The following is a 57671-nucleotide window of genomic DNA, read 5'->3' as shown; positions in this document are numbered from 1 at the left end:
CACGGACGCGGTCTACGCGGAGGACGTGGCCATACACATCGCGGCGGCCCTGGACCTGGAGGCACTGGAGAGGTCGTCGGAGTAGGCGCCACGGCGAGGGCCTGGAGGCGCTGAAGCGGGCGTCGAGTAATCCCTCGGCAATCCCCTCGGAAAATCACTTGAGCGTCTCCGGGACGCTTCTTAAGGTGTGCGGTACACGAGAGAGGAGGTGGTTCGGCAGATGTATTGCAACCGGACGCGTGAGGTGGCTGCGGGCTAGCGGCCCAGCACCACACACAGTGCGGTGCCGGACCAGTGCGTACTGAGCGCGCAGCCGGCCCAATCTCAAGCAGTCACCCGACCCGCAGACTCGCCGGTACGTCCGGCCGGCTTCTTCGCCTTCTGGCGGAGGGACCCAGAGTCTGCGGGTCGTCTGCGTTTCGTAGGGCGCAGTATGCTTTCACCATGCTTCCGATACTCGTTCGACGCCGGCACGTGGACTTCGTGCGCGTCACGAGCATGGGCTGTCGGGCTTCCGGCTGAATCCGGAGCTTCCGCTCAAGGGCTCAGATCTCAGAGCCCGGCCCCAGCAGTTCCTCCTTCTCACGCTCGGACGCATCTCATGACGAACTCAGCGACCACGTCGTCGTACCTCCAGCTGCCCATCATCGATCTCTCCGCCGCCGACCGCGGGCCCGAGGCGCGGGCGCTGTTGCACGCGCAGTTGCACAGTGCCGCGCATGACGTGGGGTTCTTCCAACTCGTCGGGCACGGGATCGGGGAGGAGATCCGGCGGCTCGACGCGGCCATGCGGGCGTTCTTCGCGTTGCCCGAGGCCGAGCGGCTCGCCCTCGACAACGTCAACTCGCCGCATTTCCGGGGCTACACGCGGACCGGGGACGAGCGGACGGGTGGCAGTCGGGACTGGCGGGACCAGTTGGACATCGGCGCCGAGCGGGCCGTCCGGCGTCCCGGGCCCGGGGAGCCGGCGTACTGGTGGCTCCAGGGACCCAATCAGTGGCCCGCCTCCCTGCCGGAGCTGCGGACCGTCGCGCTCGCGTGGATCGACCGTCTCAGTGCCGTGGCGCAGCGGCTGCTGCGGGAGTTGCTGGTCTCGATCGGGGCGCCCGCCGATTTCTACGATCCGATCTTCGGGGAGCGGGCCCATCCGCAGCTGAAGCTGGTGCGGTATCCGGGGAGTTCGGGGGACGGGGCCGATCAGGGGGTGGGCGCCCACAAGGACTACGGGTTCCTGACCTTGCTGTTGCAGGACCAGGTCGGTGGGCTCCAGGTGGAGCGGGCGGACGGGCTGTTCCATGACGTTCCGCCGATTCCGGGCGCGTTCGTCGTGAACCTCGGGGAGTTGTTGGAGGTGGCGACGAACGGCTATCTGCTCGCCACCCATCACCGGGTGGTGAGCCCGCCCGGAGCGACCGAGCGGTTCTCCGTGCCGTTCTTCTACAACCCCCGGCTCGACGCCCGGGTGGAGCCGCTGGTCTTTCCGTACGCCTCCACCGCGCCCGGTGTGACCGACGATCCGGGGAATCCGCTGTTCGCCGAGTACGGGTTCAACGAGCTGAAGGGGAAGCTGCGGGCGCATCCGCTCGTCGCCGAGCGGCATCACGCGGGGCTGCTCAGCCCCGCGTGACGGTACGGTCCCGTTCGCTAGTGCGCGGCGATGTCCGCGTAGCCCTCGATCTCCTGGGGGCTGCGCGCGCCCGGTCCCACGTAGCGTGCGGAGGGGCGCACGAGTCGGCCGGTGCGCTTCTGTTCGAGGATGTGCGCCGACCAGCCGGCGGTGCGGGCGCAGGTGAACATCGATGTGAACATGTGCGCCGGGACCTCGGCGAAGTCCAGGACGATGGCCGCCCAGAACTCGACGTTCGTGGCGAGGACCCGGTCGGGGCGGCGGGCGTGGAGTTCTGCCAGGGCCGCCTTCTCCAGGGCTTCGGCGACCTCGAAGCGGGGGGCGCCGAGGTCGCGGGCGGTGCGGCGCAGGACCCGGGCGCGGGGGTCCTCGGCGCGGTAGACGCGGTGGCCGAAGCCCATGAGGCGTTCGCCCTTGTCGAGGGCCTGCTTGACGTAGGCGTCGGCGTCGCCGGTGCGTTCGATCTCCTCGATCATGCCGAGGACGCGGGAGGGGGCGCCGCCGTGGAGGGGGCCGGACATGGCGCCGACGGCGCCGGAGAGGGCGGCGGCGACATCCGCGCCGGTGGAGGCGATCACGCGGGCGGTGAAGGTGGAGGCGTTCATTCCGTGTTCGGCGGCGCTGGTCCAGTAGGCGTCGACGGCCGCGACGTGCTTGGGGTCGGGCTCGCCGCGCCAGCGGATCATGAAGCGTTCCACGACGGACTGGGCCTTGTCGATCTCGCGCTGCGGGACCATGGGCAGGCCCTGGCCGCGGGCGGACTGGGCGACGTAGGAGAGGGCCATGACGGCGGCGCGGGCGAGGTCGGCGCGGGCCTGCTCCTCGTCGATGTCGAGGAGGGGTTTGAGGCCCCAGACGGGGGCCAGCATGGCGAGCGCGGACTGGACGTCGACGCGGATGTCGCCGGAGTGGACGGGGATGGGGAACGGCTCGGCGGGCGGGAGGCCGGGGCGGAAGGCGCCGTCGACGAGGAGGCCCCAGACGTTGCCGAAGGAGACGTGGCCGACCAGGTCCTCGATGTCGACGCCCCGGTAGCGGAGGGCGCCGCCTTCCTTGTCCGGTTCGGCGATCTCCGTCTCGAACGCGACGACTCCTTCGAGGCCAGGTACAAAGCCGGGGTCGAAGTCGGACATCAGGCGGCTCCTCTCGATGTGTGCGACAGGGAGACAGGCGGTTCCAGCACCATACGCCTGAGTGCCACTTTTAGGGAGGGTCGGCGGCACTCAGTGCCACTTCTCCTCCGGTCCGCCGTTCATACGGCAGGATGACCATGTGAACGATCACGATCCCGCTCTCATGCGCAAGCAGTACCGTGCCGACGGGCTCGACGAGAGCGAGCTGGCCGCCGGTCCCATGGAGCAGTTCGGGCGGTGGTTCCTCCAGGCCGCACAGGAGGGGGCGGTGTTCGAGCCGAACGCCATGGTGGTGTCGACGGCCGACGCGGAGGGGCGCCCCACTTCTCGTACGGTGCTGATGAAGGCGTACGACGCGCGTGGCTTCGTCTTCTACACGAACTACGACTCGCGCAAGGCCCTTGACCTGGCGGTGAACCCGTACGTCTCGCTGCTCTTCCCCTGGCACGCGCTGGCCCGGCAGGTGATCGTGACGGGGACGGCGGTGCGGACCGGGCGGGACGAGACGGCGGCGTACTTCCGGACGCGGCCGCACGGGTCGCAGCTGGGGGCGTGGGCCAGCGCGCAGTCGTCGGTGATCTCCTCACGGGCCGAACTGGACGCCACGTACGAGGAGTTGCTCGCGCGCTATCCGGAGGGCGAGCAGGTGCCGGTGCCGCCGCACTGGGGTGGTTTCCGGGTGGTGCCGCAGAGTGTGGAGTTCTGGCAGGGGCGGTGGAACCGGCTGCACGACCGGCTGCGGTACGTGGCGGAGCCGGACGGGTCGTGGTCGGTGGAGCGGCTGAGTCCCTGATGTCCCGGGGGCGGCTCAGCCGAGTTTCTCGTCGAGGAGGGCCGCCCACTGGGCCACCACCTTGTCGCGGCGGCCGGTGTCGTCGGTGAGCAGGTTGGCGAGGCCGAGGCCGCGGGCCATGTCGAGGAGGCCCTGGACGGTTTCGCGGACGCCGGGGACAGTCTCGTCGGCGCGCAGGAGGTCGACGGCGATGCGGTGGGTCTCGCGGCCGACGCGGGCTTCGAGTTCGGTGACGCGGGAGCGGAGCTGTTCCTCGTTGGAGGCGGCGACCCAGAGGTGGAGGGCGGCGCGGAAGAGGGGGCCGGTGAAGAGGTCGACGACGGCGGCGACGACGGCCCGGCGGTCGGCGGCGCCTTCGGGGAAGAGGGCGCGCAGGGCGAGGGAGCGCTCTTCGGCGACGTACTCCACGGCGGCGGTGAACAGGTCCTCGCGGGTGCGGAAGTGGTGTTGGGCGGCGCCCCGGGAGACGCCCGCGCGTTCGGCGACGACGGAGACGGTGGAGCCGGCCCAGCCGTGTTCGGCGAGGCAGGAGACGGCGGCTTCCAGGAGGCGCTGACGGGTGACGCGGCTGCGGTCCTGCTTGGGGCCGCGATCCACGCCAGGGCCTGTTTCAGTCATGCTCACAACACCCATTCCGGGTCCCGTCCTTCGAGGAACGCCGTCATGCCCTCGCGGGCGTCGGCGGAGGCGAACAGCCGGGACGACAGGCTGGTCAGTTCACCCGCGTCCAGGTCGAAGTTCTCCAGCACCTTAGCCGTGAGCAGGCGTTTCGTCTCCGCCAGGGCGGTCGGGGAGGCCCGGCGCAGTCCGTCGAGGACGGGGGCGAGGACGTCGTCGACATCGTCCCCGGCGGCCGTGAGCAGGCCGATACGGGCGGCCTCGGCGGGGCCGAACCGCTCGCCGGTGAGGTAGTAGCGGGCGAGGGCGCGCGGGTCGGTGCGGGGGCGCAGGGTGAGGGAGATGACGGCGGGGGCGACGCCGATCCGGACCTCGGTGAGGGCGAAGGTGGCCTCGGGTCCGGCGGCGGCGATGTCGCAGGCGCCGAGCAGGCCGAGGCCGCCCGCGCGGACGTGGCCGGTGACGCGGGCGACGACGGGTCCGGGCAGGTCGAGGATCTGGCGGAGCAGCGTGACCATGGCTTTCGGGTCGGGCGGGTCCCGCAGGTCGGCGCCCGCGCAGAACGTGTTCCCGGTGTGGGCGAGGACGACGGCGCGTACGCCGTCGTCCTCGCCGCACCGGGTGAGCGCGCCCGACAGCTCCCCGACCAGCCTCGCCGAGAGGGCGTTGCGGTTGGCCGGGGAGTCGAGGGTGAGGGTGGTGATGCCCCGGTCGTGGGCACGGTGGATCAGGTCGGTCACAGGCGGTCCCTGAGTTCGCGGCGCAGGATCTTCCCGGAGGCCGCGCGGGGCACGTCGGCGATGAAGGTGACGTGGCGGACGCGTTTGTAGGGGGCGACGCGTTCGGCGACGTACATCATCACCTCGCCCTCGGAGAGGTCCCGCGCGGTGGGCCGGCGGACGACGAAGGCGTGCGGGACCTCGTTGCCGTCGTCGTTGTAGTGGCCGATGACGGCGGCGTCGGCGATGCCGGGGTGGGTGACGAGGAGGGCTTCGAGTTCGGCGGGGGCGACCTGGAACCCCTTGTACTTGATCAGCTCCTTGACCCGGTCGACGACATACAGCCAGCCGTCGGCGTCCACATGGCCGATGTCGCCGGTGGCGAGCCAGCCGTCGGAGTCGATCATGTCGGCGGTGGCCTGGGGGCGGCCCAGGTAGCCCTTCATGACCTGCGGGCCCCGGATGACGATCTCGCCGGGTTCGCCGACGCCGACCTCCTTGCCGGGGTCGTCGAGGGAGACGATCCGCATCTCGGTGCCGGCGATGAGTTTGCCGACGGTGCCGGGGGGCGCGACGGCGGCCTGGACGAGGGGGACCAGGTGGGAGCAGGGGGAGAGTTCGGTCATGCCGTAGCCCTGGACGACGGGCGGCAGGGAGAGGCGGGCGGAGCAGGCTGCGGCGAGCTTGGCGTCGAGGGGTGCGGCGGCGGAGAGGATGTGCCGGACCGTGGAGAGGTCGTAGCGCTCGGCGGCCGGGTGTTTGGCGAGGGCGAGGACGATCGGCGGGGCCACGTAGAGGTGGGTGATGCGGTGGTCCGCGATCGCCTTGAGGTAGCCCTCCAGGTCGAAGCGGGGCAGGACGACGACCGTGGCGCCGAGCCGCAGCGGGGCGTTCATCAGGGCGGTGAGGCCATAGATGTGAAAAAACGGCAAAACGGCGAGGATGCGGTCGCCGGGGCCGGCCGGCATGACCGGTTCGAGCTGGGCGAGGTTGGTGGCGATGGACCGGTGGGTGAGCATGACGCCCTTGGGGACGCCGGTCGTGCCGGAGGAGTACGGCAGGGCCGCGAGGTCCGTCACCGGGTCGATGCCGACGGCCGGTTCGGGCGCGGCGGAGGCGAGCATGTCGATCAGCGAGCGGTGGCCGGGGGCGCTGTCGCAGACGAAGATCTCCCGTACGCCGCCGACACGTTCGGCGGCGGCGCGGGCGGTCTCCAGCAGCGGTGAGACCGTGACGATCCAGCTCGCCCCGGAGTCCTGGAGCTGTGTGGCCATCTCACCGGGGGTGGCCAGCGGGTGCACGGTGGTGACGGTGGCGCCCGCGCGGGTGGCCGCGTAGAACGCCGTCGGGTAGGCGATCGTGTTGGGGCTGTGCAGGGCGAGGACGTCGCCCTTGCGGACGCCCGCCTCGGCGAACGCGGCCGCGAGCCGGCGGTGGAAGCGGTCCAGTTGTTCGTACGTGAGCGTCGTGCCGTCGACTCCGTCGATCAGTGCGGGCAGCTCGCCGAACTCGGCGGCCCGGCCCAGGACGGCGTCGTGGATGGGGAGTTCGAGGGGTGGGACGTCTGCGTACTCGCTGCGGAACATGGTTCCTCCTCGCGCCACACGGTGCCCGTCAGTACGACTTCGGCAGGCCCAGGGTCTGGTGGGAGACGTAGTTGAGAATCATCTCCCGGCTCACCGGCGCGATACGAGACACGCGCGCGGCCGTAATCAGCGACGCGAGGCCGAACTCGGCGGTGAGGCCGTTGCCGCCGAGGGTGTGCACGGCCTGGTCGACGGCCTTCACACAGGCCTCGCCCGCCGCGTACTTGGCCATGTTGGCGGCCTCGCCGGCCGCCGCGTCGTCGCCCGCGTCGTAGAGGTGGGCCGCCTTCTGCGTCATCAGACGGGCCAGCTCGAGTTCGATGTGGGACTGGGCGAGGGGGTGGGCGATCGCCTGGTGGGCGCCGATGGGCTGGCGCCAGACCGTGCGGTCGCGGGCGTACTCGACGGCTTTCGCGAGGGCGTACCTGGCCATGCCGATGGCGAAGGCGGCCGTCATGATCCGCTCGGGGTTGAGGCCGGCGAAGAGCTGGAGGAGGCCGGCGTTCTCGTCGCCGACCAGGGCGTCGGCGGGGAGCCGGATGTCGTCGAAGGTCAGCTCGAACTGCTTCTCGGCGGCGCGGAGTTCCATGTCGATCCGGCGGTACTCGAAGCCGGGGGTGTCCGTGGGGACGATGAAGAGGCAGGGCTTGAGGGTGCCGGTGCGGGCGTCCTCGGTGCGGCCGACGATGAGGACGGCGTCCGCCCGGTCGACGCCGGAGATGAAGACCTTGCGGCCTGTGAGTAGCCAGTCTCCGGTTTCGTCGCGGCGGGCCGTGGTGGTGATGCGGTGGCTGTTGGAGCCGGCGTCGGGTTCGGTGATGCCGAAGGCCATGAGGCGCGAGCCGTCGGCGAGGCCGGGGAGCCAGGCTTGTTTCTGGGCCTCCGTACCGAAGCGTGCGATCACCGTGCCGCAGATCGCCGGGGAGACGATCAGCATGAGGAGGGGGCAGCCCGCGGTGCCGAGTTCCTCCAGGACGATGGAGAGTTCGGTGATGCCGCCGCCTCCGCCTCCGTAGGCCTCGGGGAGGTTGACGCCCAGGTAGCCGAGTTCGGCGGCCTCGGACCAGAGTTCGTCGGGGTGACGGCCCTCTTTGTTGATCGTGGCCATGTAGTCGCGGCCGTAGCGTTTTCCGAGGGCGGAGACTGCGGCTCGTAGGGCTTTGTGTTCTTCGGATTCGAGGGCCGTGGACATCGGGGGCTCCTAAGGGGGAGGGTCCAGTCGTTGGGAGGAGGGTGCGGGTGGGTTGTGGCTGGTCGCGCCCGCGCGGCGGAGCCGCATATCGACACAGCCCCGCGCCCCTTTAGGTGGGCTGCTCCTCGACCACGGCCAAGAGGGCGCCCATCTCGACCTGCTGTCCTACAGCCACGTGCAGGGCCGTCAGCGTGCCCGTCGCCGGGGCTGTGATCTTGTGTTCCATCTTCATCGCCTCCAGCCAGAGCAGGGGTTGGCCCGCCTCCACGGTCGAGCCCTGCTTCAGCGTCTCCGCCACGCGGACGACCGTGCCCGGCATGGGGGCCAGGAGGGAGCCGGGGGCCTGTTGGGTGGTGGGGTCGGGGAAGCGGGGGAGGGCGGTGAGGGGGGTGGCGTTGACGTGGATGTCGTCGCCGTAGCGGGCCACCTCGAACTTTCGTTGGACGCCGTCCACTTCGAGGACCACGCGCCCGGGGTCGGCGTGGACGACTCGGACGTCGTCCGCCTCCGGGCCGGTCCTGGTGTGGCGGTAGTGGACCTCGTGCTCCTCCCCCGCCATCAGGTACCGCTTGGTCTGGGGCTGGGAGGGCACGTTGCGCCAGCCGCCGAAGCGGGGGTCGCCCCCGGCGGCGGCGTCCGCGAGGGCGGCGGCCAGCGGGGCGTGCGGGTCGGGGGTCTTGGCGGTGAGGGCGTCGAGGTGGCGGTCGTAGAAGCCCGTGTCCATGCGGGCGGACGTGAACTCCTCGTGGCGCAGGGAGTTCACCAGCAGGGCCCGGTTCGTGGTCGGGCCGTGGATCGTCGCCCGGTCCAGGGCGCCAGCCAGCCTGCGGATCGCCTCCGCCCGGGTGGGGGCGTGGGCGATCAGCTTGGCGAGCATCGGGTCGTAGTGGACGCCGATCGTGTCGCCGTCCTCGTATCCGGTGTCCAGGCGGATGCCGTACGAGACGGCCCCGGGGACGGCCAGTCGGTGCAGGGTGCCGGTCTGTGGGGTCCAGTCGCGGGCCGGGTCCTCGGCGTAGAGGCGGGCCTCGATGGCGTGGCCGCGTGCGGGTGGGGGGTCGGCGGGCAGGGCGTGGCCCTCGGCGACGCGGATCTGTTCGGCGACCAGGTCGAGGCCGAAGACGGCTTCGGTCACCGGGTGTTCGACCTGGAGGCGGGTGTTCATCTCCAGGAAGTGGGCCCGGCCGGCGGAGACGAGGAACTCGACGGTGCCCGCGCCGACGTAGTCGACGGCGCGCGCGGCGCGTACGGCCAGCGTGTGGAGTTCCTCGGTGAGCGCGTCGGGCAGGGCGGGGGCCGGGGCCTCCTCGATCACCTTCTGGTGGCGGCGTTGGAGGGAGCAGTCGCGGGTGCCCAGCGGCCAGACGGTGCCGTGGGTGTCGGCGAGGATCTGGACCTCGACGTGACGGCCGTTCTCCAGATACGGCTCGACGAAGACCTCGCCGTCGCCGAAGGCGCTCGCGGCCTCGGCGCGGGCGCTCTCCAGGGCGGCGGGCAGGTCTGTCAGGTGGCGTACGACGCGCATGCCGCGTCCGCCGCCGCCCGCCGCCGCCTTCACCAGGACCGGCAGGTCGTCCCCGGTGACCTCGGCCGCGTCCAGGGGCGCCAGGCCCATGAGTTCCTTGGCGCGGGTCTTGGACGCCATCGCCTCGATCGCCTCGGGGGGCGGGCCGATCCAGACGAGGCCCGCGTCCAGGACGGCACGGGCGAAGTCCGCGTTCTCGGAGAGGAAGCCGTAGCCGGGGTGGACGGCGCCGGCGTCGGCGGCGAGGGCCGCCTTCACGATCAGGTCGCCGCGCAGATAGGTGTCGGCGGAGGCCGCGCCCGGCAGCCGTACGGCCGTGTCGGCCGTGCGCGTGTGCAGGGCGTACGCGTCGGCGTCGGAGTGCACGGCGACCGTGCGGATGCCCAGGTCGGCGCAGGTGCGGAAGATACGGCAGGCGATCTCGCCGCGGTTGGCGACGAGGACGGAGTCGATCGTCTGGATCACTGGTGCGGTCACGGGAGACATCACAGGAGACATCAAGAGAGACAACCTCACATCCGGAAGACGCCGAAGCCGCCACGTGCGCCCTCGTAGGGGGCCGTGTGGATCGCGGACAGGCACAGGCCGAGGACGGTGCGGGTGTCGCGGGGGTCGATGACCCCGTCGTCGTACAGCCGTCCGGACAGGAACATCGGGAGCGACTCGGACTCGATCTGCTGCTCCACCATCGCGCGCAGCGCGGCGTCGGCGTCCTCGTCGTACGGCTGTCCCTTGGCCGTCGCCGACTGGCGGGCCACGATCGACAGGACGCCCGCCAGTTGCTGCGGGCCCATCACGGCCGACTTGGCGCTGGGCCAGGCGAAGAGGAAGCGGGGGTCGTAGGCGCGGCCGCACATGCCGTAGTGACCGGCGCCGTACGACGCTCCCATGAGGACGGACAGGTGGGGCACCCGGCTGTTGCTCACCGCGTTGATCATCATCGCGCCGTGCTTGATGATGCCGCCCTGCTCGTACTCCTTGCCGACCATGTAGCCGGTGGTGTTGTGCAGGAAGAGCAGCGGGATGTCGCGCTGGTTGGCGAGCTGGATGAACTGGGCGGCCTTCTGGGACTCCTCGCTGAAGAGGACCCCTTGGGCGTTGGCGAGGATGCCGAGCGGATAGCCGTGGAGGGTGGCCCAGCCGGTGGTGAGGCTGGTGCCGTAGAGGGGCTTGAACTCGTCGAAGTCGGAGGCGTCGACGATCCGCGCGATGACCTCGCGGGGGTCGAAGGGCACCTTCAGGTCGCCGGGGACGATGCCGAGCAGTTCCTCCGGGTCGTACTTCGGGGGCGCGGCCGGGGCCGGGTCGGCGTACGCCTTGCGGTGGTTGAGGCGGGCGACGACCCGGCGGGCCTGGCGCAGGGCGTCCGGTTCGTCGACGGCGAAGTGGTCCGCGAGGCCCGACACGCGCGCGTGCATCTCGGCGCCGCCCAGCGACTCGTCGTCGCTCTCCTCGCCGGTGGCCATCTTGACCAGGGGCGGGCCGCCGAGGAACACCTTCGCCCGCTCCTTGACCATGATCACGTGGTCGGACATGCCGGGGACGTACGCGCCACCGGCGGTGGAGTTGCCGAAGACGACGGCGACGGTGGGGATGCCGGCGGCGGAGAGCCGGGTGAGGTCGCGGAAGATCGCGCCGCCGGGGATGAAGATCTCCTTCTGGGAGGGGAGATCGGCCCCTCCGGACTCCACCAGACTGATGCAGGGCAACCGGTTGGCGAGGGCGATGTCGTTGGCCCGGAGGGCCTTCTTCAGGCTCCACGGGTTGCTCGCGCCACCGCGTACGGTCGGGTCGTTGGCGGTGATCAGGCACTCGACGCCCTCGACGATCCCGACGCCGGTGACGAGCGAGGCGCCGACCGTGTACTCGCTGCCCCAGGCGGCGAGCGGCGACAGCTCCAGGAAGGGGGTGTCGGGGTCGAGGAGCAGTTCGATGCGCTCGCGGGCGAGGAGCTTGCCGCGTCCCCGGTGGCGGGCGGTGTACTTCTCACCGCCTCCCGCGAGGGCCTTCGCGTGCTCGGCGTCGAGTTCGGCGAGCCGGGCGAGCATGGCCTCGCGGTTCGCGACGTGGTCGGGGGCGCCCAGGTCGAGGGCGGAGGCGAGGACGGTCACCGGAGGGCCTCCTCGGGCTGGCGGCGGGCGGTCACGGATGGACCTCCGGTGTGTCCAGGCGGCGGGCGGTCGCCGGAGAGCCCTGCGGGAGGTCCAAGTGGCAGGCAGTCACAGCAGAACCCTCGGGAGGTCCGGGCGGCGGACGGTCACAGCAGAATCTCCGGAATGTCCGGGCGGCGGGCGGTCGCAGGAGGCCCTTCCGGACGTCCAGGTGGCGGGCGGTCGCCGGAGAGCCCTCCGGGAGGCCCAAGTGACGGGCGTTCACAGCAGGGCCTCCGGGATGTCCAGGTGGCGGGAGCGGAGCCATTCGCCGAGGGCCTTGGCCTGGGGGTCGAAGCGGGCCTGCGAGGCGACGCCCTCGCCGAGGATGCCGGCGATCTCGAAGTTGAGGGCGCGCAGGTTCGGCAGCGTGTGCCTGGTGACCGGCAGGTCGGCCGTCTCCGGGAGGAGCGCGCGGAGCCGGTCGGTGGTGAGGGTGTGGGCCAGCCACCGCCACGCGTCGTCCGTGCGGGCCCAGAGGCCGATGTTGGCGTTGCCGCCCTTGTCCCCGCTGCGGGCCCCGACGACGAGGCCGAGGGGTGCGCGGCGGGTGGGGAGCCCTTGCGGCAGCGGCTCCGGGAGCGGCGGCTCGTCGACGGGCCGCAGGACGAGGTGGTCGCCGGCCGGGGGCACGGGGACCCGGCGGCCGTCATGGAGGACGGCGAGGTGCTCGACCGTGTCCTGGCCGACGTGAGCCGCCTCGAACACACCGTAGGGTGCGCCCTTTCCGGGCGGTGCCAGGACGTGGAAGCCGGGGTAGCTCGCGAGGGCCAGCTCCACGGCGGCCCCGCTGAGGGCCCGGCCGACGGTGTTCTGGTCGGGGTCGCGGACGACGAGCCGGAGGAGGGCGCTGGCGGTCTCCTCGGTACGGGCGTCGGGCCGGTCGGTGCGGGACAGCTCCCAGTCCACGTGCGCGGGACGGGACTTGGCGGCGGCGATCGCGGTCTCCAGCTGATCGCGGACGAGGGCGGCCTTGCGTTCGATCTCCAGGCCGGTCAGGACGAAGGTGACCTCGTTGCGGAAGCCGCCGAGCCGGTTGAGGCCGACCTTGAGGGTCGGGGGCGGGGCCTCGCCGCGTACGCCGTGGACACGGACCCGGTCGGGGCCGTCCTGGGTGAGGGTGATCGTGTCGAGGCGGGCGGTGACGTCGGGGCCCGCGTACCGGGCACCGCCCGTCTCGTAGAGGAGCTGCGCGGTGACCGTGCCGACGTCGACGAGACCGCCGGTGCCGGGGTGTTTGGTGATCACGGCCATGCCGTCGGCGTGGAGTTCGGCGAGGGGGAAGCCGGGGTGGCGAAGGGCGGCCGGGGTGGACTCGTGGAAGAACGCGTAGTTGCCGCCGGTCGCCTGCGCCCCGCACTCCAGGATGTGTCCGGCGACGACGGCGCCCGCGAGGCGGTCGTACTCCCCCGGCCCCCAGCCGAAGTGCGCGGCGGCGGGCCCGGTCACCAGGGCCGCGTCCGTGACCCGGCCGGTGACCACGACGTCGGCGCCCTCCCGCAGACAGGCGGCGATGCCGAAGCCGCCGAGGTAGGCGTGGGCGGCGAGGGTGCCGGAGTGGTCGGTGGTCAGATCGTCGCCCTCGACGTGCGCGACCCGGACGGGGATGCCGAGCCGGCCCGCCAACTCCCGTACGGCGTCGGCGAGTCCGGCGGGATTGAGGCCACCGGCGTTGGCGACGATCCGCACGCCGCGCTCGTGCGCGAGCCCCAGGCACTCCTCCAGTTGGCGCAGGAATGTGCGGGCGTACCCGGCCGTGGGGTCCTTCAGGCGGTCACGGCCGAGGATGAGCATGGTCAGCTCGGCCAGGTAGTCGCCGGTGAGGACGTCGAGTTCGCCGCCGGTGAGCATCTCGCGCATGGCGTCGAAGCGGTCGCCGTAGAAGCCGGAGGCGTTGCCTATGCGGAGGGCCGCCGCCGTCACGGGGTGGCTTCCTTCGCGGCGCGCCCGGTGCCCGGCGGGCCCGCGAAGGCCTGGGCGATGTCCAGCCAGCGGTCGGCGTCGGAGCCCTCGGCGTGGAGGGCGAGGTCGGCGCGATGGGCGCGCTGGGTGACCAGGAGGCAGAGGTCGAGGGCGGGACCGCTGACACGGTCGGTGGCGTCCTCGGGGCCGTACGCCCACAACTCGCCGTCAGGACTGGTGAGTTCGACGCGGAACTCCTCGAAGGGCGGGGTCAGCCCGTGCACGCCGAAGGCGAAGTCGCGGGTGCGGATGCCGAGTCGGACGATGTGCCGGAGGCGGTCGCCGGGGCTGATCCGGGGGACGCCCAGCGCGTCGGCGACGTCGAGACCGTGGGCCCAGGTCTCCATGAGGCGGGCGGTCGCCATGGAGGCGGTGGACATGGGCGGGCCGTACCAGGGGAACCGCGCGCCCTCGGGTGCCGCGCGCAGGGCGGCCTCCAGGGCCTCGCGGCCGGCCCGCCAGTCCGCGAGCAGTTCCGCGGGCGCCTTGTCGGCGCCGTCCTCGGCACCCCGGTCCACGAAGTCGCCGGGCGCGGTCAGCGCGCTCTCGACCTCGCGGGCGAAGGCGGCCTGGTCGGTCACCGCCAGCACGGAGGAGTGGTCCGTCCAGGCGAGGTGGGCGATCTGGTGGGCGACGGTCCAGCCGGGCGCGGGCGTTGTGAGCGCCCACCGCTCCGGGCTCAACTCGGCCACGAGCAGGTCGAGTTCCTGACTCTCGGCACGGAGATCGTCAATCACGGGCGTGGGGTCGGCCATGGGGGGAGCATGGCAGCGACCGAAGAAACAAGCAAGCGTGCTTGCATTTTTGCGGGGCGAATTCGGGGCCGTGGCCCGGTATCGAAGCTATCAAGGTAAGGGGTGATAGCGACTACATGCCTGACTTAGTCCATTGCCTTGCACTGTCAAGTCCTCCATACTGAACGACGTGACACTCCCCCGTGCTGAACAGTCCGCGCCCGTCGCCGCGGCCGCACCCTCGACCGACCCCGTGCCCGTGCCCGTGCCCGGCTCCGGCTCCGGCTCCGGCTCCGGCGGCTCCCGCCCCGCGCGCGGTCTGGGCTCCCTCGGACCCGTGGGGCTCGTGCTGGCCGGGGGGATATCGGTGCAGTTCGGCGGGGCGCTCGCGGTGACGCTGATGCCGCGCGCCGGGGCGCTCGGGGTGGTGACGCTGCGGCTCGCGGTGGCCGCGCTGGTGATGCTGGTGATCTGCCGCCCCCGGCTGCGCGGGCACTCTCGGACCGACTGGGGGACCGTGATCGTCTTCGGCGTCACCATGGCCGCGATGAACGGCCTCTTCTACCAGGCCCTCGCCCGTATCCCCCTCGGCCTCGCCGTCACCCTGGAGGTGCTCGGCCCGCTGGCGCTCTCGGTCCTCGCGTCCCGGCGGGCGGTGAACGTGGTGTGGGCCGGGCTGGCCCTCTGCGGCGTCTTCCTGCTCGGGGGAGGCGGAGGCGTCGGCGGCCTCGACCCGCTCGGCATCGCCTTCGCCCTCGCCCTCGCCGCCGGGTCGGCGTGGGCCCTGTACATCGTCTTCAGCGCGCGTACGGGTCGGCGGTTCCCGCAGGCCGACGGGCTGGCGTTGGCCATGGGCGTCGCGGCGGTGCTGTTCCTGCCGCTGGGGATCGTCGAATCAGGGGCCAGACTCCTCGATCCGACGACACTCGCCCTGGGCGCCGCCGTCGCCGTGCTCTCCTCCGTCCTGCCCTACACCCTCGAACTCCTCGCCCTGCGCCGGCTGCCCGCCCCCACCTTCGCGATCCTCATGAGCCTGGAGCCCGCGATCGCCGCCACCGCCGGTTTCCTCATCCTCGACCAGGCCCTCACCACCGTCGAGGCCCTCGCGATCGCCCTGGTCATCGGAGCGAGCATGGGGGCGGTACGGACACAGGTGGGGCGGGGGAAGGCGGGGCGGGAGAGGGCGGAGGTGCCGGGGTGAGCCGCTGTCTGGCGGCCCATGTCTTGGCCTGACCCACCCGTCTCCCTAACGTGAGGGGGATCCCCGCCCGTCCGTGGGCGGGAGACCTGACCGACGGGGGTACGGGTGCCGCACATCGAGTTGTCCGCCGGGACGATCGACTGCCAGGACACCGGCGGCGAGGGGCCGGTGATTAGGTGTGGCCATCGAACCGATCAAGGTCGAGCCCACGGCGGGCTTGTCGCTCGCTGCTGTATAACCGGCCTGTGATCTACCACGTCGTATCCCTGGACGTCTGGACCGCCCGGCCCGACCAGCCGTACGCCCCCGACTCGCTCCCGGCGGACGGTTTCGTGCACTGTTCGCCGGACGAGGCGACCACGCTGGCCGTCGTCAACGCCTTCTACCGGGACGCGCCCAGGCCGCTGCACGTGCTCGTCCTCGACGAGGAACGGCTCACCGCCCGGGTGGAGTTCGAGGCCGCCGCCCCCGCCCCGCCGCCGGGTGTCGGCGAGGACGTCCTGTTCCCCCATGTGTTCGGGCCCCTCGACCGTGACGCCGTCGTACGGATCCTGGAGATCCGGTGGGACGAGGATGGCCGAGCGGTGGGGCTGGGGGAGCGTCAGGGCGCCTGAGGTCTGCCGGCCCGTCCGCGCTCACATCACCGTCCCTCTGCCGCCGTCGGGCCCTCTGTCGCTATCGGGCCCTCTGTTCGCTGCCCGCTCCTCCTCCCTCAGACCCTCCGCCAGTACCTCCGCCAGGTGCAGCCCCCTTCTCCCCGCCAGCTGCTCCAGCTGCGTCCGGCAGGAGAAGCCGTCCGCCAGGACCAGCGCGTCGTCGGGCGCGTCCCGTACCGCCGGGAGGAGTTGCTCCTCGGCGCAGGCCACCGAGACGTCGTAGTGGCCCTTCTCGAAGCCGAAGTTGCCGGCGAGGCCGCAGCAGCCGCCGCTGAGGGCGCCGGTGAGTCCGGCGGCCGCGCGGAGGCGGCGGTCGGGGGCGTCGCCCAGTACCGCGTGCTGGTGACAGTGGGTCTGGCCGACGACCGGGCGGTCGACGGCGGGTGGGGTCCAGTGCGGGGCGTGGCGTTCGAGCGCCTCCGCGAAGGTGATGACCGAGGCGGCGAGCTTGTGGGCCCGGGGGTCGTCGGGGAGGAGTTCGGGCAGGTCGGAGCGGAGCGTCGCCGCGCAGCTCGGTTCGAGGACGACGACGGGGAGGTGCGGTGGGGTGAGGTCCGGGTCTTCGTCCAGCAGCCGTTGCGGGATCGGGCTCAGGAAGACGTCGAGGATGTCGAGCGTGCGGCGCAGCACCGCGCGGGCCCGGTCGAGCTGGCCCGTCGAGATGTACGTCAGCCCGCAGCAGACCCGGCCCGTCCGCATCGCGAACGGAGTCCGGGTGAGGCGCGGTTGGGTGAGGGCGACCTCCTCACCCGCCTCCGGCCTCCGCGCCCAGGCGGGTTTCCGCTTCATCCACAGTGTCGGCGGCACGATCACATGGAGCCCGGCCGCCTCCAGCACCTTCAGCGCCGCCTGCCCGACGGACGGCGAGAGGTACTCCGTGAAGGTGTCCGTCCACAGCAGCACGGTCGTGGGCGCCTGCGCCGCGGTCGCCGCCTCCTCCCGCCGCGCCTCCTCCTTCAGCATCCGGTGGTACCACCGGGTGAACGGCACCCTCGCGGGCCGCGGCAGCTCCCGCTCCCCCGCGATCCCGCCCAGCCGCTTGGCGAGTGCGGCGAGAGGGCGTACCCCGGCGAGGAAGCCGACGAGTCCTGCCGTGCGCGTACGGGCCACCAGGCGGAGCCACAGCGGCAGCCACCCCATCGCATAGTGGGACGCCGGGCGAGGGCGGCCCGCGTAGTGGTGGTGGAGGAACTCCGCCTTGTACGTGGCCATGTCGACGCCGACCGGGCAGTCGGAGCGGCAGCCCTTGCAGGAGAGGCAGAGGTCGAGGGCGTCCCGCACCTCGGGCGAGCGCCAGCCGTCGGTGACCACCTCGCCGGCCAGCATCTCGTGCAGGAGGCGGGCCCGGCCCCGGGTGGAGTGCTCCTCCTCCCCGGTGGCGCGGAAGGAGGGGCACATGACGGCTCCGGACGCCGGACTCACCTCGGCCGTACGGCACTTCGCGACGCCCACACAGCGTCGTACCGCCGCCGAGAAGTCGCCGCCGTCGTCCGGGTAGGCGAACTCCACCGGCACGGGTGTGCGCGGGAGGACCGCGAAGCGGAGGTTGGTGTCGAGGGGTGCGGGGCGGACGAGCATGCCGGGGTTCAGGAGGTCGTCGGGGTCCCAGACGCCCTTCACCTGCTCGAACAGCCGGACCATCTCGGCGCCGTACATCGTCGGCAGGAGTTCCGCGCGGGCCTGGCCGTCGCCGTGTTCGCCGGAGAGGGAGCCGCCGTGCGAGGTGACCAGTTCGGCCAGTTCCTCGGAGAAGCGGCGGAAGCGGCCGACGCCCGCCGGGGTCAGGAGGTCGAAGTCGATGCGGACGTGGATGCAGCCGTCGCCGAAGTGGCCGTAGGGCGTGCCGCGCAGGGCGTGGGCACGCAGCAGGCCCCGGAAGTCCCGCAGGTACGCGCCGAGCCGGGCCGGTGGCACCGCGCAGTCCTCCCAGCCCGGCCAGGCCTCGGTGCCGTCGGGCATCCGGGTGGCCGTGCCGCTCGCGTCCTCGCGGACGCGCCAGAGCGCGCGCTGCGCGGCGGGGTCCGTGACCACGCGCGCGTCGGCGGCGTCGGCCGCGCGGACCAGGGCGTCGGCGCGGGCCCGCGCCTCGGCGGGTGTGTCGCCGCCCGTCTCCACGAACAGCCAGGCCCCGCCCGCCGGGAGGCCGCTCGCCCCCGGGGGGACCAGGTCGGCCGCCATCCCCTCCACCGTCAGCGGGCCGAGCGGCAGCAGCCCGGGGGCCGCCTCGGCGGCGGCGCTCTCGTCGGCGTACGCCAGGACGGCGAGGGCACGCGCGCGGGGCGCCTCGACGAGCCGTACGACCGCTTCCGTGACCACTCCGAGCGTGCCCTCGGAGCCGCAGAAGGAGCGGGCCACGTCCGCGCCGTTCTCCGGGAGAAGGGCGTCGAGGGCGTACCCGGAGATCCGGCGCGGGAGGTCGGGGAAGCCGGTGCGCAGGCGGGCCAACTCCCGCTCCACCAGCGGGCGGAGGCCGTCCGGGGCGCCGGACCAGCCCTGGGCCAGTCTGCGTGCGTCGCCGCTCCCCGTGAGGACCGACAGCTCACGCACGCTGTCCGCCGTCGTGCCCCAGGCGACCGAGTGCGAGCCGCAGGAGTTGTTGCCGATCATGCCGCCGAGGGTGCAGCGGCTGTGGGTGGAGGGATCGGGTCCGAAGCGGAGGCCGTGCGGGGCGGCGGCCTCCTGGAGGCGGTCCAGGACGAGGCCGGGCTGGACGACCGCCGTGCGCGCCTCGGGGTCGAGGGAGACCAGCCGGTTCAGATGGCGGGTGAAGTCCAGGACGACGCCGGTGCCCGTGGCCTGCCCGGCGATCGATGTGCCACCGCCGCGCGCGACGACCGGCACGCCGTGTGCGCGGCAGACGGACAGAACGGCCGCCACGTCGTCCGCGTCCCGGGGCGCGACCACGCCCAGCGGCACCCGGCGGTAGTTGGACGCGTCCATCGTCGTCAGCGCGCGTGCGGTCGCGTCGAACGCGGTCTCGCCGCGCACGCCCGCCGCCCGCAGCGCGGACCGCAGCGCGCCCCTCAGCTCCGCCGCGTCCGCGTCACCTGCCGCGTCGCGCGCCCGGGCGGCACCGCGGCCCGTCGCACCCCCGATGTCCGTCATGCGTCCCAGGATGCACCCGACCACTGACAGTGACGACGACGTGGCCGTGGAGTGACGGTCCGGCCTGTGGACAGGCGGCGCGCCGCACACCGGGAACGTTGGCTTGATTCCGGAGAGCCAACCTGAAACCGGCCAACTGCCGTCACGAACTCCCATATAGTGACGCCCAATTGGGCATCGAATCGAGCACTGACCAAGCTCCATCAGGTGCCGATCAAGTGCTGATCAGGTGCCGATCAAGCACTGACCGATCCCGATCAAGCCGTTCAAGCACTGCCTGAGCACAAACTGAGCACCAGACGTCGCTTCTCGTTCAGGGACCGACCGAGTTACCGCCTCCAGGAGCCGACTGCGTTACCGAGTTCAGAACCGACCGAGGACACCCGCCGATGACCGCGCCCAGCCCCCCACGCCCGCCGGGCGAACGCCCCGCCCTGCGCTCAGTCCTTCCGTTACCCCTGGTGACCGCCCTGCTCTCCGCGACCGCCGTGGGCGCGGTCGTCGCACCGGCGCCGCCGGACGTACGCACGGCCCTCGCGGTCGGCGGGGGCGCGGCCGCGCTGCTGCTGACGCTGACCGTCGCCGTCACCGTTCACGCGCGCGTGTCGGTACGGCTGCTGCGCCTGCGGCTGGACGCGGTCTCCCGGGACACGGGTCTGCTGCTCCAGGAACGGGCCAGAATGGCCGAGGAGCACACCCAGGAACGCGGCCGGTTGACTGAGGAGTTCGTGCAGGAACGGGCACGGATCGCGGCCGAGTTCGCCCGGGAACGGGTACGGCTGACCACGGAGGCCGAGCGCGAACGCGAACGGCTGTCCGACGAACGGGACCGTACGGCGGAGGAGACCACCCAGGAGCGGTCCCTGCTCGCCGAACGCGCCGAGCGGGCCGAGTCCGAGCGCACCGCCCTGCTCGCCGTGACCGCCAACGTGGCGGGCCGGATGCAGGCCCTCGCCACCGGCACCCTCGCCGACCTGCGGGCCATGGAGGAACGTCACGCCGACGAGGACGTCCTCGCCGACCTCCTCCACCTCGACCACCGCACCGCCCAGGCGGGTCGCCTCGCCGACTCCGTGGCCGTCCTCGCGGGCGCCCGCTCGGGCCGCCGATGGGCACGGCCGATCCCGATGGAGTCGATCCTGCGGGGCGCGATGGGCCGGATCGGCGCCTACCGTCGGGTGCGGCTGCACTCCTCCAGCGAGGCCGCCGTCGCCGGCCACGCCGCCGAGGGCGTCATGCACGCACTCGCCGAACTCCTCGACAACGCGGCCAACTTCTCGCCGCCGACCGCCGAGGTCCATGTGTACGTCGAGGAGGTCCCGGCCGGGGCGATCATCTCCGTCGAGGACTCCGGGCTGGTCATGAGCGACGTCCAGCTCCGGCGCGCCGAACGCGCCGTGTCGGGCGAGACGGCCGACCTCACGACTCTTTCCGGCACGCGTCTCGGCCTCGCCGTCGTCGGCCGGCTCGCCCGCAAGCACGGGCTGAAGATCTCCTTCCGGCCGTCCGCGCGCGGCGGCACGGGTGTGCTGATGCTCATCCCGCAGGACGTCCTGGCCAGCACGGTCCCCACGACGGCATCGCCCACGACGGCATCGCCCGCGACAGGGTTCCAGTCGGCGGGGTCGGCCACGCCCGCCCCTCCCGCGTCGGCGCCCCTCGCGGGGGCGGCGCCTGTTCCGCCGCCGTACGCGGGCGTACGCGCCCCGCACGACCTGGACGCCGAGCCCACGCCCACGCACGAGTTCCCGCCGGAGGCTCCGGCCCCGCCGACCTCCGACCCCGTCGCCGACGCCCTGATCGACTCCCTGTCCGGCTACCGCCGGGCGCCTTCGACGCCGCCGGGGGGCACGGCGACGGGCACGCCGGCTGACGCTCCGGCTGACGCGCCGTTCGGCTCTCCGGCGTACGGCGCGCCCCACACGTCCTCGTTCGCCTCCCCCTTCACCTCGTCGTTCAGCAGCGAATTCGGCTCGGGCGACCCGGCCTTCGACTCCGGGTACGCCGGTGCGTACGCCGCCGAGCCCGACACGCGGCACGACGCCGAGCCCGGCTCTCCGACCACCCCGGGCGAGACCGCCTCCCCCACCCCTTCCGACGCCCTCCCCCGGCGTCGGCGCGGCCAGTCACTCGCGGAGGCGGAGGCACACACCAGGGCGCAGGCCGCCGACGCGCAGGCCCGTTCGGAGCGCGTATCCCGGCCCGCCGAGGACGCGGGCACCGGCGCGGTCCGCTTCAGCAGCTTCCGCCGCGCGGTGCGCGGCACGGGCGGGCTGGACCAGGCGTTCGTCCAGGGGACGGCCTCGGGGGACGAGAGCTCCACGGGGACGCCGGTCCCGTCGACACCACCGGACCCGTCCACCGCCGTCGAACGGTACGCCGACCCGTCCGCCGCCGTCGACCGATACGTGCCCCCCGCGGCCCCTGCCGGGCCGGTCGCGCCGGAGGCCGCCCTGGAACCCGTACGGGACGCCGCTCCGCCCGCCGAGGCCGAGGCCATGGACCAAGGCGAGGCGCGGCAGCCGGAGTTGGAGCCCGTGCGGGAGCCCCAGTGGGGTGTCGTAGGGGGAACCGCGTGGGAACCGCGGCCCGATGCCGAGCCCGAATCCGTGGAGGAGACGGCCTGGGCACCCGGTCCCGTGCCGGAGCCCGGTTGGGAGCCCGAGCCCGCGAAGGGGCTCGCGTGGCAGTCGGAGGCGGCGAAGCAGGCCGCCTGGGAGGCGGAGGCCGCCGCCGAGCTTCCCTGGGCGCCGGATCCCGCGCAGGAGGCGAAGTGGGAACTCGATCCGGTACGGGAGCCGGCCTGGGAGCCCGTCCTGGACACCCGCCCCGCCCCGGAGCAGGCCACCGCGCCCACCCCGGACCTGAACCTGGACACGGGCTCGGTCGCGGACCCGGCCCCGTCCGCGTACGCCCACCAGGAGCCGTACGCGCACCCGGAGCCGTACCCGGACTCACCCTCGTACGCGGAGCCTGCCCCTTACGCATCCCCGGCTCCGTACACGGCGTCGTCCCCGTACGCGAAGTCCGCCCCGTACACGGATCCGAACCCCGCACCGGACCCAAGCCCTGCACCGGCCCCGGACCCGGACTTGGCCGCGGCCCCGGAGCTGGCTCTCGCCCCGGTCGAAGAGCCGCCGCCCCACACCCCCGCCCCCCACACGCACCCCCACCTGGAAGGCGACCACACCCCATGACCGGCACCGGCTCCACCGCCGACGACAGGCTCACCTGGCTCATGGAGGGTTTGCTGGAACGCACTCCGGGCGCCCGGCACGCGCTCGTCCTCTCCCGGGACGGCCTGAAACTGTGCCGTACGCCCGAGCTCTCCGTCGACCAGGCCGACCAACTGGCCGCGATCGCCGCCGGCATCCAGTCGCTGTCCCACGGGGCGTCCATCCAGTTCGGCGACGGCAGCGGGGGCGTGCGGTCGGCGATGGCGGAGTTCTACGGCGGAGTCCTGTTCATCGTGGAGGCGGGCGAGGGCGCGCATCTGGCCGTGGTGACGGACGAGGAGGCGGAGGCCGGGCTCGTCGGGCACAACATGAGCGAGCTGGTCGAACAGCTGGGCGAGCACCTGAGCGCGCGGCCCCGCCACCCGACGAGCGCGGCTGCCGATGACCCGACCGGTACGGCGAGCACGACCGGTACGGCGAGCGCCACTGGTCAAGCGGGTACGACGACGACCGTGGTCACGGCCATGGCTCTGGCGCCCCGTACGTCATGAGCCGGCCCGGCAGGGACGACCTGCCCGACCGGCTGTACACGCTCACCGGGGGTCGCAGCCGCTCCGCGCCCGGAGCGCCGCTGGACCTGGTGACGCTGGTGGTCGCGGAGAGCCAGCCGATCCCGGGCATGCAGTCGGAACACGTGACGATCCTGCGGCTGACGGAGCGTCCGACGGCGGTGGTGGAGATCGCCGCCGAACTGCGGCTGCCGGTGAGCATCACCAAGGTGCTGCTCTCCGACCTCCTCACGGCGGGCCGGGTCAGCGCCCGGCATCCGAACCACGCCACCCTGGTTGATCCGGACATTCTGGAGCAGGTGCTAGTTGGACTTCGCAACCTCTGAGAACGGCGACGGCCACTCCGTACCGCCGTCGCCGCCCGTGCCCCTCTTCGGTGCGCGTTTCCGGGGCGAACCAACCGCCCTGTACCAGGAGTTGCGGCGGGAGCACGGGGAGGTCGTGCCCGTGCTGCTGGACGGGGGCGTACCGGCGTGGCTGGTGCTGGGCTACCGCGAACTGCACCAGGTGACGAGCGATCCGGAGCTGTTCAGCCGTGACTCCGACCTGTGGAACCAGTGGCCGGGCATCCCGGCGGACTGGCCGCTGCTGCCCGTGATCAGCCCGGAGCAGCCGTCGGTCCTGGGCACGGTCGGTGAGCGGCACCGGCAGCGCGCCGCGCTGATCGAGGAGGCGCTGGAGGCGGTCGAGCCGCTGGAGCTGCGCGGTCATGTCGAGCGTTTCGCCGACGAGTTGATCGACGTGGTGTGCGGGGTGGGCGCGGCGGATCTGGTGGGACAGTTCGCGGCGCCGCTGCCCGCGCGGGTGCTGGCGTTCCTGTTCGGATTCCGGGAGGAGCACGCGCCCGGGTTGGTGGCGGCGCTGAACGACATCCTCGACGGGCAGGACCGGGCGGTGGCGGCCGAGCGGTACCTGCGGACGGCGATGGCCCGGCTGGTGGCGGAGCGCCGGCAGCGGCCCGGGGACGACGTGGTGTCGCGGCTCCTGGCGAACGCGCGTGCGTACGGGGTGACGGTGGAAGAGGTCACGCACGATGTGATGGTGATGCTGGCGGTGGGGCACCAGCCGACGGCCGACTGGATCGGGAACTCGCTGCGTCTGATGCTGACGGACGACCGTTTCGCGGCGTCGCTCTTCGGGGGGCGCAGCAGTGTGGCCGAGGCCATGAACGAGGTGCTGTGGGAGGACGCGCCCATCCAGAACGCGGCGGGGCGCTGGACCACCCGGGACACCCGTCTCGGCGGTCGTGTCCTCCGTGCGGGTGATCTGGTGCTGCTGGGGCTGCAGGGGGCCAACGCCGACCCGCGTGTCCGCACGCACGGCGCCGCGCTGACCGGTGGGAACAACGCGCACTTCTCGTTCGGCCACGGCGAGCACCGCTGTCCGTTCCCGGCCCAGGAGACGGCCGAGGTCATCGCCCGAACGGGCATCGAGGTCCTCCTGGACCGCCTCCCGGATCTGGACCTGGCGGCCCCACCCGAATCCCTGACCCGCCGTCCTTCGCCGTGGCTGCGGGGGTTGGTGGAGTTGCCGGTGCGGTTCTCACCGGGGCCGGCGCGTGGGGTGTGAGTCCGGGGTTCTTCGCCCCCGCCGCCCCTACCCGTCCCATCCTCAAGGGGCTGCGCCCCTTTGACCCCCAGCGTCCGTCCGGTGGGGGGTGCTCGCGCAGTTCCCCGCGCCCCTGCCCTTCCGGCCCGAAGGGGCCGAGGCCCGTCGTGGCCTGCGGCCCGTTCAGGGGCGCGGGGAACTGCGCGAGCACCCCCCCAACCACCCGCAGCCGACAACGCACCCGAACACCCGAGCTGCACAGCGCACCCCACCCCGTCTCACCCGACGGACGATGTTTCGCCCGGGTTTCCCCGAGCCGATAGGCTCGCGGCGTGGCTGATATCCAGATCCCCGCTGACATCAAGCCCGCCGACGGACGTTTCGGCGCGGGCCCCTCCAAGGTGCGGACGGAGGCGCTGGACGCCCTGGCCGCGACCGGTACCTCCCTGCTCGGCACCTCCCACCGCCAGGCCCCGGTGAAGAACCTGGTCGGCCAGGTCCGCGCGGGCATCAGCGAGCTGTTCTCCCTCCCCGAGGGCTACGAGGTCGTCCTCGGCAACGGCGGCTCCACGGCGTTCTGGGACGTCGCGACCCACGGCCTGATCGAGAACAAGAGCCAGCACCTGACCTTCGGCGAGTTCAGCTCGAAGTTCGCCAAGGCCTCGAAGCTCGCCCCCTGGCTCGCCGAGCCCACGGTCGTCTCCTCCGACCCCGGCACGCACCCGGAGCCGACCGCCGAGGCCGGCGTCGACGTCTACGCCTTCACGCACAACGAGACCTCCACCGGTGTCGCCGCCCCGCTCAACCGCGTGGCCGGCGCCGACGACGGCGCCCTCGTCCTGGTCGACGCCACCTCCGGCGCCGGCGGCCTGCCCGTCGACATCACCGAGACCGACGTCTACTACTTCGCCCCGCAGAAGTCCTTCGCCTCCGACGGCGGCCTCTGGATCGGCGTCTTCTCCCCGGCCGCCATCGAGCGCGCCGAGCGGATCCACGCCTCCGGCCGCCACATCCCGGAGTTCTTCAGCCTCCCGACGGCGATCGACAACTCCCGCAAGAACCAGACGTACAACACCCCGGCCCTCGCCACCCTCTTCCTGCTCAACCAGCAGCTGGAGTGGATCAACGGCCAGGGCGGTCTGAGCTGGTCCACGGCCCGTACGAAGGACTCCTCGACCCGGCTGTACACCTGGGCGGAGGAGAGCAAGTACGCGAGCCCCTTCGTCACCGACCCGGCCAAGCGGTCCCAGGTCATCGGCACGATCGACTTCTCCGACGAGATCGACGCCGCCGCCGTCGCCAAGGTCCTGCGCGCCAACGGCATCGTCGACACCGAGCCGTACCGCAAGCTCGGCCGCAACCAGCTCCGCGTCGCCATGTTCCCGGCGATCGACCCGGCGGACGTCGAGGCCCTCACCAAGTGCGTCGACTATGTGATCGAGAAGCTCTGACCCCGACCGCTCCCGTACGAGGATCACTCCCGTACGACGCCGAAGGGGCCCGGCAGCACGTGCTGCCGGGCCCCTTCGTGTTCTTCAGTTCTTCAGTTCTTCAGCGTGACGGTGACGCTCAGCCGCGGAAGCCGAGGATGCCGTGCAGGGTCTCACCGCTGGTCGCGGCCGGCCCCTGCGTGCTCAGCGTCGACCGGGCGGAAGCCTCCTGCGCGGCCATCGGCTTCGGGTCGGGCAGCTTCTTGCAGGTGGCGTCGGCCGCACCCTTGCCCCGCGGCACCTTGCCGTTGGTGAGGTAGGTCGCCAGGTACTTGTCGAGGCAGCTGTTGCCGCTCAGCGTGATGCCGTGGTTGCCGCCACCCTGCTCGACGACCAGGCTGGAGTTCTTGAGCAGCTTGTGGACGGTGACACCGCCCTGGTACGGGGTGGCCGCGTCGTCCGTCGCCTGGAACAGCAGCGCCGGCGGGATCTTGGAGTTGGCGACGTTCACCGGCTTCAGCGACTTGGTCGGCCAGAACGCGCACGGCGCGTTGTACCAGGCGTTGTTCCAGGTCATGAACGGGGCCTTCTTGTAGACCGCCCAGTTGTCCTTGGTCCACTTCTTCCAGTCGCGTGGCCAGGCGGCGTCACGGCACTGGACCGAGGTGTAGACGCTGTAGCCGTTGTCACCGGAGGAGTCGACGGCCGCGAAGTTCTGGTACGCCTCGACCAGCGGGTCGGAGTTCTTGTCGCCGACGTAGGCGGCGAACGCCTCGGCGAGGAACGGCCAGTAGCCGTTGTAGTAGCCGCCGGGGAGGAAGGTGTCCTCCAGCTCGGAGGCGCCCACCTTCACCGAGCCGCCGACCGGCTTCTTGGCGAGTGCGGCGCGCATGGCGTACCACTTCGCCTCGATCTTCTTCGCGTCGGTGCCGAGCTTGTAGGTGGCGTTGTGCTTGGCGACCCACTTCATGAACGCCTTGTGCCGCTTGTCGAAGGCGTAGTCCTGGTCGAGGTTGTCCCGGTACCAGACACCCGTCGGGTCGACGATCGAGTCGAGGACCAGGCGCCGCACCCGCGTCGGGTACAGCTTGGCGTAGACCGCGCCGAGGTAGGTGCCGTACGAGTAGCCGAAGTAGTTGATCTTCTTGGCGCCGAGGGCCTTGCGGATCGAGTCCAGATCCTTCACGGCGCTGATCGTGTTGATGTACGGCAGGACGTCCTTGTGCTTCGTGCCGCAGGCCTTGGCGAAGTCTTTGGCCCGCTTGACGTTCGCCTTCTCTATCGCGGCGGTGCTGGGCACGGAGTCCGGGCGCACCGGGTCGAAGTACCCGGGCTTGCAGTTCAGGGCGGGCTTGCTGGCGCCCACGCCACGCGGGTCGAAGCCGATGACGTCGTACTGCGCCGCGACCTTCTTCGGCAGCGCGGAGGCGACGAATCCGGCCAGGGTCAGACCGCTGCCGCCGGGGCCTCCCGGGTTGACCAGCAGCGGGCCCTGGTACGTCTTGGAGGTGTGCGGCACCCGGGACAGCGCCAGGGTGATCTTCTTCCCGCTCGGCTTCGCGTAGTCGAGCGGCACCTTCACCGACGCGCACTGCAGCGTCGGGTAGTTGTCCGTGGCGCACTTCTTCCAGGCGACCTTCGCGGCGGCGGCCTGGACGGTGTTGCTCGCGGCGGACGCCCCACTGGCGTTGGCGGGGACGGCACTGACCGTCCCGGCCAGAACCACGATGGCACCGCTCAACACGGCTGCGCTTCTTCTCATAGACATCTCTCAGAACGATGAGGGGGGTTCAGGTCCGCGAGGTACGCGGCCCGTGCCGCATGTTTCCTGAAGAGCACCCCACACACGCACGCATTAGACGAAGACTTGACCGAATTGATCCATTGGATCCACTCAAGAACCTCACAGAATGGGGCACTTGAAGCCATCCGGGACACAGGTGAGCAAGGACGGTGAGGTGAGCGAGGACCATGAGCAGCATGGTCATGGTGAAAGGCATCGACGCCCGAGGCATGCGGCACTGCGAGAACGACGACACTGGGCTCCAAGGCTGTCGCGAGCGCGGCGTGCTCCCGCCCCGCCCGCCTACTCCGCCTACTCCGCCCGCTCCGGGGACGCCGCCCGCGCCCGGATCACGTCCACACCGGCCTCCCGCAGGGCCGCGCAGGTCGCGTCTCCCTCCAGTGCGTTGGTGACAAGCGCGTCCAGATCCTCGGGGCCGCAGATCTTCACCATGCCGTCGCCGGGGAACTTGCTCCGGTCGGCCAGCAGGACGACCTTGTCCCCGGCCGCGATCATGGCCCGCCGGGCGGGCACCTCGGCCACGGTGGTGTCCATGACCTGGCCCCCGGGGCGGACGCCACAGGCGCCCATGAACAGCCAGTCGGCATGGACTTGACGAAGGTTGTCCTCGGCCATGAACCCGTCCAGCATGCGTGACTCACGGATGACCATGCCCCCGAGCAGCATCAGGTCGACGGCCTCGTCGTCGACGAGTTCGTCGTACACGGCGAGGTTGTTGGTGATCACGGTGAGCCGACGCCCACGCAGCTGAAGGGCGAGCCGGTGCACCGTCGTCCCGCTGTCCAGGATGACCGACTGACCGTCCTCGATCAGGGCGGCGGCCCGGGCGGCGATGGCGTCCTTCTCCGCCACCAGCACCTCGGCGGCCTCGTCGAACGGCGTCGGCCGATCATCGACGACCGCCCCGCCGTGAACCCGGGTGAGCAGCCCGTCCGCCTCCAGCTTCAGCAGATCCCGGCGAATCGTCGCCGCGCTGGACCCCAGCTGCTCGGCGAGACCGGTCACGGAAGCCGTACCGCCGGAACGCAGGGCCCGCAGGATGAGTCGGTGTCGTCGTTCAGCCAGCACACGACAGGACACTACAGGCAGCCGCAGAAACCAACCCGCCGCCTTCCGACCGTAGTTGATGTACGCCACCGGGTGCACCCGGGACCACCGGGCCGCCCCTCCCCCCCCCATCGCTCAGCTCACGCCGCCGTGCAGCTCACACCCGGCCCACCCCCGCCTCCGGGCGTGCCCTCGAAGCCGAGGGTCGCCGAACCGCCTGGGGCGAACGACCCGTTGTGGGCGGCGTTGGTGGCGGTGAGCACGGCGCCGGTCTGGGTGTACGAGGCATTCCACATGGTCGTCACCCGCTGGGAGCCGGGTCAGCTCCAGGGGTCACCGGGGTCCTCCGGGTCGCCGGGGTCGAGGCCCCGCCCGGCGGGAAGCCCGGCGCCTTGATGCTCGTCAGGTATCCATCCTTCTCGCCGACCCAGACCGGCGGAGGCGCGGCGCGGGGCCGGAACAGGGTGGAAGAGCTCCCACCACCGGCACCCCCCATGGAAGACAGAGCGCATGAACACGTCAAGGCGTCCGGCGTCACCTGATACGCCGGACGCCCCTGACGGTGCCCTCGGGCCCCCTGCGGCCCCTCGTGGCCCCCGCGCGCGCCCCCGAGTTCCCACGTCCCAGGGGCCGTATGTCACCGGCTCAGCTTCTGGAACCTCCGTACCGCCAGCGGCAGGAAGATCAGCGTGAGCACCACCGGCCACACCCCGGCCATCAGCAGCGCGTTCTGTTCGATCCAGGAGTCGCCGACGACCGGCGTGCCGAACAGGTCGCGGGTCGCGGCGGCCGTGGAGGAGATCGGGTTCCAGGCGGCGATCCAGCCCAGCCAGTCGGGCATGAGCTGCGGGGCGACGAGGATGCTGGAGATCATGGTCAGCGGGAACGCGACCGCGAAGAGACCTCCCGCCGCCTCCGGGTTGGGGACCAGCAGTCCCAGCCAGACGCCGATCCAGATGAGCGCGAAGCGCAGCCAGAGCAGCAGACCGAAGGCGGCCAGGAAGCCGAGGCCCGTGTCCGGGCGCCAGCCCATCGCGAGGGCGGTCAGCATCATGATGGCCAACTCGGCACAGGCGACGAGGAGATCGGTGATCCCCCGCCCCGCCACCACTGCCGACGGCGCCATCGGCATGGAGCGGAACCGGTCGATGACCCCCTTGGTGGCGTCGTAGACCACCAGCGTCGCCGTGTTGATGAACCCGAAGGCCATCGTCATCACGAACATCCCCGGCATCAGGAAGTCCCCGTAGTCCCCGCCACCCGGCACCTGCATGGCGCTGCCGAAGACATAGCCGTAGAGCAGGACGGAGAGGATCGGGAAGCCCAACTGCCAGGCGATGTTGACCGGTTGGCGCCGGTAGTGGGTCAGGCCACGACGGACGATGTTCCAGACGTCGGCCAGCACCCAGTACGTACGGCCGTGCCCGCTCGACACGTCCAGGTCGACGGCGCTCGTGGCGACGGTACTGGCGGTGGCGGTACTGGCGGTGGCGTTCGGATCGACGGTGGTCATGCGGCGGCCCCCTTGCCGTTCTCGTCGGTCTTCTCCGTGCGGTGGCCCGTCAGGCGCAGGAACACGTCGTCCAGGCTGGGCCTGCGCAGGCCGATGTCCTCGACCCTCACGCCCTCGTCCTGAAGGGTGCGGGCCACCTCGGTGAGGGCCGAGACGCGGTCGGTCACGGGCGCGTGGACCCGCAACTCCGTGTCGTCCGACTCCGGCTCGCCGTCCGAGACGCGGGCGACGACCTTCACCGCGCGCGGGATGTCGGCGCGCTCGGCGACGACGACCTCGATGCGGTCGCCGCCGACCGCGCTCTTCAGCCCGTCCGGGGTGTCGTCCGCGATGGCCCGCCCCTGGTCGATGACGGTGATGCGTGAGGCCAGCCGGTCGGCCTCCTCCAGATACTGCGTGGTGAGCAGCACGGTCGTACCGCTCGCCACCAACGCCCTTACGGATTCCCAGACTTCGCCCCGGCTGCGCGGGTCGAGGCCGGTCGTCGGCTCGTCGAGGAAGAGGACGGACGGGGCGAGGATCATCGAGGCGGCGAGGTCGAGTCGGCGCCGCATGCCGCCGCTGTACTTGCCGACGCCCAGGTCGGCCGCGTCGGTGAGGTCGAACCGGTCGAGCAGCTCGACCGCGCGCTGCTTCGCCCGCTTCCCGCCGAGGTGGAACAGCCGCCCGAACATCTCCAGGTTCTGACGGCCCGTCAACACCTCGTCCACGGCGGCGTACTGCCCCGTCAGTCCGATACGGGCCCGCACCTCGCGCGGGCGCCGGGCCACGTCGAGGCCGGCCACCGTCGCCCGGCCGCCGTCCAGGCGCAGCAGCGTGGAGAGGATGCGTGCGGCGGTGGTCTTGCCCGCGCCGTTCGGGCCGAGGAGGCCGTGCACCGTGCCTTCACGGACGGTGAGGTCGAAGCCGTCCAGCGCGCGTTTCTCCCCGTACCGCTTCTCCAGACCCTCGGCCCGGACCGCGTACCCGTCACTCATGAGTCCCCCTCAACAGACTTCCGTCAAGAACTGGGTACACTGTACCCGATTTCGCGTACGACGTACCCAGTTTTTCGCGAGCACCTAAACTCGGGCTCATGACAAGGGGCAAGAGCGCTACGGCGGGCGGCGCGGCAGGTGCTGGGGCGCGCGGTACGACAGGCACGGCGGGGGGCGGTACGGCGGGCGGTACGGCAGGCAGCACCACCGTCGGTACGGAGACCAGCGGCAGCGGTGACATCGTCCGCACCCAGCAACTGCTCTGGGACACCGGCCCTCGCCCGAGTCGCGGGCCCAAGCCGGGGCTCACCCTGGAGCGGATCGTGGAGGCGGCGGTCCGGGTCGCCGACACGGAGGGGCTGCACGCCCTCTCGATGCGCCGGGTCGCGACCGAACTCGGCACCGGGACCATGTCCCTGTACCGCTACCTCCCCGGCAAGGGCGAACTGCTGGACCTGATGCTCGACCGCGTCCAGCGGCCCTCCGAGAACCCCACCGACCTCGGCGACGGCGGCTGGCGCTCCGCCCTGGAGGCCATGGGGCGCGCCACCCTGGCCCTCTACCGGCGCCACCCGTGGCTGCTCCAGGTGAACCAGTCCCGCCCCGTTCTCGGGCCGAGCGCGCTGGACGGGATGGAGAAGGTGCTCTCCCGCATCAAGTCCATGGGGCTGACCGACCCCGAACTGATCTCCGCGATCGTCGCCGTGGACGGCTATGTCGTCGGCGCGGCCCGTACGCAGCTCTACGCGGAGGAGGCGGAACACCGCACCGGCCTCACCGACACGGAGTTCTGGCAGGCCCAGGCGCCCGTCCTCGAAGAACTCATGCGCTCCGGCCGCTACCCGCTCCTGGCCGGCCTCTCCGAGGACTCGTTCGGCTCGGACTTCGACCACTTCGAATTCGGCCTGCAACGCATGCTGGACGGGCTGGAGGTATTCGTGAACAGACGCCGCGAGCGCCCGCAGGGCGCGGGAGCGGAGGGCGCGGGGGCCGGGGTGGAAGCGGAGGGCGCGGGGGCCGGAGGCACGGAAGCCGGGGGTGCGGGAGTTGGTGGGGCGGGAGTTGGAGGGTCCTAGTCGGCGGGCGCGGAGGTCGGGGCGCGGAGGTCGGGGCGCGAAGGCCTGAGAGGCGGAAGCCGAGAGAGGGAAGGCCGAAAGCGCGAAGGTCACGGAGCGGAGACCGGGGCGGATGTCGGAGACACCGAGACGGGCCACGCGGATGGCGGATGCCGGATGCCGAACACCGAGACAGGCCACGCGAACGGGTGCGGACCCGGTCCGGCTTCCCTCCCCCGACGGCGGCGCGCGGCTGATCGCCGCCTCGTCCCCCGCCCGGGGGGCGTCCTGCGCACCGGACTCCCGCTCGCCGCCCGCCCGCCCGACGGACACGAACGAAACCGGCGGCGCGAAGGCCGCGGATCTGGAGGCCGGTCGAGGGAGGTCGGGTGGGTCAGGGTAGGTCAGGCGGATGGGCGGCGTAGGAGGCGGCGGAAGCCCCATACGACGACCACCGCGCCGGCCACGGCCAGTGCGCCGACCTTGACGTTCGAGCTCGTGCCCTCGCCGTCCGCCTGCGCCGTACCGGAACCGTCCCCGTCGGAGGAGGACGACCCGGAGCCGCCGCTCCCGGAGCCGCCGCCGGGCACCTCCCGCGCCACGACGGAGCTGCCGGACCCCTCACTGCCGTACATGATCTTCGAGCCGTCGGTGCGGAAGGTCACCGACTCCCCCTGCCGCTGCAGCGGCACGCTCAGCCGCTCGGCCTTCTTGATCTTGCCGCCGTTCCAGTCGTAGAGGATGCCGCCGAAGTACGCGCGCAGGGCGAGCTGCTTGCCGTCCGGCGAGAACGCGCCGTCGGTGACCTCCAGGTCCGGGACGGACGCGACCTTCTTGAACACGTTGGTGCCGGACGCGGACAGCTCCGCGGGCCCCTCGTACAGCGATCCGCCCGCCTCGTTCTTGTCGGCGATGTACACCCGCCCGGTCTTCGGATGCACCATCAGCGCCTCCGCGTCCCGCGCCCCGTCCTCGTACTTCACGACGTACTGCGTCGCCTTGAGCGTCTGGTCCTTCAGCTCCTTCGGCTCCGGCAGCTCGTAGATCCACACATACGCCCAGGTGCCGCCGAGGTTGTCGCCGATGTCGCCGACGTACAGCTTGTTGCCGGGGCCCATCGAGATCGCCTCGACGTCCCTCGGGGTGCCGACGCCCGTCAGGGTGACCGTGGCGACCGTCTCGCCCGTCTTGCTGTCGACCGCGTACAGGAACGCGCCGTCGTCGCTGTCGTTGTGGGTCCAGTAGACCCCCGGGTGCTGCCGGGACGCGGCGAGACCGCTCGACTCGGTGATCCGCGAGTCCTGCATCGTGAACCCGTCGTCGTCGGCGAGAGCGGGCGTGGCCGTGAGAGCGGCGAGCAGGATCGCTGCGAGACCGGCGAAGCCTGTGCGGGCCGCGCGGAACCGGCGGAGGGGGCGGGGGCGGTTGAGGGGGCGACGGCGCATGGGGCCAAGCCTGCCATCTCGCTCCGCTGGGTGGGGTGGGGGAGCGCGGTGGGGGGCTGGCGAGTCGTTCGGGTGCGGGTGCGGTGGGGGCTGGTCGCGCAGTTCCCCGCGCCCCTGAAAAGCGGGGCTGCGCCCCTGCTCTTCGCCCGGGAGGGCCGCAGGCCCTCAAGGGGCGCGGGGAACTGCGCGAGAAGCCCCCACCGCACCCGCACCTGCCGAACCCTCCGCGCCCCCGCCGATCCCGAAATCCGAGCCACGACCCATCACGTGGTCAGATTCACAGCCCCCGTCGGCCGCCCACCCCCTACCGCCCGGTAGCGATCGTTCATGATGAGCGGATGCTCAGGTTCATGCCCGTAGGCGACTCCATGACGATCGGCAGCGCGGGCGAACACACATGGCGCTTCCGGCTCTGGCAGCACCTGCGCGCGACGTACGACGGCCCCTTCAAGATCGTCGGGCCGCGCGAGACGCTCTACGACAAGGCGACGGACGCCCCGACGTCGTACGAGTACGCCGACACCGACCCGCGTTTCCCCCGCGCACATCTCGCGGGCTGGGGCGAGGGCTGGCTCCACATGGCCCCGCTGATCGCCGACGCGGTCCGCACCCACCGCGCCGACGTCCTCCTCGTCTCCCTCGGCCTGATCGACCTGGGCTTCTACACCAACGCCGAGCAGACCGCCGAGAACACCCGCCGCTTCGTCGAGGCCGCCCGCGAGGCCGCCCCGCACATCCGTATGGTCCTCCTGCCGGTCACCCCGAACATCCGCGCCGAGTCCGACGCCCCCTTCGCCGCCCAGGTCACCCGCTTCAACGAACTCCTCGCCAAGACGGCCGCCGACCTCGACGAACCCCGCTCCCCCCTCCTGCTGGCCTCCCCGCCCCCGTCGTACGACATCCACTGGGACACCTACGACGGCACCCACCCCAACGCCTCCGGCGAACACAAGCTGGCGGCGACCTTCGCGAACGCGATGCACGAGGCGTGGGGGCTCGGAGGCCCTTACGAGCAGGCGTAGCCTCCGTGCCCCTTTCTTCCGTCGTGTCCTCGTCACCGTGCGTATCGTTGTACTGCGCGGCCGTCCTCGATCGAGGGGCGGCCGGGGAGGAGCGCCACGATGACCGTCCTTGAAGACAGGATCGCGATGGCCGAGAGCGACAACACGCGACAGCTCGACGAGATGTTCGAGCAACTCGAGAAGATGCCCGTCCCCGAGGGATACAAGGTCGAGATCGTCGAGGGGACCATCTACACGTCGCCGCAGCGGGATGCTCACTGGAAGACCATTTTCGCGATCCTTCAAGCGCTTCTGGAGGCCTTCGGGAAGGGGGTGAACACCGTCTCGGACGTCCGCATCGATTTCCCCGGCCGGCTGAACGGCCTCGCCCCTGACGTGGCGAAGCTGCGTGACGACGCCGAGAAGGACTCCAACGGCCGCTGGCGCCACGAGAACGTCGAGTTCATCGCCGAGGTCATCTCCCAGGACACCGCCAGGAACGACTACGGCCCCAAGAAGACCGCGTACGCGCTCGCCGAGGTCCCCGTCTACCTGATCGCCGACCCCTACGCTGGCAAGTGCCGGCTCTTCACCCAACCCAAGGACGGCGACTACGTCAGCGACCTGTCCATCACCTACGGCGGCGACGTCGACATGACCACCACCCTCCTCGGCCTGGTCCTGCCGACCGCCGACCTCCCCCGAGGCTGACGCCGTCGCACGCGGCCACTTGGCCCGAGCGATCCGCACTTGATCGGCCGCCCCCGACTCGCTTGGATGTCCCGGTCGGACGCGGCGGCGACGGATGCGGGGCGGGCGGATGACGCGGGGCGGTGGGCTGGGGCGGGAGTTCCGGTGGCTGTGGGCGGCGTACGCGGTCAGCGCGTTCGGGACCCGGCTGTCGTTCGACGCGCTCCCCCTGCTCGCGGTGCTGGTCCTGCACGTCGGCCCCACGGAGGTCTCCGCGCTGGCGGCCACCGGTCTGGCGGTGGGCGCGGCGGTGGCCGTACCGCTCGGTCCCTGGCTGGAGTTCCGCCGCAAGCGCCCGGTGATGATCTCGATGGACCTCGCCCGCTGCGCTGCCCTGCTGTCCGTCCCGGTGGCCTACGCCCTGGACCTGCTCACCTTTCCCCAACTGCTCCTGGTCTCCGTGCTCGTCGCCATGGCCGACATCACCTTCACCGCGGCGAGCGGCGCCTGTCTGAAGTTCCTGGTCCCCCCGGAGCACCTGGTGGCCGCCAACGGCCGCTTCGAGGCCACGACCTGGACCACGACGATGCTCGGCCCGCCCCTCGGCGGCGCCGCGATGGGTCTCTTCGGCCCGGTCGTCACCGTGCTGATCGACGCCGGCAGCTACCTCCTCTCGGCGGCGGGCATCCGAGCGATCGGCACCGAGGAGCCCCGCCCGACCGGCACGAGGGAACCCCACCCGGCCAGCACCGAGGAGCCCCGTCCATCCGGCACCAAGGAATCCCGCACGACCGACACCGAGGAACCCCGTTCGACCGGCGCCGAGCAGCCCCGACCGGCCGGCAGGACGCAACCCCACCCGGCCCCGGCCGTCAAACCGGCGACGGATGCCGCCCCCCGGCTCCGCCTCGGCGACCTCCTGGACGGCTGGCGGTACATCCTCCGCGACCCCGCCCTGCGCCCCCTCTTCCTCAACTCCGTCCTCGTCAACGCCCTGATCATGGCCCCGGCACCGCTGTTGCTCATCCTCATGGTGGGCCAACTCGGCTTCGCGCCCTGGCAGTACGGCCTCGCCTTCGCCGTCCCGTGCGTCGGCGGTCTGATCGGCTCGCGTCTCTCCCGTCGTCTGGTCGTCCGGTACGGGCAGGACAGGGTCATCCGGGTCTCCGGAACCCTGCGGGCGTGCTGGCCGCTGGGCCTGGCGTTCGTCGACACGGGTCCGGCGGGCCTCGCCCTCGTGATGGTCGCCGAACTGGGCCTGATCACCTGCATCGCTGTCTTCAACCCCGTACTGGCCACCCAGCGCCTCACCCGGACCCCGTCGGACCGCGTCGCCCGCACGCTCACCGCCTGGTCCGTCACCGGCAAACTCACCATCGCCGCCACGACGGCCCTCTGGGGCCTCCTCGCCTCCGTCACCACCCCCCGCACGGCGATCGCCACGGCCGGCCTGCTCCTCCTGGCGACGCCACTGCTGCTCCTCCGCCGCCACGACCGCCACCGCGACCGGATCGATGCGGGAACCGACAACTCACTTGATCTCAACCGTGCTTGAGGTTGCACCATGGTCCACATGACCACGGAAACCCCGGCGCGAGCCGCCGACATCGAAGCCGTCAAGCAGGTCGTCGCCACCGTCGAGCACTCCCAGCAGCACAAGGACCCCGACGAGTTCCTCGCCCTCTTCCACCCCGACGCGATCTGGACGACGGCCCACGGCAAGGTCCTCATCGGCCTGGACGAGATAGCGGCGTTCACCCGCAAGGTGCTCCCCGGGGCCCACTGGGACGGCGAGGTCAGCTACGAGGTGGTCCACGTGCTCTTCCTCCGCCCCGACGTCGCGGCGGTCAAGGTCCGCCAGCGCTACCTGGGCGGGGACGACACGAGCGAGGGGGCCCCGCTCTACGTGATGACCAAGCAGCCCGACGGCCGCTGGCTGCTCACCGCCTGCCAGAACACGCAGGTCCTGGCAGGCTGAGCGAGGGGAACGGCCGGGCGCGCCGGGAAACCGGCGCGGCGGTCAGAACCGGTCAGAACATCGTGTTGTCGTTCGCCGATGTCTCCGGCACGTCCTGCAGCGCGTCCCAGTGTTCGACGATCTTCCCGTTCCGCACCCGGAACAGGTCGACGACCGCCTGCCCCCGCTCCCCCGGCACGTTCACGTAGTGGCTGTGGACGGCGACGAGCTCGCCCTCGGCCACGACACGTTTGCGCGAGACGGTGAGGGACGGGAACTGCTGGAAGTAGCCCCCCAGACCGGCCTTGACCCCCTCCACGCCGTCGGGGATGTTCGGGTTGTGCTGGTGGTACTCGCGGCCCCAGTACTTGTCGATCGCCGACAGGTCCTTGCGTACCAGCAGCCGGTCGAACGCCTTGGTCACCAGCTTCTCGTGGTAAGAGGTCAGCCAGGCCGGTCCCGGCTCGCTCGTCCGGGGCCTGCTGACCGTGGAGAACATGTCGTTGCCGTTGGCCGACGTCGCCGGCACGTCCTGCGCCACGTCCCAGTGCTCGGCGATCCGCCCGCCCTGGAACCGGAAGATGTCGAAGACGGCGGAGCCGCGAGTGCCGGGCGTCAGCACGACGTTGGAGTGCACGAGCACGAGGTCGCCCTGCGCGATGACCCGCTTGACGTCGTACGCGGCGTCCGGGAACTGCCGGTTCACCATCCCGGCGAGGCCCTTCAGTGTCTCCGCCCCGTCCGGCGCGAACGGATTGTGCTGGATGTAGTCCGGCCGCACGTACCGGTCCACGACCGCCGTGTCCCCGTCCTCGAACACCCCCTTCAGCACCCGTACGGCAACGGCCTTCTGGTAGCCGAGCCGCGCGGCGCTCCCGTACGGGGCCCGTTCCGCGACGGCGGCGGAGGGCGGGGCCGCGACGGCCGGTACGACGGCGACGGTGGACGTGAGCGCGGCGGCCGCGAGGACGGCGACGAGCGCGCGGCGGGCAGGCGTGGTGGGGGTCACGATGCTCCCATCTGCTACAACACGGGCATATTGAAAGTTCAAGCTCATGCTTACGAAAGGAAAGCACTAACCTCCAGTTAGCGTCAAGATCCCTCTCGCTTGCCTAGAGCGCACTCCACGGCCTTGGCTAGGGAGTCATGAAGTACACACAGCTCGGACGGACAGGACTCAAGGTCAGCCGACTGGTCCTCGGCACCATGAACTTCGGTCCGCAGACGGACGAAGCGGACAGCCACGCGATCATGGACGCGGCGCTGGACGCGGGCATCAACTTCTTCGACACGGCAAATGTGTATGGCTGGGGCGAGAACAAGGGCCGCACCGAGGAGATCATCGGGAACTGGTTCGCGAAGGGCGGAGACCGCCGCGACAAAGTCGTCCTCGCGACCAAGGTGTACGGCAACATGGCGGACTCCGACCACGCCTGGCCCAACCACGACAAGCTCTCCGCGCTGAACATCCGGCGCGCCGTGGACGCCAGCCTCAAGCGGCTGCGGACGGACCACATCGACCTCTACCAGTTCCACCACGTCGACCGGGACACCCCGTTCGACGAGATCTGGCAGGCCGTCGACGTGCTCGTCCAGCAGGGCAAGATCCTCTACGCCGGCTCGTCCAACTTCCCCGGCTACAAGATCGCCCAGGCCAACGAGACCGCCGCCCGCCGCGGCGGCACCATCGGCCTGGTCAGCGAGCAGTGCCTCTACAACCTCTACGAACGCCGCGCCGAGATGGAGGTCATCCCGGCCGCGCAGGAGTACGGGCTCGGGGTCATCCCGTGGTCGCCACTGCACGGCGGTGCGCTCGGCGGCGTCCTGAAGAAGGAGGTCAAGGGCGGCCGGCGCGGCTCGGGACGCGCGGCGGGCGCCCTGTCCGGCCCCGACGCACGCGCGAAGATCCAGGCGTACGAGGACCTGCTGGAGAAGCACGGTCTGGAGCCCGGCGAGGCCGCCCTGGCCTGGCTGCTCACCCGCCCCGGCGTGACCGGCCCCATCGTCGGCCCGCGCACCGCCGCGCAGCTCGAATCCGCGCTGCGCGCGGTGGAACTGGAGCTGGACGAGGAGCTGCTGGCGTCCCTGGACGAGATCTTCCCGGGCCCGGGCCCGTCCCCGGAGGCCTTCGCCTGGTGACGACGGCGACAGGGGACGGCCCCTGTTCGTAGGGGCGTGGGAACTGCGCGACGAACCCTCACCAGCCGGCGGCCGTCACCGGCAGCGGCCGACGAAGGCGCGCGGCTCCCCGCCCCCGCCCGCGATACGGCTACTTACCGAGCGCCGCCGCGAGAGCCACCACAGCGAACATCAGTACGAGCACACCGGCCATGATCCGGTTACGGGTCTTCGGGTCCACACCCCCGAGCCTAACCGGCGGCCCGAACGGTCATCCGCCCGCCCCGAGCCCCCACCGCGCGACCGCCTCGTACCGCGGCTGCTCACCCGCCACCCCGGACGCCGGCAGACGGCTGCGCACCAGCGCCAGGTCGGACACCGTCCACGACCGCCCGGCGAAAGCGTCGAGCACAGCGACGTACGGCCTCACGTCGAGGTCCTCCCGGCTGCGGGCCACCGTCAGATGGGGGGTGTACCGGCGGTGCTCCCCCATCGGCACCCCGGCCTTGCGCGCCGCCGCCTCCGCCCGGTCGGCCAGCATCCGCAGCGCGCCGAGGTCCCCCTCGGCCCCCGCCCACAGGGCCCGGCCGCGCCCGAACTTCCCGCCGCCGCGCACGGCCAGCCGGAACGGCTCGCTGCGCTCCGCGGCCCGCTCCAGCCGCCGCGACAGCTCCGGTACGACGTCCTCCTCGACCTCGCCGTAGAACGCGAGCGTGAAGTGCCAGCCGGGCGGCTGGGTCCAGCGCAGCCGGTCCGCACCCGCGAGGCTCTTCAACTCCCCGGCCACCAGACCGAGTTCCTCGACGACATCAGCGGGCGGAAGCACAGCGGCGAACAGTCTCATGCCCGCCACCCTTTCAGCCCGCGTGTCACTCGGCGACCACCGCGCCCCCTCAGTGGCGCGGGGACCTGCGCGACAAGCCACGACGGCGCGGCAGCCGCCGACGACGCGGCGCGGCACCACCTTCGGCACCGCCCACCCCAGCGGAGCGCCACCGCACCCCGCCGGCCCTCGCGAGGACGAGGCCCACGGTGACGGCGGCGACCGTGGAGACGACACCGCCGGCGACGAAGCCCGTCCGGGCGCCGTACGCGTCGGTGACCCAGCCGGCGATCGGCGCGCCCAGCGGCGTACCGCCCAGGAAGACCATCATGTAGAGGGCCATGACGCGGCCGCGCATCACGGGGTCGGTGTTCATCTGGATGGCCGTGTTGGCGGTGACGTTCACCGTCAGGCCGAACATCCCTATCGGCACCATCAGCAGGGCGAAGATCCAGTACTCGGGGGCCAGCGCCGCCACGATCTCCAGCAGGCCGAAGGCGAGCGCGCCGCCGATCAGCACATGCAGCCGGGCAGTGCCCCGGCGGGCCGCGAGCAGGGCGCCGGCGACCGAGCCGACCGCCATGAGCGTGTTGAAGAGGCTGTACGAGCCGGCGTCCGCGTGGAACACGTCGTCCGCGTAGGCCGAGAGCCAGACGGGGAAGTTGAAGCCGAAGGTGCCGATGAAGCCGACCAGCACGATGGGCCACAGCAGCTCGGGGCGCCCGGCCACATAGCGCAGGCCCTCGCGGAGCTGGCCCTTGGCGCGGGGGGCACGGCGGACGGGGTGCAGGTCACCGCTTCGCATCAGCAGCAGGCCGATGATGGGGGCGACGAAGGAGAGGCCGTTGTAGAGGAAGGCCCAGCCCGTGCCGACGGTGGTGATCAGCACACCGGCGACGGCGGGGCCGACGAGACGGGCCGACTGGAAGTTCGCCGAGTTGAGGCTGACCGCGTTCTGCAGCTGGTCCGGCCCGACCATTTCGGACACGAACGACTGCCGGGCCGGGTTGTCGACGACCGTGGCCATGCCGACGGCGAAGGCGGCCACGTACACGTGCCACACCTGCACCTGGCCCGAGATCGTCAGCGCGGCCAGCGCCAGCCCGGTGACCGCCATCGACGTCTGCGTCACGAACAGCAGCCGCCGCTTGGGGAACCGGTCGACCAGCACACCGCCGTACAGTCCGAACAGCAGCATCGGCAGGAACTGGAGCGCCATCGTCACACCGACGGCCGTGGAGGACCCGGCCAGGCTCAGCACGAGCCAGTCCTGCGCGATCCGCTGCATCCACGTGCCGATGTTCGACACGACCTGCCCGACGAAGAACAGCCGGTAGTTCCGCACCCGCAACGACCGGAACATGGAAACCCGGGCCCCCTCGGCCGAAACCGCCGAGGAACCACCGGGTTGGGGGGCGGCCGCGGAAGGCGGGGCGGCCGCGGGAGGCGGGGCGGCCGCGGGAGGCGGGGCGGCCGCGGGAGCCGCAGTGGAACGGGCGCGCGCGGCGGCCCGGCTCGCGGGTCCGGGGATCAGTGCCGAACCGCCGGCGGCGGAATGGGCGGAAGCGGATTGCGCGGAGGCGGAAGCGGGGCGGGCGGAAGAGGCGCGGGCGGAAGAGGCGCGGGCGGAAGAGGCGCGGGCGGAGGCGGAAGCGGGGTGGGCGGCGGCCGAAAGGTCGGCGGCGCGCGGCAGGGCGATCGCGCTGCCCTCGTTCGGCCGGCCGTCGGTATCCGGCGGGGCCTCCAGTACTGCGGGAGTGGGTGGGGGCTCGTGGGTGGGTGGGGGTGCGGGGACGGAAGGTGTTCCGGGGCCCGTACTCAAAGGGACTCGCCTCCTTGCGTGAAACGCGTGTTCGTCCTGCGGCTGCGTGAGCCTCAGCGCTCCTGTTCTGTCTGCTGGTTTTCGGGTCGGCCCATGCCCGCCCCCTGGCCGGCACACAGGCTGTATGCCGGGGCGCACCGGCGGCCACGCCGGCGTGCCCCCACGGCGACAGCGCACCAAGGGGCGGCGCGCCAGGCGGCCGGCCCGGGGGCGGAGAGGCGCGCGCTAGAGGTGCGCGAGTCTCTCCAGCACCGGCGCGGCGGTCCGGAGCGCAGCCCACTCCTCCTCGTCGAGCCCCTCGACCAGGGACGCGAGGAACGCGTTGCGCTTGCGCCGGCTCTCCTCCAACATCGCCTCGGCCTGCTCGGTCTGGGTGACCACCTTCTGCCGCCGGTCCTCGGGGTGCGGCTCCAGCTTCACCAGCCCCTTGCTCTCCAGCAGGGCGACGATCCGGGTCATCGACGGCGGCTGCACATGCTCCTTGCGGGCCAGCTCACCGGGGGTGGCCGTACCGCAACGGGCGAGCGTGCCGAGCACCGACATCTCGGTCGGGCTCAGCGACTCGTCGACCCGCTGGTGCTTGAGCCGACGGGACAGGCGCATCACGGCGGAACGGAGGGCGTTCACAGCGGCCTCGTCGTCGCCATGGTTCAGGTCAGGCATGTTCTTTAGTTTAACTCATTACCCTCGCTAAAGACCACCGGAACTCCACAGCCGTGCCCGTGAGCCCCGCCACTCATGCCGAGCCAATCCCCCGGATCACTCATATGAGTGACTGGTACGCAGAACATGACACGACAGAGCAGAGCACACCTGACCCTCGTACACATGGCGACCACTGTGCTGAGCCTGCGGATAGACGAGGAGCTGCTCGAACGGCTCCGGACCCACGCGGCGAAAAGGGGAATGAGCGTCCAGGACTACGTGATCGGGACGCTCATTCGGGACGACTTCGACGAGCGGTTCCAGACCGCGGTCGAGGAGACGGAGAAGTTCTACGGAGTGACGTGAGGGGCGGCCGCGGTCACCCGCAGGAACCGCGTACCGCTCACGTCAGACCCAGCGCCGGCATCAGGTAGCAGAAGAGGAGGACCGCCGAGACCACGTACATCGCGACCGGGACCTCACGGCCGCGCCCCGCGGCCAGGCGCAGCACCACGAAGGTGATGAAGCCCATGCCGATGCCGTTGGTGATCGAGTAGGTGAACGGCATCATCACCATCGTCACGAAGGCCGGGACCACGATCGTGCAGTCGGCCCAGTCGATCTCGCGGACGGAGTTCGCGAGGATCAGGAACCCGACCGCGAGCAGTGCCGGGGTGGCCGCCTGAGAGGGGACCATCGTGGCGACGGGCGTCAGGAACAGCGCGACCGCGAACAGGGCACCGGTCACCACGTTGGCGAAGCCGGTGCGCCCCCTCAGGACAGGGCGGGATCCCCCGCCCCCGGCGCACAGCCGGTGCCGGAGGGACGACACCGCCCGACCAGCGGTCGAGCGTCCGTGAACCTCGGCCCATATGGGCTGGAATCCCCCTCTTTTGAGAGGGGGAGGATGTCAAGAAGCAGGTCGTGGCGGACGAGGAGCCGGCACCGCCGGCCGCGACGGCGATGCCGTCGACGAACAGCACCTTGTTGATGCCCGGCATCTATCCGTCCGCGTCGGTCAGCTTGGCCTCGTCACCGACGCCCATGATCGTGCCCATCGCGTCGAAGAAGCACGACAGCAGCACGGTGAAGACGAACAGGACGCCCGCCAGCAGGCCGGCCTTGCCGAAGCCACCGAAGAGACTGTCCTCTCCGAGCAGCCCGAAGTCAGGGGTCCCGACCGGGTTGCCGGGCCACTTCGGGGTGGTCAGACCCCACGAACCGGCCGGAAGCTTGGCTACGGCCTCGACGACCACCGCGAGCAGCGTCATGGCGACGATCGAGATGAGGATCGCGCCCGGCACCTTGCGTACGATCAGCGCGAGCGTCAGCAGCGCCCCGAGGACGAAGACCGGCACGGGCCAGCCGTTGAGGTGTCCGTCCGCACCGATCTGGAGCGGCACGGTCGTTCTGACCGCGTCCGGGATCCGGGTGACGAAGCCGGCGTCGACCAGGCCGATCAGCATGATGAACAGACCGACACCGATGGAGATGCCCCTGCGCAGGCCCAGTGCTCTCCGCGCGTAGACCTGCGCGCCTCGTAAGCTGTGCCCCATGGCGAAGTGGATCCCCAAGCACGAGGCACCGGAGCCCCTGGAAGGGCCCATCGTGCCGACCATCATCGGCGGCACGATCCTGTGGCTCGTCCTCTTCGTCGTCCAGCTCCCCTTCTACGGCTGGTACGAGGAGCACGGGCACACCTGGTGGGTGTGGACCTGCCTGGCGGGCGGCGGACTCGGCTTCATCGGCATCTACTACGTCCGCAGACGGGACGCGGCGATCAACCGAGACGCGGCACAGCAGGCCGAGGCCGGCGAAGCCGGCGGAGCGGGCGGAGCGGGCGGAGCGGGCGGAACCGAGACAGGCGACGGAGCCGAAGTCGGCGAAGCGGAAGCCGGCGAAGCCGACACGGCCGAAGCCGGTGACGTGGAGGAGGCACGGCCCGCCACCAACTGAGCCCGTCCGGCGATTGAGGACGAGCCCGAAGGGCGACGAGCGGGGGTCCGGGGACGCGGCCCGCTGCGGCCCGCATCAACCGCCGGCACCCGCCACACCCCCCGCACGTACGACCCCGGCACCACGCCGAAGCAGAGCCCCACTCCCCTGGTCGGATCTTTCGCCCACTCGATGGGTGAACCCCTGAATCCGCACGTACCGTCGGATGCATGACGCACATCGACGCGGGCACCGACCTCGATCCTGTGCACCCCACCACCGCCTCGGCCCCGCCGGACACGAGGCGGGCGCGTGGGCTGACGGCCGCCGAAGTGACCGAGCGGGTGGCCCGTGGCGAGGTGAACGACGTACCCGTACGGAGCAGCCGCTCCACGGTGGACATCGTCCGCGCCAACGTCTTCACCCGGTTCAACGCGATCATCGGCGTCCTCTGGGTGATCATGCTGTTCGTCGCGCCGATCCAGGACAGCCTCTTCGGCTTCGTGATCCTGGCCAACACGGGCATCGGCATCGTCCAGGAGTGGCGGGCGAAGAAGACCCTCGACTCCCTCGCGGTGATCGGCGAGGCGAGGCCGACGGTCCGGCGGGACGGCGTCGCCACCTCGGTCGGGACGTCGGAGATCGTCCTCGGGGACCTGATCGAGATCGGGCCCGGCGACAAGATCGTCGTCGACGGTGAGTGCGTCGAGACCGACGGCCTGGAGATCGACGAGTCGCTGCTCACCGGTGAGGCGGACCCGGTCGCCAAACAACCCGGCGACCAGGTGATGTCCGGCAGTTTCGTGGTCGCGGGCGGCGGCGCGTTCACCGCGACCAAGGTCGGCCGGGAGGCGTACGCGGCCCAGCTGGCCGAGGAGGCGAGCCGCTTCACCCTCGTCCACTCCGAGCTGCGCTCCGGCATCTCCACCATCCTCAAGTACGTCACCTGGATGATGGTCCCGACCGCGATCGGTCTGATCATCAGCCAGCTGATCGTGAAGGAGAACGACTTCAAGGACTCCGTCGCCCGCATGGTCGGCGGCATCGTCCCGATGGTCCCCGAGGGCCTGGTCCTGCTCACCTCCGTCGCCTTCGCCATCGGCGTGATCCGTCTCGGCCGCAAGCAGTGCCTGGTGCAGGAGCTGCCGGCCATCGAGGGCCTGGCCCGCGTCGACACCGTATGCCTCGACAAGACGGGCACGCTCACCGAGGGCGGCATGGACGTCACCGAGCTGCGCCCCCTGGGCGGGGCGGACGAGTCGTACGTACGCCGGGTGCTGGGCGCCCTCGGCGCGTCGGACCCCCGGCCGAACGCCTCGCTCCAGGCGATCATCGACGCCTACCCGGACGGCGAGGACTGGCGCTGCACCCGGTCGCTGCCCTTCTCCTCGGCCCGCAAGTACAGCGGCGCGGCCTTCGGCGAGAGCGACGGCGAGGCCAGCACCTGGCTGCTGGGCGCCCCCGACGTCCTGCTCCCCGACGACGACCCGGCCCTCGCCGAGACCGAACGGCTCAACGAGGACGGGCTACGGGTGCTGCTGCTGGCCCGGGTCACCCGGGAGCTGGACGACCCCGAGGTGGCGACCGAGGCGCTTCCCACCGCCCTCGTCGTCCTCGAACAGCGGCTGCGCGCGGACGCCGCCGACACCCTGCGCTACTTCGAGGAGCAGAACGTCCGGGCGAAGGTCATCTCCGGCGACAACGCGGTCTCGGTCGGTGCGGTGGCCGGCAAGCTCGGCCTGGCCGGTGAGGTGGTCGACGCCCGCCGGCTGCCCGCAGAGCGCGACGACATGGCGACGGCCCTCGACTCGGGCACCGTGTTCGGCCGGGTGACCCCCCAGCAGAAACGGGACATGGTCGGCGCGCTCCAGTCCAACGGCCACACGGTCGCAATGACCGGCGACGGGGTGAACGACGTCCTGGCCCTCAAGGACGCCGACATCGGTGTGGCGATGGGCTCCGGGTCGGAGGCGACCCGGGCGGTCGCCCAGATCGTCCTCCTCAACAACAGCTTCGCGACGCTGCCGTCGGTGGTCGCCGAGGGCCGTCGGGTGATCGGCAACATCACCCGCGTGGCGACGCTCTTCCTGGTCAAGACGGTCTACTCGGTGCTGCTCGCCATCCTGGTCGTCTGCTGGCAGGTGGAGTATCCCTTCCTGCCCCGCCATCTGACCCTGCTCTCCACCCTGACGATCGGCGTCCCGGCCTTCTTCCTCGCCCTCGCCCCCAACAAGGAGCGGGCGAAACCCCACTTCGTCCGCCGGGTCATGCGGTACGCCATCCCCGGCGGCGTCCTGGCGGCCCTGGCGACTTTCGCCACATATCTGATCACCCGTCATTACTACACCGGAGCCGGTGCGTTGGAGGCGGAGACCAGCGCCGCCACCCTCACGCTCTTCCTGATCTCGATGTGGGTGCTGGCCATCATCGCCCGCCCGTACACCTGGTGGCGCCTCGGTCTGGTCGCCGCGATGGCGGCGGGCTTCCTGCTGGTCCTCGTCGTCCCCTCGCTCCAGGACTTCTTCGCGCTGCGCCTGGTCGGCACGACGATGCCGTGGACCGCGGTCGCCGTCGCGGCCGGGGCCGCGGCGGTCCTGGAATTCTTGTGGAGGTGGGTGGACCGCCGCTTCCCCGCGTAACCGCCGCTTTCCCGCGTGGCCGGCGCGCCTCCGCGTAGCCGGCGCTTCCCCGCGCACGAGGGGCGCGCGCATGGGGCGTACGCCCGCGCGCGAAACCAGACCCGCGCGGCCGGCGTCCTCGCCTCCGACCGACCTCGACGCGACCACCGCTCCCCCGCCCTCACCGGCCGGTGGAGCGGGCCCGTGGCGGGGAGCGCGGTACAGGGAGGGGAGAGGCACCACATGAACCCGGATCAGCCGGTGGAGTTCCACGCCTCGTGCGGGCATCTGATCTCGGCCCCGGCCGATCGCGTGGGACAGGAGGTCCGTTGCCCCCACTGCCACCGGGTGGTGCGGGTCCCGTCGCCGGACGTCCCGTACGCCTCGGCGGTGCCCGTCCCGGCCGGCGCCGTCGAGCCGCCCGCGCTGACCGCCCTCTACGTGACCACTCTGATCGGTGGTCTCGTCGCCGCCGGTCTCGTCTACCTGGTCATGTTCGACGAGCTCTCGGAGTCCGAGCTGGTCTCGATCACTCCGCTGTGGTTCTTCCCCGTGGTCTTCGGCCTGTACGGCTTCGCCTCGCAGCGGCTGCTGCGCCACATGGCCACCGGCCGCGCGGGAACCCTCGGCGAGGCAGCCCGGCTCTCCATCGACGTGGCCGGCTACTGGGCGGCCCTGGTGCTCTTCCCGTTCCTGGTGCTGAAGTGGCGCAGTTCCCTGCTCGTGTCGCTGGCGGCCGCGCTCTTCTGGGCCGTCCTGCTGTGGCTGTTCTTCGCCCTGCTCTTCCCCACGCTCTGACCGCGCGACGAGGGGGTGCCGCGACCGCCGACCGCCCGCGACGCCCCATCACGACACCCCACGCCGTGCCCGACGGCTGCAGAAGGCGCCGGCCCCGGGAATCCCCGGAACCGACGCCCACCCGCTCAACCGCCGCCTGCGGCCTACTTCACGTCGACGGCGTCGGCCGCCGACGTCACGGCCGCCGTGGTCGAGGTGCCCGCGAAGACATAGCGGTACGTACCGTCGACGGTCGCCTTGACGGTGGTCTTCAGGGCGCCGGCCGAGGACGACTTGACCGTCTTGACGTCCTTGTACGTGGACGTGCCCTTCTTCTTGAACTGCAGCTTCACGGCCTGACCGCCGTACGCCGGGACCTTGTTGGTCTCCCAGTTGGCGCGGGTCAGCTTGCTGGTGACCGTGATGGTCTTGCCCTTCTTGACCGGCTCCGGAGAGGCGTTCGCGCCGACGAGCTTCGCCTCGCGCTGCACCTTGACGGTGCCGAGGCCGCCCTGCCAGGCCTCGTTCAGCTGCTCGGTGCGCTCGTCGCCCTGGATGGCCAGACCGCCCACCTTCCAGGTCCGGGCCTGGGAGTTGGCGAGGTCGCCCGCGCCCGGCCGGATGTCGATGACGGCCTTGCAGCTGGCGGTGGTCGCCGAGGTGGCCTTGCAGGTCGCCGGCTCGTCCCCGAAGAGGAGCGGGTCCGTGTAGTCGTCCAGGACCGAGCCGGGCACCGACTTCAGGTACAGGAAGGGACCGTTGAGGACGTCGTCGGAGGTGACGTCGAGGCCGGCCGCGTGCTTGAGGGTGTAGGTGACCGGCACCGTGCGGTGCTTGGCCGCACCGACGACGACGGGCTTGCCGTTGTTCACCTTCATGGCGGAGAAGGAGACATCGAGGTCCCCGACGGCCGCGTCGGCGCCGGTGGCGGCACCGAACGCCGAGGGCCCGCCGACCGCTGCCCACGCCGGAGAGGCGCCGTCGGCGCCCACGGCGAACACGGCCGGGGCGGAGAAGGCGGAGAGCGCGAGAACGCCGGAAGCGGCGACCGCGATGGTTCGGACACGCATGTGTTCCCCCGGTGGAAAGAGGGCTCGGCGGTGATCGACCATCGGCCCCCGGTGATGGCGGGTCGACCGACCCGCGTGATCGTGCGGTCGGGGAACACGCCGGTCCGCCCGGCGCGCCCCCTGCCTCCCGCGTCGGACCACTGCCGACCCGGGAGGGATGAGCCCTGGGGCTCGTCGCTTACTTCACGTCGATGGCGTCGCCCGTGGACGTCACGGCCGCCGTGCCGGAGCTGCCGGCGAAGACGTAGCGGTACGTGCCGTCGGCGGTGGCCTTGACGGTGGTCTTCAGGGCGCCCGTCGAGGACGACTTGACCGTCTTGACGTCCTTGTACGCGGACGTGCCCGCCTTCTTGAACTGCAGCTTCGCGGCCTGGCCGCCGTACGCCGGGAACTTCTCGGTGTCCCAGTTGGCGCGAGTCAGCTTGCTGGTGACCGTGATGGTCTTGCCCTTCTTGACCGGCTCCGGAGAGGCGTTCGCGCCGACGAGCTTGGTCTGGCGCTGGATCTTGAAGGTCTTGGCCGGGTCCTTCTCGACGTAGTCGAAGTCCTTGGCCGCGGCGAGCGCCCAGACCTTCCAGGTGCCGGCCACGGAGTTGATCAGGTTCGCCTGGGTCTCGACGGTGAAGCTCGCCTTGCAGGAGGCCGTGGTCGAGTTGACCTTCTTGCAGGTGGCGAGGCTCTCGTCGTTGCCGTTGGCGACGGCGCCACTGTCCGCCGTGTCCAGGCTCGCGCCGTGGTAGAGGACGACGGTGACGTCCTTGAGGCTGATGCCCGAGTTGTCCGAAGCCTTGAAGGAGACCGTGAAGGTCTTCTTGCCGGTGCCGACGACGACCGGCTTACCGCCGTTGACCACGACGTCGGTGATCTTCGTGTCCCCGGCGGTCGGAGCGGCCTGCGCGACCGGGGCGACGAAAGCGGTCAGGGCCAGGGCGCCGGTGACGGCACCCACGATGGCACGCTTGTGCAATGTATTCCCCACGTAAGAGGGGACCCGCGGCACGGATGACGCACGAAGTGTCGGCACGCGGGGCCCGAGTGTCTGGAGAGCCGGGTGGCTCACCAGACCAGACTCGGGGCTCCTGGGAATGGTTGTGCGAGTTGTGAACAACCTTTGCGAATGTTGCGCAGATCACATCGCGGAGGTTTAGCTCAGTCAAACCAGCGGTCCCGCGCCAACTCCTCCGTCCTGGACGGGTCTTCGAGCAGCGCGGCCACCTCGAAGCGGCGCGGCCACTGTCCGGCCGCCCAGGCCAGTCCGGCCGCGACGCCCTCCAGCGTGGCCGCGTGCAATACACCGTCGCGGGTGCGGCGCCAGTCCAACTCCACGCCGTCGACGACCAGTTCCTCGTGCTCGACGTACGACGCGGGCGTGGCCGGGCCCAGCAGGACCCGGACCGACTCCGGTACGTCGTGCTCCGTGCCCTCGGAGTCGACCTCACCCGTCACCGACTCGCTGAGCCGCCGCACCTGGAACAGCTCGGCCAACTCGGCAGCCCGCGAAGGCCGTACGGGCAACAGGGGCACACCGGAGGTGAAGGGCAGCAGGTCGGGCGAGTCGACGACCACGGCATCGGCCGCGTCCACGACGGTCACCTCACCGTCCAGCACCGCGCGCAACTCGTCCGGGAGAGTCACCTGTTCGGGGTCCAGTTCGGCCAACGCACCGTACAGACCGTGCAGTTGCGCGGCTCCCACCGGCAGATCGGGGTCGGCCAGCCGGTCCAGCAGTTCGGCGGCGCCACCCGGCTCGTCCAGCAGCGCGGCCACCGAGGTCCGCACGCCCAGCGCCCGCAGCACCTGCTCGTCGTCGAAGCCGGTGGCGTCGGCCTCGTCGTACAGACCGCGCAGCAGCGGGTCGCCGCCGGCCGCGAGCAGGCCCGCCGGGCGGCGGCCGTCGAGGACGGGGTGACCGCGCAGCCACCAGGCGGTGTAGGGGCGGACGACCTCGTGCGTGCCGTCCGCGAGCAGGATGCGCACCGGCTGGACCAGCGCGTCGCGCAGCGGCGGCTTCGCCAGCAGCGCGAGCGCCTCCGGCCAGCGGTCCTCGTCGACGAGGTCCAGGTCGCGCACGGCCACGATCTCCGTCGCGACCGGCGGCACCGGGCTGTCCGGGAACCGGTCGAGGACGTCCTCGGACCACACGTCCACCGCGTCCAGCAGCCCGGCGTCGTCGGGCTCGGCGAAGTCCCCGTCGCGCGGCTCCAGTTCGTCGGGGTCGAGGACGACGTCGGTGGCCCGTACGAGGGCGAAGGTGGCGAGGACCCCGCAGGCGGCCAGGGGCTGTTCGCCCCAGCGGTCGGCCAGTTCGGCGTCGACGAAGGCGAGTTCGTCCTCGCGCATGACCCGGGCGAACGGGCTGCCGGGGAGGACGAGTTCACCGGCGGGGGCCAGCTCACCGTCCTCGTCGGTCAGCGCCAGGGCGCCGAGCCACGGCTCGTCGCCGGGTTCGAGGCCCGCGTCGCGGACCAGGGCGAGGACGAGGTCGGCCAGCTCGTCGGCGTCGGGCCGTCCGTCCTCCTCGTCCCAGGCGCCGCCGTCGTCGTCCAGAGAGGCGGCCACGGCCGCCCGTACCTGCGGCGTCGTGAGCACGGCACGCGGAGTCGCGGGCAGCGCGCCCAGCTTCTCCAGGAGGGGATGCGCGGCATCCGGGTGCGCGACCTTCAGCCCGAGGCGGGCGAGGGTGTCGGGGCGGGCCGCCGTCCGCGGGTCGTCGGGGGCCGGGAGCAGGACCTGCCGGGGCCCGATGGTGGTCCGGCCGTCGGCGAGCGGGACCGGGAGCCCGGACAGACGGTCCGGATCGACGCCGGCGAGGCTGTCGTACAGCCGCCGCCACCAGTCGGGGGCCTTCTCCAGCCCGGCGAGCCGGTCGATCGCGTCCCCCAGCGGCAGGCGCGCCACGCCCAACGTCCGCAACTCCGCGCGCCGTTCGAGCCCGGCGGGCAGCAGGCTGGGCAGGACGTCCGCGAGCACCCGTACGGTCTCGGCGCCGGCGCCCTCGACGACCTCGGCGTCACGCGGACGCAGCGCGGCGGACAACGCGTCCAGCTCGTCGTCGGGTTCGGGCATCACGGCACGCGGCAGGAACGCGGTCCTGGGCAGCCGCTCCAGGATCGCCTGGCGCAGCGCCCCGTCCAGCTCGCCCTTGCCCAGCGGGCCGGGGACGAGGTCGATGATGCCCTCGCCCACCGGCTCCCAGGCGGCGAGGAGCGTGGCGTACGCGTCGGCCGCGCGCTGCACGAGGAAGTCGGTGAGCGGCCCGGGCGCCGCGTGCCGCCGGGTCGTGTCCAGTGGGAAGGAGGCGATGAGCAGCGCTGGCACTCCGAGGGCCTCGTCGCTGGGCGTCGGCGCGTGCACCACGGCACTCGTGCGCGGCCGGACCGGCGCGCCGTCGGGCCCGGTCGGCACGGCCCAGGTGACGGACCAGTGCGGCCGCAGCCGCTCCTCGACGGGCCGGTCGGCGAGCAGCGCGGCCTCGATCGCCCCGTGCTCGGCGACGGTCCGCCAACGCGTCACACCGTCCCGCGAGTCCTCCACGACGACGTACGCCCCCTCCACGCGCCGTCGCAGCGTCCGCGCCTCACCGGCGCCGACCTCGATGACGACCTCGTCGAGGCCGGGCAGGGCGAGCAGCAGCGCGTCGTCGACGGCGTGCAGCAGCCGCTCGGCGAGATCGGCGGCGGCGGTGTCGCGCAGCGGCAGGATCACGACGGTGTCGTACGACTCCGGAGCGGACCCCTCGGCCGCGAACGGCAGCCGCAGCAGCGGCACATGACCGTCGCGGCGGCGGATCTCGTCGCCCAGGCCGGGGCTGTGCCGGGCGGTGTCGGCGGCGAGCAGCCGGGCCTCGGCGAGGGACCAGCGGATACCGCCGTGCCGTCCGACGACGGCGGGCTCGTCGGTGACGGCGAGCACGGCGGCGAAGCCGACGCCGAACCGGCCGACCGCGCCCTCGTGGCCGCCGCTGTGGCTGTCCCGCTTCGCGGACGCGCGGAGCGTGGACAGCGACTCGACGCCGCCCGCGTCCAGCGGGGCGCCGGTGTTGGCGGCGACGAGGACACCGTCCCGGAGGGTCAACCGCAGCCGCCCGGGGACCTTGGCCCTGGCTGCCGCGTCGGCGGCGTTCTGCGCCAGCTCCACGACGAGGCGGTCCCGGTAGCCGCCGAGGACGAGGTCCTCCTCGGCGTTGGCGTCCTCGCGGAACCGGGCGGGGCTGGTCGCCCAGGCGTCCAGCACGCCCCGCCGCAGTCGCGCTGTCCCGAACGGGTCCGCACCCTCGGCCGCCGGCCGCACGAACTTGCTCACGGTTCACATCTCCCTGTCGCCTGGTGGACACGAAGGTACCGGGTCGCTGCGCTGGCTCGGGCCGGGCGCCCAGGGGGTGGGGGTAGCTGGTACGTGGGCGGGTGCGGGTGGGTGGGGACTTCTCGCGCCCACGCGGCGGAGCCGCATAAGGACACAGCCCCGCGCCCCTGAAAAGCAGGGGCTGCGCCCCGTGCTTTTCAGGCCCGCAGCCCCGCCGTCCTTTCAGGCCCGCAGCCCCGCCGTCTTTCCAGGCCCGCAGGGGCCTGGTCTTTCAGGGGCGCGGGGAACTGTGCGAGAAGCCCCACCGGGCCGCACCCGCCATCGCTCCCGCGCCCCCGAGCTACCAGGCGCCCTTACGAGTGCCCCAGGTCCGCCTCGGACTCGGCCTCCTCCGACCCCACCGGGACCGACCCGGAATCCGGAGCGGGCCGGAGCGGGAAGGGGTCCACGCGGGTCTCGTCGAGCCGCGGCGGAGCCGGCCTCGGCGGCTTCGGCATGACCGCCGCCTCCGAGTGCCCCCCGCACCCGTACGTCAGCGACACCATCCGCCCGTCCGCCGGGGCGAACTCGTTCGCGCACACCCCGAAGGCCTGCCCGAGCGACCCCCCGATCGGCACGAGGAACCCACAGCTCACACACGCGGCAGGCGCGGCCTGGGCCATCGCGGTCTTGGCCCCGAAGCCCTCCTCCCACCGGTCCGCCGCCGTGTGCAGCCCGTACCGGGACAGGACGCGCGCCCGGCGCATCCCCAGCTCCTCGGCGACCGCGGCGATCGACCCACGGCTCGGCGCGAGCGGCAGGTTCGCCGGCACCCCACCGGTGACCTCGGCGTCCTCCGCCTCCACCAGCTCGGCCATGTCGTGCGAGACGGGCGAGTTGGGCAGCGGTTCGTCCTCGCCGGAGTACCCGGGTTCCAACCGCAGGTCGTCGGCTTCGGTGGGCAGCAGATCGCCGGGGCCCATGTCGCCGGGCCGGAGCCGCTCGCTCCACGGCACCCACTCCGGCGCGAGCAGCGCGTCCGGGCCGGGCAGCAGCACGACCTCGTCCAGGGTCACGAACTTCGCGCGGGAGGCGCGGGCGACGGTGACGGCCCAGCGCCAGCCGCGGTACCCCATCTCCTTGCACTCGAAGAAGTGCGTCACTACGCGGTCGCCCTCGGAGACGAGGCCCGCGTGTTCGCCCACCACGCCGGGTGCGGCGGCCTCCTCGGCGGCGGAGCGGGCGAGGTCGACGGCCTCGGCGCACAGACGGTCGGGGGTGCGGCTTCGCGTTGTCGCTGCGCTCACAGGTATCGCTTCTCTCCTACGCCGTCTCACGAGTGCGCCTCCCTCGGCGGGGGGTGCGGACGGAGCGGACCAAGGGGCCGCGTCGACGTCCGCGCCCGATCGCACTCGGGCGCACCTATGTCATCCATTCTGCGGGATGAACGAGAGGCGCGCGGCCGAGAACAACCGCCGCAGGCGCGCTATGCACGCTACCTTCTCCGAGGCTCGTCGCCCACACCGACGTAAGGGTTCCGCGATTCCGCTGCGCTTGGCTTTGGCCGACGACGGGGGGTGGGGGCGGCTTCGGGTGCGGCCGACGGTTGGCGAAAAACCGCCGTGGCCTGCGGTCGGCTCCGCGCGAGGGGTCGGGGGAGACCGGGTTGTCGGGCGGGTGCGGGCCCGGTGGGGCTTCTCGCGCAGTTCCCCGCGCCCCTGAAAAGCGGGGCTGCACCCCGGCCTTTTCATCGGCCACCGAGCGCCGTCCTCTGCCGAGCCATCGGCTTTCAGGCCCGCAGGGCCTGGCTCTTGAGGGGCGCGGGGAACTGCGCGAGAAGCCCCACACACCCGCACCCGCCGACGAACCACGCACCCCCACCCCATGAGGCGCCCGGCCCCGCACCCGCCCACCCCACGGCCATACGAGCGGTAACCGCACTACGCCCCGCCATCTCGGGGCACTATGACGAGGTGACCGGCGCCGAGCGGAGCGGAGCGCGCGGATCGGGTCGGGTGACCGGCGCGGTCCGCTCGGTGGGCCGCGCCCTGCACCTCCCGTTCACCGGCCCGGCCCGAGGCATCCGCAAGGCCACCCACGCCCACGGCGCCGGCGAGTCCGGCCTCGGCAAACTGATCGAACTGCACGGAGTGAACGGCGCCGGCGACGTGATGATCACCGTCTCCCTCGCCTCCACGGTCTTCTTCTCCGTCCCCACCGACGAGGCCCGCGGCCGCGTCGCCCTCTACCTCGCCATCACGCTCGCCCCCTTCGCCCTGCTCGCCCCGGTCGTCGGCCCCCTCCTGGACCGCCTCCCGCACGGCCGCCGCGCCGCGATGGCCGGCGCCATGCTGGCCAGGGCGTTCCTCGCCCTGATCCTGGTCGGCGCCGTCGAGACGGGCCGCATCGAGCTCTACCCCGCCGCACTCGGCGTCCTGGTCGCGTCGAAGGCGTACGGCGTGGTCCGGAGCGCGGTCGTCCCCCGTCTCCTCCCGCCCCAGTTCTCCCTGGTGAAGGCCAACTCCCGGGTCACCCTCAGCGGCCTGCTCGCCACCGGCGTCGCCGCTCCCATCGGCGCCGGACTCCAGGCACTCGGCCCCCGCTGGCCGCTCTACGGCGCCTGCCTGATCTTCATCGCGGGTACGTTCCTCTCCTTCACCCTGCCCGCGAAGGTCGACTCGGCGAAGGGCGAGGACCGGGCCCTGCTCGCGGCCGACGCCGAACACCTGCACGGCCCGCACCGCAGCAGCACTCTCAAGCGGCCGGGGCTGCGGACGGTCGGCCCGGCGGTCACCCACGCGCTCGGCGCGAACGCCGCCCTGCGCGGCCTCTCCGGCTTCCTGATCTTCTACCTGGCGTTCCTGCTGCGCATCCACCCGCTGCACGGGCAGAGCGCGGCCCTGTCGCTGGGCATGGTGGCCGTGGCCGCCGGTACGGGGAACGCGCTGGGCACGGCCGTCGGCGCGTGGGTGAAGCAGCGCTCGCCGGAGCTGATCATCGTGACCGTGGTCGCCGTGGAGCTGGTGGTGGCGATCCTGGCGGCGCTGTTCTTCAGCACGTTCTTCGTCGCCGCTCTCGCCGCGGTCGCCGGTTTCTCGCAGGCGCTGTCCAAGCTGTCGCTGGACGCCCTGATCCAGCGTGACGTCCCCGAACTCGTGCGCACCTCCGCGTTCGCCCGCTCCGAGACCCTGCTGCAGATGTCCTGGGTGGTCGGCGGCGCCCTCGGGATCGCCCTGCCCCTCAACGGCACCCTGGGGATGGCCGTGGCCGCCGCGATCGTCGCCGCCGGCTGGCTCACCACGGTCCGCGGCCTGCTCTCCTCCGCCCGGCACGGGGGCGCGCCCCGGGCCCGGGTGGCCTGACCCACGGCCCGGCCGACCCCGGCACGCCGTACCCCACATAAGGGCACCCCTGGACACGCCAGATAGCCTTCGCCCATGACCTCCCCGCGTTCCCGTCGCGCCGCAGCCACTCTCGGCGCCGTTTCCGCCGGACTCCTCGTCCTGTCGGCCTGCGATGAGCCCACGCCGATGGCCACCGTCACGATCGGCACCGACTCGATCAGCTCCGAGGCCGCCTGCTACCGCACCCTCACCGCCGAAAAGGCCAGGGAGTGCGCGCAGAAGAAGCCCTCCAAGTCGATCGACCTGCCCCAGGGCGAGACGCTGCGCATCGGTGTCGACCCCGAGGTGTCGGAGACGGGCTGGGCCCTGTGGATCAACGGGGAGCAGGCCACCAACAACACGTTCGACAAGACCTACTGGTCCTTCGAGAACGCCGACCTGTTCGCCACCCAGCCGGGTCAGGCCGCCCAGAAGTCGCTGACCATCAGCGTCGTCGAGCAGAACGCCGAGGGCTCGAAGATCGAGGGCGTGTGGAACTTCGAGCTGAAGAACCCCGACGCCTGATCCACGGCCGACCCCCATGCGCATCCTCGTAGCCACCGCCGTCCCGGCCGAACGGGACGCGGTGGCACGAGCGTTTCCGGGCCCGGCGACCGAGTCCCGCCTCCCGGCCGGCACCCTCCACCGGTTCCACGCCTCGGCCCACGAACTGGACGCGACGCCGCACTACGGGGCGACGACCACCGCACCTGATGACCGCGGCGACACCCCGCCCCCACCCCCCGCCGGCCCGGAGTACGACCTCCTCGCCGCCGGTGTGGGCCCCGCGCTCGCCGCCGCGTCCGTCGCCGGTGCGCTGACAGCGGCGGTCCTCGACGGCACGCCGTACGGGCTGGTCGTGTCTGCGGGGATCGCGGGCGGGTTCGCGCCCGACGCACCCCTCGGCTCGCTCGTCCTCGCCGACGAGATCACGGCCGCCGATCTCGGCGCCGAGACACCGGACGGCTTCCTCCCGGTCACCGACC

General features: G+C 71.9%; 45 protein-coding genes and 3 pseudogenes (2 of these 48 running past the window's edge). 23 read left to right on the top strand and 25 right to left on the bottom strand.

Annotated features, from left to right (window positions below):
* Positions 1-85 carry the 3' end of a PAS domain-containing protein gene (locus P8T65_RS26050; protein WP_316727664.1) on the top strand. It extends 1406 nt beyond the left edge of the window, so the window shows 85 of its 1491 coding nt (coding positions 1407-1491); its start codon lies off the left edge, out of view; it ends in the stop codon at positions 83-85.
* Between the two features lie 516 nt (positions 86-601).
* Positions 602-1627, top strand: a complete 1026-nt coding sequence (locus P8T65_RS26045) for a 2-oxoglutarate and iron-dependent oxygenase domain-containing protein (RefSeq protein ID WP_316727663.1) — start codon at positions 602-604, stop codon at positions 1625-1627.
* Positions 1628-1644: 17 nt separating this feature from the next.
* On the opposite strand, the gene P8T65_RS26040 is transcribed toward P8T65_RS26045, so the two are convergent.
* Positions 1645-2760 (bottom strand): citrate synthase 2, encoded by a 1116-nt coding sequence (locus tag P8T65_RS26040; RefSeq protein ID WP_184892661.1) that lies wholly within the window; start codon positions 2758-2760, stop codon positions 1645-1647.
* 163 nt (positions 2761-2923) lie between these two features.
* On the opposite strand from P8T65_RS26040, the gene pdxH reads away from it, so the two are divergent.
* Positions 2924-3553, top strand: coding sequence for a pyridoxamine 5'-phosphate oxidase (gene pdxH, locus P8T65_RS26035; RefSeq protein ID WP_316731719.1), 630 nt, complete (start codon positions 2924-2926; stop codon positions 3551-3553).
* Between the two features lie 15 nt (positions 3554-3568).
* On the opposite strand, the gene P8T65_RS26030 is transcribed toward pdxH, so the two are convergent.
* The 8 genes from P8T65_RS26030 to P8T65_RS25995 form a co-directional block, all read right to left on the bottom strand.
* Positions 3569-4186, bottom strand: coding sequence for a TetR/AcrR family transcriptional regulator (locus P8T65_RS26030; RefSeq protein WP_316727662.1), 618 nt, complete (start codon positions 4184-4186; stop codon positions 3569-3571).
* On the bottom strand, positions 4174-4911 hold the full coding sequence (locus P8T65_RS26025; RefSeq protein ID WP_316727661.1) for an enoyl-CoA hydratase family protein: 738 nt from the start codon (positions 4909-4911) through the stop codon (positions 4174-4176). Before P8T65_RS26025 ends, P8T65_RS26030 begins: the two co-directional genes overlap by 13 nt.
* Positions 4908-6476 carry a 4-coumarate--CoA ligase family protein gene (locus tag P8T65_RS26020; protein ID WP_316727660.1) on the bottom strand — a complete coding sequence of 523 codons (1569 nt, stop codon included), beginning with the start codon at positions 6474-6476 and terminating at the stop codon, positions 4908-4910. The genes P8T65_RS26025 and P8T65_RS26020 overlap by 4 nt, the downstream gene beginning before the upstream one ends.
* A 28-nt stretch (positions 6477-6504) precedes the next feature.
* Complete coding sequence (locus P8T65_RS26015) at positions 6505-7668, bottom strand: acyl-CoA dehydrogenase family protein (RefSeq protein WP_316727659.1); 1164 nt, start codon at positions 7666-7668, stop codon at positions 6505-6507.
* A 109-nt stretch (positions 7669-7777) separates the two neighbouring features.
* The gene (locus P8T65_RS26010) at positions 7778-9670 is read right to left on the bottom strand and encodes a biotin carboxylase N-terminal domain-containing protein (protein ID WP_316727658.1); all 1893 of its coding nucleotides are present in this window, start codon (positions 9668-9670) and stop codon (positions 7778-7780) included.
* 35 nt (positions 9671-9705) lie between these two features.
* Complete coding sequence (locus P8T65_RS26005) at positions 9706-11304, bottom strand: carboxyl transferase domain-containing protein (RefSeq protein WP_316727657.1); 1599 nt, start codon at positions 11302-11304, stop codon at positions 9706-9708.
* A 261-nt stretch (positions 11305-11565) separates the two neighbouring features.
* Positions 11566-13203 (bottom strand): acyclic terpene utilization AtuA family protein, encoded by a 1638-nt coding sequence (locus P8T65_RS26000; protein WP_399103212.1) that lies wholly within the window; start codon positions 13201-13203, stop codon positions 11566-11568.
* 59 nt (positions 13204-13262) lie between these two features.
* A complete protein-coding gene (locus tag P8T65_RS25995) occupies positions 13263-14060 on the bottom strand; it encodes a TIGR03084 family metal-binding protein (protein WP_316727655.1) in 798 nt (265 codons plus the stop codon).
* 244 nt (positions 14061-14304) lie between these two features.
* On the opposite strand from P8T65_RS25995, the gene P8T65_RS25990 reads away from it, so the two are divergent.
* Positions 14305-15240 (top strand): EamA family transporter, encoded by a 936-nt coding sequence (locus P8T65_RS25990; protein WP_316731718.1) that lies wholly within the window; start codon positions 14305-14307, stop codon positions 15238-15240.
* Positions 15241-15485: 245 nt separating this feature from the next.
* The gene (locus P8T65_RS25985; protein WP_316727654.1) at positions 15486-15854 is read left to right on the top strand and encodes a DUF952 domain-containing protein; all 369 of its coding nucleotides are present in this window, start codon (positions 15486-15488) and stop codon (positions 15852-15854) included.
* A 21-nt stretch (positions 15855-15875) separates the two neighbouring features.
* Here the strand turns inward: P8T65_RS25985 and P8T65_RS25980 are convergent, their stop codons facing one another.
* Positions 15876-19001 carry an FAD-binding and (Fe-S)-binding domain-containing protein gene (locus P8T65_RS25980; protein WP_399100211.1) on the bottom strand — a complete coding sequence of 1042 codons (3126 nt, stop codon included), beginning with the start codon at positions 18999-19001 and terminating at the stop codon, positions 15876-15878.
* Positions 19002-19390: 389 nt separating this feature from the next.
* On the opposite strand from P8T65_RS25980, the gene P8T65_RS25975 reads away from it, so the two are divergent.
* The 5 genes and pseudogenes from P8T65_RS25975 to serC all read left to right on the top strand — a co-directional run bounded on the left by P8T65_RS25975 (position 19391) and on the right by serC (position 25745).
* Entirely contained in the window at positions 19391-22198 is a 2808-nt protein-coding gene (locus P8T65_RS25975) for an ATP-binding protein (protein WP_316727653.1), read from the top strand.
* A pseudogene (locus P8T65_RS25970) lies at positions 22195-22596 on the top strand (roadblock/LC7 domain-containing protein); the annotation flags it as partial. The gene P8T65_RS25975 and the pseudogene P8T65_RS25970, both read left to right, overlap by 4 nt.
* 128 nt (positions 22597-22724) lie before the next feature.
* Positions 22725-23072: a DUF742 domain-containing protein gene (locus tag P8T65_RS25965; protein WP_184892633.1), complete on the top strand. Its 348-nt coding sequence runs from the start codon at positions 22725-22727 to the stop codon at positions 23070-23072.
* Positions 23053-24315: a cytochrome P450 gene (locus P8T65_RS25960; RefSeq protein ID WP_316727652.1), complete on the top strand. Its 1263-nt coding sequence runs from the start codon at positions 23053-23055 to the stop codon at positions 24313-24315. The genes P8T65_RS25965 and P8T65_RS25960 overlap by 20 nt, the downstream gene beginning before the upstream one ends.
* Positions 24316-24626: 311 nt before the next feature.
* A complete protein-coding gene (gene serC / locus P8T65_RS25955) occupies positions 24627-25745 on the top strand; it encodes a phosphoserine transaminase (RefSeq protein WP_316727651.1) in 1119 nt (372 codons plus the stop codon).
* 118 nt (positions 25746-25863) lie between these two features.
* Here the strand turns inward: serC and P8T65_RS25950 are convergent, their stop codons facing one another.
* The 5 genes and pseudogenes from P8T65_RS25950 to P8T65_RS25930 form a co-directional block, all read right to left on the bottom strand.
* Positions 25864-27486 (bottom strand): alpha/beta hydrolase, encoded by a 1623-nt coding sequence (locus tag P8T65_RS25950; protein WP_316731716.1) that lies wholly within the window; start codon positions 27484-27486, stop codon positions 25864-25866.
* A gap of 333 nt (positions 27487-27819) precedes the next feature.
* Positions 27820-28596 (bottom strand): DeoR/GlpR family DNA-binding transcription regulator, encoded by a 777-nt coding sequence (locus tag P8T65_RS25945; RefSeq protein ID WP_316727650.1) that lies wholly within the window; start codon positions 28594-28596, stop codon positions 27820-27822.
* A gap of 119 nt (positions 28597-28715) precedes the next feature.
* Positions 28716-28993, bottom strand: a pseudogene (locus tag P8T65_RS47380) (cellulose binding domain-containing protein); the annotation flags it as partial.
* Between the two features lie 219 nt (positions 28994-29212).
* Entirely contained in the window at positions 29213-30088 is an 876-nt protein-coding gene (locus P8T65_RS25935; RefSeq protein ID WP_316727648.1) for an ABC transporter permease, read from the bottom strand.
* Complete coding sequence (locus tag P8T65_RS25930; RefSeq protein WP_316727647.1) at positions 30085-31065, bottom strand: ATP-binding cassette domain-containing protein; 981 nt, start codon at positions 31063-31065, stop codon at positions 30085-30087. Before P8T65_RS25930 ends, P8T65_RS25935 begins: the two co-directional genes overlap by 4 nt.
* A 98-nt stretch (positions 31066-31163) precedes the next feature.
* Here P8T65_RS25930 and P8T65_RS25925 point away from each other — a divergent pair, with 98 nt between their 5' ends.
* Positions 31164-32141, top strand: coding sequence for a TetR/AcrR family transcriptional regulator (locus P8T65_RS25925; protein WP_316727646.1), 978 nt, complete (start codon positions 31164-31166; stop codon positions 32139-32141).
* 383 nt (positions 32142-32524) lie between these two features.
* Here the strand turns inward: P8T65_RS25925 and P8T65_RS25920 are convergent, their stop codons facing one another.
* Complete coding sequence (locus P8T65_RS25920) at positions 32525-33565, bottom strand: WD40 repeat domain-containing protein (protein WP_316727645.1); 1041 nt, start codon at positions 33563-33565, stop codon at positions 32525-32527.
* A gap of 338 nt (positions 33566-33903) precedes the next feature.
* On the opposite strand from P8T65_RS25920, the gene P8T65_RS25915 reads away from it, so the two are divergent.
* From P8T65_RS25915 to P8T65_RS25900, 4 genes are all read left to right on the top strand, one after another.
* A complete protein-coding gene (locus P8T65_RS25915; protein WP_215456294.1) occupies positions 33904-34587 on the top strand; it encodes a GDSL-type esterase/lipase family protein in 684 nt (227 codons plus the stop codon).
* A 99-nt stretch (positions 34588-34686) separates the two neighbouring features.
* The gene (locus P8T65_RS25910) at positions 34687-35277 is read left to right on the top strand and encodes a Uma2 family endonuclease (protein ID WP_316727644.1); all 591 of its coding nucleotides are present in this window, start codon (positions 34687-34689) and stop codon (positions 35275-35277) included.
* Positions 35278-35386: 109 nt separating this feature from the next.
* Positions 35387-36811 (top strand): MFS transporter, encoded by a 1425-nt coding sequence (locus tag P8T65_RS25905; protein WP_316727643.1) that lies wholly within the window; start codon positions 35387-35389, stop codon positions 36809-36811.
* A gap of 18 nt (positions 36812-36829) precedes the next feature.
* The gene (locus P8T65_RS25900) at positions 36830-37234 is read left to right on the top strand and encodes an SgcJ/EcaC family oxidoreductase (RefSeq protein ID WP_316727642.1); all 405 of its coding nucleotides are present in this window, start codon (positions 36830-36832) and stop codon (positions 37232-37234) included.
* 52 nt (positions 37235-37286) lie between these two features.
* On the opposite strand, the gene P8T65_RS25895 is transcribed toward P8T65_RS25900, so the two are convergent.
* A complete protein-coding gene (locus P8T65_RS25895; protein ID WP_316727641.1) occupies positions 37287-38222 on the bottom strand; it encodes a nuclear transport factor 2 family protein in 936 nt (311 codons plus the stop codon).
* Positions 38223-38359: 137 nt separating this feature from the next.
* On the opposite strand from P8T65_RS25895, the gene P8T65_RS25890 reads away from it, so the two are divergent.
* A complete protein-coding gene (locus P8T65_RS25890) occupies positions 38360-39352 on the top strand; it encodes an aldo/keto reductase (RefSeq protein ID WP_316727639.1) in 993 nt (330 codons plus the stop codon).
* Between the two features lie 250 nt (positions 39353-39602).
* On the opposite strand, the gene thpR is transcribed toward P8T65_RS25890, so the two are convergent.
* The 3 genes from thpR to P8T65_RS25875 form a co-directional block, all read right to left on the bottom strand.
* Positions 39603-40175: an RNA 2',3'-cyclic phosphodiesterase gene (gene thpR, locus P8T65_RS25885; protein WP_316727638.1), complete on the bottom strand. Its 573-nt coding sequence runs from the start codon at positions 40173-40175 to the stop codon at positions 39603-39605.
* A gap of 49 nt (positions 40176-40224) precedes the next feature.
* Complete coding sequence (locus P8T65_RS25880) at positions 40225-41517, bottom strand: MFS transporter (protein ID WP_399100189.1); 1293 nt, start codon at positions 41515-41517, stop codon at positions 40225-40227.
* Between the two features lie 684 nt (positions 41518-42201).
* The gene (locus tag P8T65_RS25875; protein ID WP_316727636.1) at positions 42202-42639 is read right to left on the bottom strand and encodes a MarR family transcriptional regulator; all 438 of its coding nucleotides are present in this window, start codon (positions 42637-42639) and stop codon (positions 42202-42204) included.
* 165 nt (positions 42640-42804) lie between these two features.
* Between P8T65_RS25875 and P8T65_RS25870 the strand changes: the two genes are divergently transcribed.
* The gene (locus P8T65_RS25870; protein WP_316727635.1) at positions 42805-42987 is read left to right on the top strand and encodes a ribbon-helix-helix protein, CopG family; all 183 of its coding nucleotides are present in this window, start codon (positions 42805-42807) and stop codon (positions 42985-42987) included.
* Between the two features lie 37 nt (positions 42988-43024).
* Here P8T65_RS25870 and P8T65_RS47375 read toward each other — a convergent pair.
* A pseudogene (locus P8T65_RS47375) lies at positions 43025-44129 on the bottom strand (solute carrier family 23 protein); the annotation flags it as partial.
* A gap of 46 nt (positions 44130-44175) precedes the next feature.
* On the opposite strand from P8T65_RS47375, the gene P8T65_RS25855 reads away from it, so the two are divergent.
* The 3 genes from P8T65_RS25855 to P8T65_RS25845 all read left to right on the top strand — a co-directional run bounded on the left by P8T65_RS25855 (position 44176) and on the right by P8T65_RS25845 (position 47972).
* Complete coding sequence (locus P8T65_RS25855; protein ID WP_316727634.1) at positions 44176-44577, top strand: DUF2530 domain-containing protein; 402 nt, start codon at positions 44176-44178, stop codon at positions 44575-44577.
* A gap of 209 nt (positions 44578-44786) precedes the next feature.
* Positions 44787-47195, top strand: coding sequence for an HAD-IC family P-type ATPase (locus P8T65_RS25850; protein WP_316727633.1), 2409 nt, complete (start codon positions 44787-44789; stop codon positions 47193-47195).
* Positions 47196-47417: 222 nt separating this feature from the next.
* Positions 47418-47972: a hypothetical protein gene (locus P8T65_RS25845; protein WP_316727632.1), complete on the top strand. Its 555-nt coding sequence runs from the start codon at positions 47418-47420 to the stop codon at positions 47970-47972.
* Positions 47973-48115: 143 nt separating this feature from the next.
* Here P8T65_RS25845 and P8T65_RS25840 read toward each other — a convergent pair whose 3' ends face one another.
* From P8T65_RS25840 to P8T65_RS25825, 4 genes are all read right to left on the bottom strand, one after another.
* Positions 48116-49021, bottom strand: coding sequence for a hypothetical protein (locus tag P8T65_RS25840; RefSeq protein WP_316727631.1), 906 nt, complete (start codon positions 49019-49021; stop codon positions 48116-48118).
* Positions 49022-49199: 178 nt separating this feature from the next.
* The gene (locus P8T65_RS25835; RefSeq protein WP_399100181.1) at positions 49200-49988 is read right to left on the bottom strand and encodes a DUF5707 domain-containing protein; all 789 of its coding nucleotides are present in this window, start codon (positions 49986-49988) and stop codon (positions 49200-49202) included.
* A gap of 182 nt (positions 49989-50170) precedes the next feature.
* Positions 50171-53323, bottom strand: a complete 3153-nt coding sequence (locus P8T65_RS25830; protein WP_316727629.1) for a sacsin N-terminal ATP-binding-like domain-containing protein — start codon at positions 53321-53323, stop codon at positions 50171-50173.
* A 353-nt stretch (positions 53324-53676) separates the two neighbouring features.
* Positions 53677-54609: a DUF3027 domain-containing protein gene (locus P8T65_RS25825; RefSeq protein ID WP_316727628.1), complete on the bottom strand. Its 933-nt coding sequence runs from the start codon at positions 54607-54609 to the stop codon at positions 53677-53679.
* A gap of 666 nt (positions 54610-55275) precedes the next feature.
* Between P8T65_RS25825 and P8T65_RS25820 the strand changes: the two genes are divergently transcribed.
* The 3 genes from P8T65_RS25820 to P8T65_RS25810 form a co-directional block, all read left to right on the top strand.
* Positions 55276-56664: an MFS transporter gene (locus tag P8T65_RS25820; RefSeq protein ID WP_316727627.1), complete on the top strand. Its 1389-nt coding sequence runs from the start codon at positions 55276-55278 to the stop codon at positions 56662-56664.
* A 75-nt stretch (positions 56665-56739) separates the two neighbouring features.
* Complete coding sequence (locus tag P8T65_RS25815; protein ID WP_316727626.1) at positions 56740-57210, top strand: hypothetical protein; 471 nt, start codon at positions 56740-56742, stop codon at positions 57208-57210.
* Positions 57211-57226: 16 nt separating this feature from the next.
* A protein-coding gene (locus P8T65_RS25810) for a futalosine hydrolase (protein WP_316727625.1) crosses the window boundary here: on the top strand, positions 57227-57671 show its 5' portion. 359 nt of this gene lie beyond the right edge of the window; 445 of the gene's 804 nt are visible here — the first part of the coding sequence; it begins with the start codon at positions 57227-57229; the stop codon falls past the right edge of the window.

Source organism: Streptomyces sp. 11x1, assembly GCF_032598905.1.
GTDB lineage: Bacteria > Actinomycetota > Actinomycetes > Streptomycetales > Streptomycetaceae > Streptomyces.
The sequence above is the reverse complement of the archived record's forward strand: the minus strand, read 5'-3'. Positions and strand labels throughout refer to the sequence as shown.

Excerpts from the sequence above, each read along its gene's own strand:
- P8T65_RS26045 (WP_316727663.1), top strand. The coding sequence starts at position 602 with ATGACGAACTCAGCGACCACGTCGTCGTACCTCCAGCTGCCCATCATC.
- P8T65_RS26040 (WP_184892661.1), bottom strand. The coding sequence starts at position 2,760 with ATGTCCGACTTCGACCCCGGCTTTGTACCTGGCCTCGAAGGAGTCGTC.
- pdxH (WP_316731719.1), top strand. The coding sequence starts at position 2,924 with ATGCGCAAGCAGTACCGTGCCGACGGGCTCGACGAGAGCGAGCTGGCC.
- P8T65_RS26030 (WP_316727662.1), bottom strand. The coding sequence starts at position 4,186 with ATGGGTGTTGTGAGCATGACTGAAACAGGCCCTGGCGTGGATCGCGGC.
- P8T65_RS26020 (WP_316727660.1), bottom strand. The coding sequence starts at position 6,476 with ATGTTCCGCAGCGAGTACGCAGACGTCCCACCCCTCGAACTCCCCATC.
- P8T65_RS26015 (WP_316727659.1), bottom strand. The coding sequence starts at position 7,668 with ATGTCCACGGCCCTCGAATCCGAAGAACACAAAGCCCTACGAGCCGCA.
- P8T65_RS26000 (WP_399103212.1), bottom strand. The coding sequence starts at position 13,203 with ATGCGCGAGATGCTCACCGGCGGCGAACTCGACGTCCTCACCGGCGAC.
- P8T65_RS25995 (WP_316727655.1), bottom strand. The coding sequence starts at position 14,060 with ATGGCCGACCCCACGCCCGTGATTGACGATCTCCGTGCCGAGAGTCAG.
- P8T65_RS25980 (WP_399100211.1), bottom strand. The coding sequence starts at position 19,001 with ATGACGGACATCGGGGGTGCGACGGGCCGCGGTGCCGCCCGGGCGCGC.
- P8T65_RS25975 (WP_316727653.1), top strand. The coding sequence starts at position 19,391 with ATGACCGCGCCCAGCCCCCCACGCCCGCCGGGCGAACGCCCCGCCCTG.
- P8T65_RS25965 (WP_184892633.1), top strand. The coding sequence starts at position 22,725 with ATGAGCCGGCCCGGCAGGGACGACCTGCCCGACCGGCTGTACACGCTC.
- P8T65_RS25950 (WP_316731716.1), bottom strand. The coding sequence starts at position 27,486 with ATGAGAAGAAGCGCAGCCGTGTTGAGCGGTGCCATCGTGGTTCTGGCC.
- P8T65_RS25935 (WP_316727648.1), bottom strand. The coding sequence starts at position 30,088 with ATGACCACCGTCGATCCGAACGCCACCGCCAGTACCGCCACCGCCAGT.
- P8T65_RS25930 (WP_316727647.1), bottom strand. The coding sequence starts at position 31,065 with ATGAGTGACGGGTACGCGGTCCGGGCCGAGGGTCTGGAGAAGCGGTAC.
- P8T65_RS25925 (WP_316727646.1), top strand. The coding sequence starts at position 31,164 with ATGACAAGGGGCAAGAGCGCTACGGCGGGCGGCGCGGCAGGTGCTGGG.
- P8T65_RS25920 (WP_316727645.1), bottom strand. The coding sequence starts at position 33,565 with ATGCGCCGTCGCCCCCTCAACCGCCCCCGCCCCCTCCGCCGGTTCCGC.
- P8T65_RS25915 (WP_215456294.1), top strand. The coding sequence starts at position 33,904 with ATGCTCAGGTTCATGCCCGTAGGCGACTCCATGACGATCGGCAGCGCG.
- P8T65_RS25910 (WP_316727644.1), top strand. The coding sequence starts at position 34,687 with ATGACCGTCCTTGAAGACAGGATCGCGATGGCCGAGAGCGACAACACG.
- P8T65_RS25905 (WP_316727643.1), top strand. The coding sequence starts at position 35,387 with ATGACGCGGGGCGGTGGGCTGGGGCGGGAGTTCCGGTGGCTGTGGGCG.
- P8T65_RS25900 (WP_316727642.1), top strand. The coding sequence starts at position 36,830 with ATGACCACGGAAACCCCGGCGCGAGCCGCCGACATCGAAGCCGTCAAG.
- P8T65_RS25890 (WP_316727639.1), top strand. The coding sequence starts at position 38,360 with ATGAAGTACACACAGCTCGGACGGACAGGACTCAAGGTCAGCCGACTG.
- thpR (WP_316727638.1), bottom strand. The coding sequence starts at position 40,175 with ATGAGACTGTTCGCCGCTGTGCTTCCGCCCGCTGATGTCGTCGAGGAA.
- P8T65_RS25880 (WP_399100189.1), bottom strand. The coding sequence starts at position 41,517 with ATGTTCCGGTCGTTGCGGGTGCGGAACTACCGGCTGTTCTTCGTCGGG.
- P8T65_RS25875 (WP_316727636.1), bottom strand. The coding sequence starts at position 42,639 with ATGCCTGACCTGAACCATGGCGACGACGAGGCCGCTGTGAACGCCCTC.
- P8T65_RS25870 (WP_316727635.1), top strand. The coding sequence starts at position 42,805 with ATGGCGACCACTGTGCTGAGCCTGCGGATAGACGAGGAGCTGCTCGAA.
- P8T65_RS25855 (WP_316727634.1), top strand. The coding sequence starts at position 44,176 with ATGGCGAAGTGGATCCCCAAGCACGAGGCACCGGAGCCCCTGGAAGGG.
- P8T65_RS25850 (WP_316727633.1), top strand. The coding sequence starts at position 44,787 with ATGACGCACATCGACGCGGGCACCGACCTCGATCCTGTGCACCCCACC.
- P8T65_RS25845 (WP_316727632.1), top strand. The coding sequence starts at position 47,418 with ATGAACCCGGATCAGCCGGTGGAGTTCCACGCCTCGTGCGGGCATCTG.
- P8T65_RS25840 (WP_316727631.1), bottom strand. The coding sequence starts at position 49,021 with ATGCGTGTCCGAACCATCGCGGTCGCCGCTTCCGGCGTTCTCGCGCTC.
- P8T65_RS25815 (WP_316727626.1), top strand. The coding sequence starts at position 56,740 with ATGACCTCCCCGCGTTCCCGTCGCGCCGCAGCCACTCTCGGCGCCGTT.